The organism is Sphaerotilus microaerophilus (genome assembly GCF_023734135.1).
In the GTDB taxonomy this organism is placed as follows: Bacteria; Pseudomonadota; Gammaproteobacteria; order Burkholderiales; family Burkholderiaceae_C; genus Sphaerotilus; species Sphaerotilus microaerophilus.
This window is the reverse complement of the sequence record NZ_AP025730.1, coordinates 616693-674363: the sequence shown is the minus strand read 5'-3', so window position 1 is coordinate 674363 and position 57671 is coordinate 616693. Positions and strand designations below refer to the sequence as shown.

The following is a 57671-nucleotide window of genomic DNA, read 5'->3' as shown; positions in this document are numbered from 1 at the left end:
GGCACGCGCAGGAAGGCGGCGTCGACCTGTGGCGCGCCCCCAGCTCGGACTGGCAGGTCTGACCGCGAGGCTCAGGTCGGCGGCAGGACGCCTTCGGCCGGCGCCTCGCCAGGCAGGTCGTCCAGTCCGTCGAAGAGTTCTGCGGCACTGACCTGGCAGCCGATGCTCTCGCAGGTCACCTCGGCCTGGCCGCTCAGGTCGTGCAGGGTGAACAGGCCGTCTGCACCGCGGCGAAAGAGCTGCACCTCGCGGCTGTCCGGGTCGATCAGCAGGTACTCGCGCAGGCTGGCCAGGCGGCGGTAGGCGGTGAACTTCAGCCCGCGGTCATAGGCCTCGGTCGAGGGCGACAGCACCTCGGCGATCAGCGTGGGTGCGGTGAAAACCTGCTCGGTGCGCAGGTCACGGGCGTCACAGGTGACGAAGACGTCGGGGTAGAACAGGTCGTCGGCCACCTGCAGCTTCATCGACTCGGCAAAGACTCGGCAGGGGGTCCCCTTCAGCTGGGACTTGAGTGCCGATGCCAGGTTGAGACTGACGATGCCGTGGATGCGCCGAGCCCCCACCATGGCGAAGATCTCGCCGTCGACGAACTCGTGGCGTTCGGCCTGTGTGTCCTCCCAGGCGAGGAAGTCGGCGGGGGTCAGGCGGGTGCGGGTCAGGGCGTGTCCCATGGCGGCGGGCTCCGGCGGATCGGTCGATGCGTGGGCGCGATGATGCCAGCGCGGATGGCTGCCGTGTCGCTGTGGCGCGTTGCCCGCCCTGGGGCATCCGGGCCAGCCACGGCAGCGCCCGCAGGCCGGCGGGCCTCACAGTGCAGGAGGGGGAGGACGGGGCAGGCATGGCCGGTCAGGCCAGCACGGCCCCTCGGTGCGCAGCGCTTTCGTGAATCGGTCACATCGCAGGCCTCAAGCACACCGCAAGCGCAAAAAACGCTGTCGTTCCGCCCTTCATCAACGCACCGCGCCGGCCGATAGAACCGGTGACTGCTGCTTCGCCCCGGCCAACGGCCGGCGGTACTCCCTGCTCCCCGTCACGGCTGACTGCGCATTCACCTTTTCGAGACCTTCCACATGACATCCACCCGGGTGAAAAGGCTGCTGCCCCTGGCCGCAGCGGCGATCTGGCTGGCCGCCTGTGGCGGCGGCGACAGCACGGCCGACACGGATGCTGCAGCCAACGCCGGCCGCGTGGCACTGGACCTGGCGCCCTACAGCGCCGAGGAGCAGCAGCAAGTCAACGCCCTGCAGGCGCAGGCGGGCAACAGCGAGCCGCGCTACATCGTCACGCTCAACCCCGCGGCGGTGGCCGAGGCCATGCCGCGCAGCCGCGCCATCCTGAGCGCAGGCCACCTGGCGGCAGCGCGCCAGCAGGTGGCCGTTCAGCAGGTCGCCCAGCGGCTGCTGGCCGGGCGGGGCGCTCGCGTGCTGGGCCACTTTTCCCAGGCGCTGCAGGGCTTTGCCGCCGCGGTGCCCAAGGCCCAGGCAGAGCGCTTTGTCGCCGAGCTGGCCGACCACCCCGCGGTGCTGGCCATCGAGCGGGACCGGCCGGTCCAGGCCACCGCCCTGCGCCAGGCCGCCGCTGCCGACGGGCGCTGGGGGCTGGACCGCATCGACCAGGCCCGGCTGCCGCTGGATGGCTGGTTCACCAACACCCGTGACGGCAGCGGCGTGACCGTCTACGTGGTGGATTCAGGCATCTCGGCACACGGCGAATTCGGCGCCCGGCTGCTGGCCGGCTTCGACACCATCGGTGACGGAACCGGCACCGCCGACTGCACCGGGCACGGCAGCCACGTGGCCGGCATCGCCGCCGGTGCCACGGTGGGCGTGGCGCCCGGGGCCCAGCTGGTGCCGGTGCGGGTGATCGGCTGTGGCGGTTCGGGCTGGGGCAGCTCGCTGATCCAGGGCCTGGACTGGATCGCCACCCATGGCGTGCGCCCCGGTGTGGTGAACCTGAGCCTGGGCAGCAGCGCCTCGGCAGCGACCGACCAGGCGGTCGCGCGGCTGACTTCCGCTGGCTTCACCGTGGTGGTCTCAGCGGGCAACGACAACGCCGACGCCTGCAAGTACTCGCCCGCCCGGGCTGCGTCGGCGCTGACCGTGGGGGCCACCGACCTGCGCGACACCCGCGCCGTGTTCTCCAACTTCGGCAGCTGCCTGGACCTGTTCGCGCCCGGCACGAACATCACCTCGGCCACACACACCGACGCCGCAGCGCTGGTGACCAAGCAGGGCACGTCCATGGCCACGCCCTTCGTCACGGGCGCCGCAGCGCTGGTGCTGCAGGAGCGGCCCAAGCTCACTGCGGCGCAGGTGGGCACGCAGCTGACCACGCAGGCCACCGCATCGGCGGTGAAGAGCTCGGGCGCCGGCAGCAAGAACAAGCTGCTCTTCGTCGGCCCGGCCCGGCAGGTGGCCTTTCCCACGCCGTGGGATGTGCATGTCGAGTCGCTCGGCGTGGCCACCCGCAAGAGCGGGCGCAGCGCCTGGGTGGCGACGGTGACGATCGCGGTGCACCAGGAAGAGGGCCAACCGCTCAAGGGCGTGAAGGTGTCGGCGCGCTTCTCCAACAGCAACGCGCTGCGCAGCTGCGTCACCGCCGCCAACGGCACGTGCGCGCTGAGTTCGTCCACACTGAGGCTGGACCTGGCCGCGGTGACGCTGGCCGTGAGCGACCTGTCCGGTACCGCGCTCACCTACCGCCCGGCAGACAACGTCCTGAGTGCCGTGACGGCCACGGTGCCCTGACCAGCCGGCCGGGCTGCGCGCCACACCGGGCGGGGGGGCCGGTTCGCCACCCGCCGGCGATGGGCATGCACGACCGCGATACTCGGTCCATGCACCGACCCACGCCTGCGCCCCTGCGCCTGCAGCTGCTCTCCGACCTGCACCTCGAGAACGACCCGCACCGCGTCTTTGACGCCGCGCCCGGCATCGACCTGCTGGTGCTGGCCGGCGACGTGGGCTCCTACCAGGCCGGTTCGGCGCTCGCCGGGGGGGACGGCGATTTCGGGCTCGGCCAGTTCTCCCCCCGCCGCCCGGGCTCGCCCTGGCCGCGCGTGCTCTACGTGCCCGGCAACCACGAGTACGACGGCCTGCCCTACGCCGCCACCCGCGCCCGGCTGCGCGCCACCTGCGAACGCCTGGGCATCGACTGGCTGGACCGGGAGGTGCGCGTGATCGATGGGTGGCGCTTCATCGGCTGCACGCTGTGGAGCGACTTCGACGCGCTCGCTTCGCCCGAAGCGCTGGCGCTCAAGGCCGAGGGCCTTGCCGGCGGCACGCTGACGGGCACCCCCACGCGCCGCACGCTGCGCCGCCAACTGCACGAGGCGAAGACCGCCGCCGCCGATCCGGTCAGCGAGCTGACCCGCCGGCTGCGCGAGCGCGAAAAGGCCTTCCGCGCCGCCAACTATTACCTGGGCAAGAACAGCACGCTCGACGACGCCGACGGCACACCCCTGCTGGCCGAGCGGCTGCGCGAGCTGGGCCTGGCGGACCAGGCCTGGCTGCAGGCCGCATTGGCACAGCCGCACGACGGGCGCACGGTGGTCGTCACCCACTTTGCCCCCAGCCTGCGCAGCGCCGATCCACGCTACGGCCTCACGCCAGGGACTGCCGGCTTCTGCAACGCCCTGGACGGCTGGCTGGCGCAGGCCGACCTCTGGTTGCATGGCCACCTGCACTGCGCCCAGGACTACCGGGTGGGCCGCTGCCGCGTCGTCGCCAACCCGCTGGGCTACGCCACCAAGGGCGAGCAGGAGGGCTTCCTGGCACGGATGACACTCTCGCTGTGAAGTTTGCGGCGGCGCCTGGCCACACCCGTCCGTCGCGTCCTAAGATGTGCCGATTCGGGCAGCGCGGCACCCCGTGTGCGCCGATGCCGTCCCGCAGGAGTCTTCCTTGATCCCAGCCACGAGCCTGCCTTCGGGTGAGACACACGCCGCCACTGCCACCCCGGGTGTGCAGGCGCTGCTCAACGCGGTGCCGCACACGTTGGGTCCGCAGACGGCACTCGCGCAGGCCCTGCTCCTGATGCAGGAGCAGCCGGCTGACTGCCTGCTGGTCATCGAGGCATGCCGCCCGGTCGGCATCCTGACCCCACGCGACGTGTTGCGCCTGTATGTGCAGCGGCTCGACCCGCAGGGCAAGTGCCTCGCCGACGTGATGAGCTCACCGGTGCACAGCGTAGCGACCACCACCTCCGTGCCTGCCGCGCTGCAGCGCATGGCCGACTTGGGCATCGGCCAGCTCGCGGTGGTCGACGAGGTCGGCTGCCTGGCCGGGCTGCTCACCCGCTCGGTGCTGGAACGTGCGCTGCTGCTGGAGCGGCAGGTGTTGGCCCTCCAGGCGGACCGGGCACGCCAGCGGGCCGTGCTCGACGCCATCCCGGACCTGGTCTGGATGAAGGATCCTGACGGCGTCTACGTCAGCTGCAACCCACGTTTCGAGCGTTTCTTCGGGGCCGCGGAGGCGGACATCCGTGGCAAGACCGACTACGACTTCGTGCCCCGCGAGCTGGCCGACTTCTTCCGTGCCAACGATCGCCGCGCGATGGAGCGTAACGCGCCGACCATCAACGAAGAGGAGCTGACCTTCCCGGACGACGGCCACCACGAACTCACCCACACCATCAAGACGCCCGTGCGCGACGCCGACGGGCGATTGCTGGGGGTGCTGGGCATCGGTCGCGACATCACCGCACTGCGCCGGGTCGAGGAGGAATACCGCCACCTGTTCGCCCGCAACCCGGCGCCGATGTTGATCTATGCACGCGACGACCTGCGCTTGCTGACCGTCAACGAGGCCTTCGAGGCCCTGTATGGCTACAGCGCCAGCGAGGCCTGCGCGCTGCACCTGACCGACCTCTACCCGCCCGAGGACCGACCGGCGCTCACCCAGCTGGCCAACCAGCTGGTCGGCCTGGCCTATGCGGGCGAGTGGCGCAACGTACGCCGGGACGGCAGCGTCATGCACATCGTCGCCCAGTCGCACGACGTCCAACACGACGGCAGGGACTGCCGCATCGCGGTGATCACCGACGTGACGCCGCTGCATCGCAACCGGGAGCGCGACCTGCGCCGCCTCTCGCTGCTGGAGAACCTGGCCCGCGGTGACGGCCTGGACAGCCTGCTGCGCCAGCTGGTGCTCGACTACGAGACGGCCTTCCCAGGCAGCCTGTGCACCGTGCTGCTGTTGTGCGACAACGGCCTGCGCGTGCGCCTGGGTGCCGCCCCCAGCCTGCCTGACTTCTACAACCAGGCCATCGACGGCGCGCCCATCGGTCCGGTCGCCGGCTCCTGCGGAGCGGCGATGTTCCACCGGCGCCGGGTGATCGTCGAGGACATCGAGACGCATCCCAACTGGGTGCCCTATCTGGAGCTCGCCCGCGCGGCGCGGCTGGGCTCCTGCTGGTCCGAGCCCATCCTGGGTGCGGGTGACCAGATGCTGGGCAGCTTCGCGGTCTACCACCGCGAGCCGCGCAGCCCCAGCGAACAGGAGCTGGCGTATCTGGATTTCTCGGTGCAGCTGGCGGCGCTGGCCATCGCCCATGCGAACACGGCCCAGCAGATGCGTGACAGCGAGCGCCGAACCCGCGAGATCCTGCACGCCGTCCCCGACCTGATCTGGGTGACGGATCCGCAGGGCCTGTTCCGCGCGTGCAACCAGCGGTTCGCGCAATTCGTGGGCCACACGCCGGAAGAGATCGTCGGCCGGACGGACCGGGACCTGCTCCCCCCCGACGCATTCGACGCGCTGGCCCGGGCCGATGTGAGCGTTGCCGCCACCCGCGCCAGCGTCGGCAGCGAACGCTGGTTGAGCATGCCGAATACCGACGAGCGCGGCCTGTTCGAGATCATCAAGACCCCGCTGTTCGACGAGGCCGGGGAGTTGCAGGGGGTGCTCGGCGTAGCCCGCGACATCACGCTGATCAAGCAGGGCGCGCGGGCCATTGCCGATCAGGAGCGTCTGGTCGACACGATGTTCAGCCAGACCACCGATTCGATCGCGCTGGTCGACCCCGCCACCCAGCACATCGTGACCTTCAACGACGCCGCCTGCGCCGGGCTGGGCTACACACGCGAGCAGTTCAAGCAACTCAAGCCGCAGGACTTCCAGGCCGAGCACTCCGCCGCGCAGATCGAGGAGAACCGCCAGCGGGCCCTCGCAGGCGAGTCACTGTCCTTCGAGACCCGCCACCGCCGCGCCGACGGCAGCCTGCAGGACGCGGCCATGACGCTGCGACTGCTGAGCTATGCCGGCCGGCCGCTGCTGTCGGCCGTGTGGCGCGACGTCACCCAGACCAAGGCCCGCGAGGCGCGCATCCGCCGGCTCAACCAGGCCTACGCGGTGCTCAGCGGCGTCAACGAGGCGATCGTGCGCGTGCATGACCGCCAGACCCTGTTCGCCGAGGCCTGCCGCATCACGGTCGAGGAAGGTGGCCTGCGGCTGGCCTGGATCGGCCAGGTTGACCCGGCCAGCCAGGCGATCGTTCCGGCGGCACAGGCCGGGCCCTCCGATGGCTATGTCGAAAACCTGAGCCTGAGCCTGACCGCGCCACTCGGACCGACGGCCCTGGCGCTGCTCCAGGGCCAGGCGATGCGGGTGGACGACATTGCCCGCGACCCCCGCACGGCACCTTGGCGCGAGCGGGCCCTCGCACGAGGCCTGCACTCCAGCGCGGCTTTCCCGATCCATCTGAACGATCGCATCGAGGGCTGCCTGAACGTCTACGCCGACCAGCCCGGTTTCTTCGACGCCGACCTGATGCGCCTGTTCGAGCGGCTGAGCAGCAACCTGGGCTTCGCACTGGCCTTCCTGGCCGCCGAGCAGGAGCTGCAGCGCCACCGCCAGCATCTGGAGGAACTGGTGGCCACCCGCACCACGCAGCTGGAGGCCCTCAATCAGCGCCTTCACCGCGAGGACGAGCGGCTGCGCGCCATGCTGCTGCTGAGCCGGCTGGCTGCTTCGCTGGACGAGGAGGCCCTCTGGCAGCGTGGCCTGAGCGAGGCCATGCGTCTGACCGGCAGCCGCAGCGCTCGCCTGGCAACGCCTGCGGCGGCGGGGCAGGACGAGCGCACCCTGGCCCAGGTGGGCGAGCCACCCGCGGACCCTGCGGTGGCGACCGTCGTGGTGCCGATCGAAGACGAGGGCCGCGTCGCCTGCCTGCTCCAGGCCGCCGGCAAGGACCAGCCCTATGACGCCGACGACGAGCGCGAACTGGGCCTGATCGGCACCGAGCTCTGGGGCATCGTTCAGCGCCGCCGCATCGAGCTCGCGCTGGAGCAGGCCAAGCACGCCGCCGATGCAGCCAGCCAGGCGAAGACCGCCTTCCTGGCCAACATGAGCCACGAGATCCGCACACCGATGAACGCCATCGTCGGCTTCGCGCACCTGCTGCGCCGCGATCCGCTGACGCCGCGCCAGCGCGACCACCTCGACAAGATCGCCGACGCCAGCGAGCACCTGCTGCAGGTCATCAACGACATCCTCGATTTCTCCAAGATCGAGGCCCACAAGGTGGACCTGCACCTCGGTGCCTTCGACCTCGCCGCCAGCCTGGCGCGCATTGCCGACATGGTGCACGGCCGCCTGCGCAGCAAGGCGGTGCAGTTCCACGTCGAGCTCGCGCCCAGTTGCCCGGTGCACGTGGTCGGCGACCGGCTGCGCCTGGAGCAGGTGCTGCTCAACCTGGCGAACAACGCGGTCAAGTTCACCGAACAGGGCTCGGTCGCGATCCGGGTGACCCCGCTGCAGCGCAGCGATGAGCGCACCTGGCTGCGCTTCGCGGTGGTCGACACCGGCATCGGCGTCAGCCCGGCGCAGTCCGCCCGGCTGTTCGAGGCCTTCGAGCAGGCCGACGCCTCCACCACACGCCGCTATGGCGGCACCGGACTGGGCCTGGCCATCAGCAAGCGCCTGGTCGAGCTGATGGATGGCAGCATCGGCATGGACAGCCAGCCCGGCCAGGGCAGCACCTTCTGGTTCGAACTGCCGCTGGGCCTGGCCGACGCGCCCGCCGACACCCCGGCGACCACACCGGCGGACGCCGCGCCGGATGCGCCGGATGCGCTGGATGTGCCGGACGGCGGCGCACGCCTGCGCGGCGCCCGCCTGTTGCTCGCCGAGGACAACCCCATCAACCAGGAGGTGGCGCGCGACCTGCTCGCTGCCCTCGGGGCGCAGGTGGACATCGCCTGCGATGGTGCGCAGGCGCTGCGCATGGCCGCCGAGCAGGACTACGAGCTGATCCTGATGGACGTGCAGATGCCGGTGATGGACGGCCTGGAGGCCACCGCGGCGATCCGGCGCCTGCCCGGGCGCGCCGCGGTCCCCATCGTCGCCCTGACGGCCAGCGCCTTCGCCGAGGACCGCCGCCTGGGGCTGGACGCGGGCATGAACGACTTCCTGATCAAGCCGGTCGAGCCGGAGGCCCTGCGGCACAGCCTGCTGCACTGGCTGCGCGAAGGCGATCGCCTGCGCGGACTCGGCGCGGCGCCCGCCTCGCCAATGGCCGCTTCGCCGCGGTCTGTGGCCCCTCCCTCGTCAGGCAGCACCGCTGCCAGCGGCGCAGCGACACTGCATCTGGAGCCACTGGCACAGCACCCCGGACTCGATCCGAAGGGCGCCCTGCGCCGCCTGCGCGGCGACGAGAAACTCTACCGGCGCATGCTGGAACTCTTTCTGGCGCACCACGCCGACGACGGCCCGCGCCTGCAGGCCGCCTTGCAGGCCGCGGCGACCGCGGCAGACCGCAGGGCAGCCTGCGACGCCTTGCGCGCGCTGGCCCATGGGCTGGTCGGCACGGCCGCCACCATCGGTGCCCTGGCGCTGAGCACGGCCAGCCGGGCGCTGGAGATCGCTGCCGTCGAGCAACGCAGCCAGGCGGCCCTGGCAACGGCGGTCGCGCAGGTGGAGCGTGAGCTGAACGGCTGCCTGCCGCCGCTGCAGGCCGCGCTCGCCCACCCAGGCGCGCCAGGTGAGCCACCTGCGCCGCCGGCCCGCCCCCAGCCGATGGCCGACGCCGGCACCGTTGCAGCCGCCCGAGCCGCACTGGAGCGCCTGCGCGAACTGCTCACGCTGCACGACACCGAGGCCCTGGACGCCTTCGACCAGGCCCATGCGCCCCTGGTGGCCACCCTGGGCGCGCAGGCCCGCGAGCTGGGGCAGCGCATCCACGGCTTCGACTTCGAAGCGGCGCTGGTGCTGGTCGAACGGCTGCTCGACCCGCACCCGTGACCGCTGGCACACCCCCGCCAGGAACCCGATCACCCGGTTGAATTGAGAGCCCTTGGCGGCCGATATCGCTCGACCGGCCATGGCGGTTCGCACCGATGATGGCCACGCTGCCAGGCCTGTCACCGGGTCAAGCCCGGCAGTCCGCAGGCCCACCGCCCATCGCCCCCGGTAGCCCGGTCCCGTGTCGGACCAGGAGTGTTGCCCCCATGAAATCCTTCTCCATTTCCCGACGCCTGTGGCTGCCCAACCTGGCCGTGGTCGCGGTCATCCTGGTTGCCGCCGTGTTCATCGGTCTGCGCACCCAGTCTCAGGTCAACGCCGTTCGAGCGGCCCAGCTGCAGCAGCTGCAGATGATCGAGGACGCCACCCAGTGGGCCGGGCTGACCGAGGCCAACGCGGCACGGGGATTGGCGGCGATCCAGAGTACCGACGCGACGCTGGGCGACAAGCTCAAGGCCGAGATGGACGCCACGTCGGCACGCATCTCCCAGATCCAGAAAGCCATCGAAGCACGCGCCGAGCGGCCGGAGGAGAAGGCCGCCCTGGAGCGCGTCGCGCAGACCCGCAAGGCCTACGTCGAACTGCGCCGCGAGGTACTGGGCAAGCGGGGCGACGCAGCCGAGGTGCCCGCCGAGCAGGTGCAGGCCGTGCGCAGCCGGCTCGCCAGCTACCTGGAGGCGCAGCGCACCTTCGTTGCCCTGGAGCACCAGCAGGCCGAGGAGCAGGCCGGGGCGGCAGCGGCCCAGCGCATGCTGACCGTCTATGGCGTGGTCGCGGTGATGCTCGTCCTGGCATGCGTCCTCCTGATCATGGCCGCCTTGAGTGCCCGCGCCATCGTGCTGCCGCTGATGGCCGCGCGCGACGCCATCGACCGCATCGCCGGTGGCGACCTGACCGGCCAGGTCGACACCTCGCGTGGCGACGAGATCGGCGACCTGATGCGTGGCCTCGACCGCATGACCGGTGCGCTGCGCCAGCTCGTCGGCGAGGTGCGCTCCGGCGCAGCGAGCATGCAGATCGCCAGCGCCGAGATCGCCACCGGCAACGCCGACCTGTCCAACCGCACCGAGCAGACTGCCAGCAGCCTGCAGGCCACCGCCGGCTCGATGTCGCAGCTCACCGTCACGGTGCAGCAAAGCGCCGACGCCGCCGCCCAGGCCAACCAGCTCGCCTCCTCCGCGGCCGACACCGCCACCCGCGGTGGCGAGGTGGTCAGCCAGGTGGTCACCAACATGGACGAGATCGCCGCCTCCAGCCGCAAGATCGGCGACATCATCGGCGTGATCGACGGCATCGCCTTCCAGACCAACATCCTGGCGCTCAACGCCGCCGTGGAAGCCGCACGGGCCGGCGAGCAGGGCCGCGGCTTTGCCGTGGTGGCCGGCGAGGTGCGCGCCCTGGCGCAGCGCTCGGCCGGCGCGGCACGCGAGATCAAGTCGCTCATCGGTGCCTCGATGGACACCGTCGAGCAGGGTTCCAAGCTGGTGCAGGACGCCGGCGTGACGATGACCGACCTGGTGGCCTCCGTGCGCCGCGTCACCGACATCATCGGCGAGATCAGCGCCTCCGCACGCGAGCAGAACGACGGCATCCGCCAGGTCAACCAGTCCGTCACCCGCCTGGACGAGATGACCCAGCAGAACGCGGCGCTGGTCGAGGAAAGCGCGGCGGCCGCCGACTCGATGCGCGAGCAGGCCCAGCGCCTGAACGACCTGGTGCTGAAGTTCGAAATCGGCCAGGATGCCAGCAGCAGCCCCGTGGCCCCGCGGGTGCCCGCTGCTGCGGCCACGTTGGCAGCGGCACGGCCCGCCAAGGCGCCGGCCGCAGCGGTGACGCCTCCCCGCACCGCCACTCCAGCCCCGACCGCGGCGGCCGCGGTGCCTGCCACGGCGCCCGGCGACGACTGGGAAACCTTCTGACGCTGGGGCCTTGGGCGACACTTGCGCCATGGCCGATGACTCCAGCTCCCAGATCCTGATCCCCGACGCCTTCCGCGCCCTCTACACCGACCGGCGCGGCCGGCTCACCATCGCCCGCGAGGAACTGGCCGAGCGCGCCGAGCTCTGCGAGGACCTCGCCCAGCAGCTGATGGCCACGGCGCAGCAGATCCACTTCGATCTCGGCATTGCCGAAGACGAGGTGCTGGATCGCATCCACGCCACCCTGGCGAACCCGGCCGCCGGCCTGCGCGAAGCCGAACTGCCCTGGCTGATCGGCCGGCTCGCCGAGCTGCTGGGCTGGGACAGCGACAAGTGGTCGGCCCCGGCCACCCTGCCCGGCTGAGCAGACCGCTCCGCTCAGCCTGCGCTCACGACGCGGGCTGCGGTTCACGCAGAAAGACCTCCACCCGCCGGTTGTGCGCCCGGCCCTCCGGCGTGGCGTTGTCCGCCACCGGCTGGCGCTCACCGCGGCCCTCGATGGCGATGCGCCCCACCGCGACCCCCTTGGCGACGAGCTGATCGCGCACGCTCTCGGCCCGCTCGCGGCTGAGCGCATTGTTCAGCGCATCGCTGCCGCTGTTGTCGGTGTGGCCAACCACCTGCACCTGCATGCCGGCGTCCAGCCCGTGGGCGAACTTGTCCAGCAGCGTCGCAAACGCCGGCTTCACTTCGGCGCGGCCCACGTCAAAGCCCAGGTCCGCCGGGATGTTCAGCTTGAGTTGGTTGTCCGCGGTGCGCACGACGTCGACACCCGTGCCGCGCGTGGCCTGCTCCATCGCGCGCTGCTTGTCCTCCATCCGCTTGGACCAGAGGTTGCCGGCCACCGCGCCGACGACCCCACCGACCACCGCGCCGGTGCCGGCCTTGCCGCCGGTCGCCTTGCCGATCACCGCGCCACCGGCCGCGCCGATCGCCGCCCCGGCCGCCGTGCCCTTCTGGCGCTCGCTCATGTCGGCGCAGCCCGCCAGGCCCCAGGCCAGCGCGCTGGTGGCCAGGATGAGTGCCAACGCGCGCGGCTCCCGCGGGCGCCTGGCGGTGCCGGTGACAGCGCCCTGGGCCGCGCCCGTGCCATTGCTGCTGGCGCCACTGGCCACCGCATCGGTGGTCACGCCAGCCGCCGTGGCCAACAGATCAGTTCGTGGATGGATTCGCATGGCAGTACTCCTGTTCAAAGCGGCCCCAGGCCGGGAGCCCGCCTCATCGGCGCGCCCCGGACCCACCGCGGGGCGCCGATTCTGAAGTCCTGCTGCAGCGCACAAGAAACGACCCGACACAGTTGAGGCCATCCTGCCCCGGGCCGTTACACCGGGCTTGCGGTTCTTGCCCCAGGTTCACGCACTGCCCCACGAACCTGCCGCGCCGGGACGGCCACCCGGGCCCCGCGGGGGTCTTGTTCCACAGGCCACGCTTTGGCGTACACGCCAACTGAAACAATATGCAATGCCCTCCCGCAGGAGGGCACCGGTTTCGGTCCCCCGTTCCTATGATGATTTCCAGGACGAAACGGAATCCCGGGGGGTTCGCCCCCTCCCCGCCCCGCCCGATCACTCTCACGCCATCAACCAGGGAGGAAACAGGAATGAACCTCAAGAATATCGGCGCCATGACGCTGGTGGCCCTGCTGGTCGCCTGCGCCAGCGCAGGCCGGCCATTCGATCCCACACGCGCCCAGGACATCCAGGTGGGTATTCATGATCAGACACAGATTCGGGCATGGTTCGGGGAGCCTTACCAGATGGAGTTGATCTCCGGCAGCCCGATCGGTGCCGTGTCACGATGGACATACGTCCATGCGCAGGCTTCCTTTGGCGGTCTCAAGTCGGAGACCCATTCCCTCGTCATTGATTTCGACGCGAAGGGGAAAGTCGTGGACCGGGCCTATTTCGCCCGAAAATAGCCGACTCAGACCTCTACCCGATGCGCGGGTTCGGTCTGCAGCAATCGGTCGAACAATTCCTCCCGCGAGGCAATCTGGAGCTTGTTGTAGATGCGCAGCAGATAGTCTTTCTGCGTCGTCGGTTTGATCCCCAATACCGCCTCGATCTGGGCGGGTTTAAGTCCCCGTACCAATTGCAAGCACAGTTCCCGCTGCTTGTGCGACAAGGGCAACCCCATCATCCGTCGCACCGCGGCCACTTCGGGCGGCACGCATCGGCTGACCTGCAGGCCGAACAGGGTGGCACCCGAATCGCCCCACGCCTGCGGGTGACCACTTAGAATGAAACCGCGTATCGAGAAGGCGCCCCATTGATTGCGCAGATGCAATCCGGGTGCCGGGGTCGGCTGGTTCCTCAACAGCGCGCACAACCGACGGCAAACTTCTTCGATCGCCTCGTTCGCAGGCACGCCATCGCCCACCGGCGAGCCGTGGCCCCGAAACGCCGGGTGAGCCAGATACCACAACATCCGCTGCGCCTCCGGAGAAGCGTGAATGATCCTCCCGGTCCCATCCACCACGGCAAGGCCATGTTCCCCGCTGGGCAGGAACCGATCCCCCGCACCCTCGTCCGACGCGTCCTTCTCGACAGCCAGCAGGTGCGCCAGGTGCGGGAAGACGCAGCGCAGTTGATACTCTTCCTCTGCATCCACTCGTGCCATGTGCGCGTCGCGCCAAAGGGCCAACACCGCGCAGACCCGCCCGTCCATCCGGACGAAACCGTCCCAGCCGTGCTCGACCCCGGCGGGACGGCACATCACCTCGAAGAACTCGCTTGACTTGAACTCGGGACTCGCACTGATTTCGGCCACTTGCCCGTTGCGACTCTGGCCCTGCAGGTGATCGTTGCGATAGCCGGCCTGTGCCAGCAGGTAGGCGGGGTCCTTCAGGAATTCAGGAACCGGGGTATCCAGGGGCGGTTCGCAGTACATCGCCGCCAGTCCACCCGCCATATCCATCCAGGTGAAGACATAACCCGTCGCCGGCACGACATCGTGCAAGGTGCGCAACAGATCCGGAACCACGAGCGTGGACTTCACTCCGGTACTGCATAACAGACGCACATAGGCCAGCGCGGAATCTGCCGCCCGATCCTTCTGCTTCACGCGAACCCTCCTGGGTTCAGGATGACATCAAGGGCAAGCTCTCGGCAAGCGAGGTTCGTCAACACTCCAGCGGCACCGCGCCAGCGTTGATCAGGGTCAAGACCCTGTAGCCCACCAGAAACCGCATGCCCTGGATTGCAACAAGACGTAATGCCCTCCAACGGGAGGGCATCCTCGCCGCGGACCTCTTTCTACGATGAATCCAATGACGGCCATTGCTGATCATCAGGATCGGAAACCGGTTCCGGACCGGGATGGGATCGAGATGGCCCGACACGGTTTTCCCAACCCATCGTCATCGGAGGTTTCATGAACAGGTTCCAAAGACCCCATCTCACCCGCGCAGGTTTCCTGTTGATCAGCGGACTGATTGCATCCGCGGGTGCCATGGCACAGAACAACTCGCTCAACCTCGCGATCGCCGCCACGCCGCCGATTGGCGACCTGAAGAAAGGAACCGTGACGATGCTGGAATATGAGCACATGGTTTCCCCCGGATGGTCGATCTTTGCGCGTGGCTCGTCGCTCAGCTACAAGTGGGATGAGGGCAACTATGTCGAGGAAGGCGACGGCAAGGCCTTCGGTGCCGGTTTCCGCTACTACTTCAATCGGAAGCTGGAGGGCATGTACGTGGGTGGTGCACTCAGCCGATTCGATGTCGACTGGACCTACAACGAATATCCGTATGCCGGCAAAGGCAACTCCAAGAACATCCAATGGGGCGCCGAAGCGGGTTACCGGTTCCGCTTGGGTAACAATTTCTCGATCACGCCCGGACTGAACATCGGCCAGTGGGCCGGTGGATCCAGCAGTTGCACCTATACGGAACCCAGCGGCTTCCGCGGCCGGGCCTGCGATCAGGAAAGCTCGCTGGGGTTCTATTCCGCTGTGTCGGTTGGGCTCAATTTCATGTTCTGACACAGCTGGCCCGTCGGCAAGGGCGACTTGAGTCAGCCCTCCCAGGTGCCACGGTACCTCGCCCCCAATTTCAGGTGCATCATGAACGCCGACTTCAAGCAAATACTCTGCTGGATCTTCGTTTCCGTCTCCCTGGTAGCCTGTGGCGGTGGCGATTCTGATTCCAGCGTCTATGCATGTACATACCAAAAACGGACGAGCCAAACCTGCAACCGCTATGACTACGGCGCATGGACGTCCGGGTGCCGGTCGTTCAACGTAGATGACTACACGATATCCGCGCAACAGGTTTGCTCGAACCTGACGAAGGGTGGGCTGTACTGTGCCAGCTCCTGCTGCATTGACTCGGAGTACCGCAGCGTGTCGCTGACCAGCGGCACCTGTCCGTAACGGCGGCCAGGTTCGTTACACCGTTGCGCCGCGCAACCGCGCCGCGATGGCAGCGAGTTCCGCCTCGTCCAGCGTCTCATGGTCGAGCAGGCGGCCGGCCATCTCGTCGAGCAGCTCGCGCCGGCTGGCCAGCAGCTCGCTGGCGTGGGCGTAGGCGGCGTCGACCAGGCTGCGCACGGCGTGGTCGATGGCGTCGGCCGTCGCATCCGAGAAGGGCCGCTCGGCGGGCAGCAAGCCGTTGCTGCCATCGCCGTTACCGGGCAGGAAGCGCGCTTGCTGGCCGGCGAACACCACCTGGCCCAGCGCCTCGGCCATGCCGTAGCGCGTCACCATGTCACGGGCGATGTCGGTGACGCGGGCCAGGTCATCGGCCGCGCCGGTGGAGATCTCGCCGATCACCAGCTGCTCGGCCGCGCGCCCGCCCAGCAGCACCGCCATGCGCTGCTGCAGCTCGCTGCGGGTGGCAAGGTAGCGGTCCTCGGTGGGGCGCTGCATCGTGTAGCCCAGCGCACCGATGCCGCGCGGGATGATGGAGATCTTGTGCACCGGGTCGCTGCCGGGCTGCAGCATGGCCACCAGGGCGTGGCCGCTCTCGTGCACGGCCACGGTGCGGCGCTCGGTGGCGCTCATCACGCGCTGGCGCTTTTCGAGCCCGGCGACGATGCGCTCCACCGCGGCGGTGAAGTCCCGCGATTCCACCGCCGCCGCGCCGCGCCGGGTGGCCAGCAGCGCGGCCTCGTTGACGAGGTTGGCCAGGTCGGCGCCGGCAAAACCCGGCGTCAGCGCGGCCACTGCGTCGGCGTCCACCACCGGCGACAGCGTGACCTTCTGGAAGTGCACGCGCAGGATCTCGGCGCGCCCGCGGCGGTCGGGCCGGTCCACCAGCACCTGGCGGTCGAAGCGGCCGGCGCGCAGCAGTGCGGCATCCAGCACCTCGGGCCGGTTGGTGGCGGCCAGGATCACCACCCCCTGGCTGGCGTCGAAACCGTCCATCTCGGCCAGCAACTGGTTGAGGGTCTGCTCCTTCTCGTCGTGCCCGCCGCTCAGCGGCCCGATGCCACGCGCGCGGCCCAGCGCGTCCAGCTCGTCGATGAAGATGATGCAGGGCGCCGCAGCGCGGGCCTGCTCGAACAGGTCACGCACCCGCGCCGCACCGACGCCGACGAACATCTCGACGAACTCGCTGCCGGTGATGGAGAAGAAGGGCACCCCCGCCTCACCGGCCATCGCGCGCGCCAGCAGCGTCTTGCCGGTGCCCGGCGGGCCGACCAGCAGCACGCCCTTGGGCATGCGCGCACCCAGGCGGCCGTAGGCGGCGGGGTTTTTCAGGAACTCGACCGACTCGCGCAACTCGGCCTTGGCCTCGTCGACGCCGGCCACGTCGTCGAAGCGCACGGTGATGTCGGTTTCGCTGTGCACCCGCGCCCGGCTCTTGCCCACCGAGAGCATCCCGCCCAGGCCACCCAAGCCGCCACCCTGGGCCGCCATGCGCTTGGCCACCAGCGACCACAGGCCGAAGATCACCAGCGCTGGTACGACCCAGGAGAGCAGGTCGCGCAGCAGCGTGTTCTCCAGCACGCCCTCGTAGCGCACCGCGTGCGCCTCGACGAAGGGCTCCAGTTCGCGCACCAGCGCCGGGTCGACCCGGGTGGTGACGATGCGTTTGCGCCCGTCGGCGGTGGGGTTCTTCAGCTCGCCCTCGATGGTGCGGCTGCCGATGCGGATGGCCTCCAGCTTGCCGTCCTTGAGCTGCTGGTGGAACTCGCTGTAGGGAATGGGCTGCACCTCGGTGGCGGTGACCCACAGGTCGCGCAGCGTGAACACCAGGATCAGCGCGAACACCAAGCCCCAGGGGTTGATCGGCCAGGGCGGGCGCCCGCCCGGGCGATCTGGCCCGGCGGGATCGGGGCGAGGGCGGTCGAACGGTGCAGCCATGCCTGGATCATGCGCCGGAATGTGTGACTTGCGCACGCCCCGGGTGTGTCGGATCAATAGCCGCGGCGGCGATCCACCCGGTGCGCGATCTCCCGTCCCTCCACCAGCGCGCCCAGGTTGGCCGCCACCACCGTGGCGGCGCTGCGGGGGTCGGTCAGCGCCGCGACGTGCGGCAGCAGCGTCACGCGTGGATGCGACCAGAAGGGGTGGCTGGCCGGCAGCGGCTCGGTGGCGAACACGTCCAGCACGGCGTGGCCGAGCCGGCCGCTGTCGAGTGCCGCCAGCAGGTCGGCCTCCTCCACATGGGCGCCACGCGCCAGGTTGACCAGCGCCGCGCCGGGCGGCAGCGCGGCCAGGAAGCGGGCGTCGATCAGCCCGCGCGTGGCCGGTGTCAGCGGCAGCAGGTTGACGACGATGTCACTGTCGGCCAGCAGCGGCGCGAGCGCCTCGGCACCGGCGTGGACCTCGATGCCAGCGAGGCCTGCCGCGGCCCCGGCCGTCGCCCGCCAGGCCCGCACCCGGTAGCCCATCGCGGCCAGCCGGCGCGCGGCCGCAGCGCCCATCTGCCCGCAGCCCAGCACGGTGACGGTCAGCTCGTCGGCGCGCCGCTGGGGGAGCTGGCGCCAGAGGCCGGCACGCTGCTGCGCGGCGTAGTGGTGGAAGCCGCGCTGCAGCGTCAGCACCGCCCAGAGCGCGGTCTCCGCCATCGCCGCATTCATCGCCGGGTCGACCATGCGCGCGATCGGCACGCTTGCCGGCAGCGACTCGTCGGCCAGCAGGCGGTCGACGCCGGCCCAGAGCGACTGGATCAGCCGCAGCCGCGGCAGGCCCTGCAACCGCCCGGGCAGCGGGTTGGCGACCACCGCGATCTCGATGCGGTCCGGCCAGGCCGGCTGCGCCTCGCCGCGGTCGAGCCACCAGCGGGCACCGGGCAGCACCGGCCGCACGGCCTCGCACAGGGCCGCCAGCCAGGTGTCGCGCTCGTCATCGTCGGCCCAGCGGCCGGTCAGCAGGATGTCCATCCTGCGATGCTAGCCACCGGCCGACCGCCGGAGGACGGTCGCAGCAGCGACAATCCGGCCCGTGAACCCTGCCCCGCTCTTCCTCCCCTGCGCCGCTGGCGTCGAGCCCCTGCTGGCCGACGAGATCCGCGCCATCCTGACCCAATCCGGGGCACCGCGTGCCGCCGAGTCCGTGCAGCCCGGCCGTGGCGGCGTGGCGCTGGTGGGCAGCCTTGCCAGCGCGATGCGCCTGAACCTGGAGAGCCGCCTGGCCCAGCGCGTGCTCTGGCAGGTCGCCGAAGGCGACTATCAGGACGAGCGCGACCTCTACGACCTGGCCCGCAAGGTGCGCTGGACCGACTGGATCACCCCGCGCCAGACCCTGCGGGTGGACTGCACCGCGCAGCGCTCGCCGCTGCAGAGCCTGCACTTCGCTGCCCTGCGCATCAAGGACGCCGTCTGCGACGCAATGCGCGACGCCACCGGTGACCGCCCGGACGTGGACCCGCGCCACCCCGACCTGTCGCTGGTTCTGCACCTGAACGAGTCGCACGCCACGGTGTCGGTGGACCTCTCCGGCGAGGCGCTGTTCAAGCGCGGCTGGCGCGACGAGAGCCGCGGCGGCGTCAAGGGCGAGGCCCCGCTGAAGGAGACGCTGGCCGCCGCGATGCTGGCCGCCGCCGGCTGGCACGGCCGCCCCGAGGACGGCGCGCTGCTGGACCCCTGCTGCGGCGCCGGCACCATCGCCATCGAGGCCGCGCAGATCGCCTGCGGCATGGCCCCGGGCCTGCAGCGCAGCTTCGCCTTCGAGAAGCTGGCCCCCTTCCGTGCCGAGGCCAAGGCCTGGCAGCAGATGAAGGCCGAGGCGCGCAACCGCTTCCACGCCCCGGCGGTGCCGGTGTTTGCCGGTGACGTGTCCTTCCGCATGACCGATTTCGCCAGCCGCAACGCCCAGCAGGCCGGCGTGGGCCAGGCCATCGAGTTCAAGACCGCCGACGCGCTGCAGCGCCCCTGCCCGGCCGAGCACGGCGTGCTGATGCTCAACCCGCCGTACGGCGAGCGCATCGAGGCCAAGGGCACCGGCTCACGCGGTGATGCCGGGGAGCGCTATGGCACCCGTGCCGATGCGGGCGATCGATATGGCACCCATGCCGATGCAGGCGATCGATACGGCACGCGCGCCGATGCCGGCGCGCGGGAAGGCTTCGAGGGCGGCGGCACTTCCCAGGCCTTCTTCAGCGCCCTGGCCAGCCACTGGAAGAAGCAGTACCCCGGCTGGACCGCCTGGGTGCTCAGCCCGGACGCCAAGCTGCCGCAGGCCATGCGCCTGAAGGAAAGCCGGCGCGTGCCGATGTGGAACGGCCCGATCGAATGCCGGCTGTTCCGCTTCGACCTGGTGGCGGGCTCGATGCGACGCGAGGCCCCGGCCCAGGTCGAGGGTGACTGACCGCCTGCCGGGCCCGAACCGTTTCCGTTCCCCTGTCTCATCGCTCTGGAGCCTCCCATGACCTGCACCACCCCGCGGCACCTGCCGCGCTCCACCGCCACCCGCCGCCGCCTGCTCGCCAGCGCGGCCCTGGCCGCCGCCGCCATCGCCACGCCGTTCTCCGGCGCCCTGGCGGCCGATGCCAAGGCACCGTACAAGCTGCTGGTCGGTTTCCCGGCCGGTGGCGGCACCGACGCCATCGCCCGCCTGCTGGCCGAGAAGCTCAAGGACGAGCTCGGCGCCCCGGTGATCGTCGAGAACAAACCCGGTGCCGGTGGCCAGCTCGCCGCCCAGGCCCTCAAGGCCGCACCCGCCGACGGCCACACGCTGTTCCTGTCGCACGACCACACCATCACCATCCTGCCGATGGTGGTGAAGACGCCGGGCTACGACTCGGCCAAGGACTTCGTGCCGGTGGCGGGCTTCGCCACCTTCGTCAACGCGCTGGCCGTCTCCGGCGGCACCCCGGCCAAGGGCTTCAACGACTACGTCGGCTGGCTGCGCACGAACGTGGACGGAAAGGGCGGCGGCAAGGGCTCCGTGGGCATCCCGGCGCCGGCCTCCACGCCCGAGTTCCTAGTCAAGGTCATCGGCGAGAAGTACAAGCTCGACCTCGTGCCCGTGCCCTACCGCGGCAGCGCGCCGATGATGGCCGACATGCTGGGCAACCAGATCGCCGCCGGCGTCGGCTCGGTGCCCGACTTCATCGAGAACCACAAGGCCGGCAAGGTCCGCGTGGTGGCCGTGCTGGGCGGCGCCCGCCAGGCCGTGCTACCCGACGTACCGACCTTCGCCGAGCTGGGCCTCGCCGGCCTGGAGGACATGCCCTACTACGGCGTCTTCGCCCCGGTGGGCACGCCCCGGGCCAAGATCGACGAGTTTGGCGCGGCGCTCGCCAAGGTGATCGCCCAGCGCGACGTGCACGAGCGCCTCACCACCATGGGCCTGACCGTGGGGTTCATGACCTCCCAGCAACTCGCCACGCGCGAACAGGCCTACGCTCAGGTCTGGGCACGCATCATCAAGGCCAGCGGCTTCCAGCCGCAGTAACCAGCCCGGGTCCGCCGCGGGCAGCGGCCCGGAGCGGCTTGGTACGGCGGGGCCTGCGCGATACCATGCGCCGACCCCACCCGCCGCCGCGCCGCCACATCGCCATGTCCGCCGTCCCGCAGCCCCGTCCCGCCTTCGACATACCGGCCTACCTCGACTGGGAGGCCGCCCAGGCCGACCGCCACGAGTACATCGCCGGCGAAGTCTTCGCGATGACCGGGGCACGCGGCACCCACAACCTCATCGCCGGCAACGTCTACATGGCTTTGCGCCAGGCCCTGCGCGGCACCCCCTGCCGCACCCACATCGAAGGCATGAAGCTGCACGTGCAGGCGGCCGATGCGGTGCTCTACCCGGACGTCTTCGTCACCTGCGACCCGCAGGACCTGACCGAACAGGCCGAGCTGGCCAAGACCTCGCCCAAGCTCGTCGTCGAGGTGCTGTCCGAGTCCACGGCGGCCTACGACCGCGGCCTGAAGTTCGAGCTCTACCAGCGCCTGCCCAGCCTGCAGGAGTACCTGCTGATCGAGCAGGACCGCGTGCACGCCGACCTCTTCCGCCGCAACGCCGAGGGCCTGTGGGTGCTGCACCCGAGCGGGCCGGGCGAGACGGTGCAACTCGACAGCGTCGGGCTCACGCTGCCGATGGAACTGATCTACGAGGACACCGCTGCCGGCAGCGCCGCCGCGGGCGCCTGACGCCAGCGTGCCGTATCGGCACCTGCGGACGGCGCTCCCGCCACGCTGCGCACCATCGCGCAGGCGATGGCGCCCACCCGTCGCAGCCCCTCGCGCTGCGCCTTGTCCCAGCGCCCACCCACGCCCAGGCGGATGCAATGGTCGAAGCGCCCGGTGGCGCTGAACATCGTGCCCGGCGCGATGCAGATGCGCTCGGCCAGGCAGGCACGGAACAGCGCCACCGAGTCCAGCCCCGCCGGCAGCTCCACCCAGAGGATGTAGCCACCGGCCGGATCGGTCACGCGCGTGCCCTTGGGAAAGCTCTCGGCGATCACGCCGCGCGCCTCATCCACCCGGGCCGCGATCGTGGCGCGCAGCTGCCGCCAGGCGGACTCGTGGCCGGACTGCGTCAGCAGGTCCGCCATCGCCAGGTCGACCAGCTCGGTCTGCCCCCCCGAGTGCACCGCCTTGAGGCGCCGCACCTCGGCCGACCATCGCCCCCCCTCCACCCAGCCCACCCGCAGGCCCGGCGCCACCGTCTTGGAAAACGAGCCGCAGATCATCACGTGCCCGCTCGTGTCCCAGGCCTTCACGGCGCGGCGCAGCTCGTCGCGCTCGGCCAGGTCGTTGTAGAGCACGTCCTCGATCAGCGGGATGCCCCGCTCGGCCACCATCTGCGCCAGCCGGCGCCGCTCTGCTGCCGGCATGCACGCGCCCAGCGGGTTGCTCAGCGTCGGCACCGCCAGCACCGCCTTCACCGGCTGGGTGTCAAAGGCCAGTTGCAGCGCATCCAGTGACAGCCCCGTGCGCGGATGCGTCGGGATCTCCAGCGCCCGCAGGTGCAGGCTCTCCAGGATCTGCAGGAAGCCGAAGTAGGTCGGCGACTCCAGCGCCACCACGTCGCCAGGACGCGTCACCGCACGCAGGCACAGGCTGATCGCATCCAGGCAGCCATTGGTCACCACGATGTCGCGCGCCTCCAGCTGGCAACCCAGCCCCAGCGCGTGGCGGGCCACGGCGCGGCGCAGCTGCTCGTTGCCCGGCCCCAGCGGGTAGCGGCACAGCGTGGCGCGGTGGCGCTGGGCGGCCCGGCTCACCGCGCGGCGCACCCGCTCCTGGGCAAACAGCTCGCCGCTCGGGCAGGCCGCACCGAAGGAAATCACGCTCGGATCGGCCGCCAGCTGCATCACCTGCTCGCCCAGCAGGCTCACATCCACCGCCAGCGACGCCACCGGCGGCGCTGACAGCTCCGGCTCCGGCAGCCGCTGCGGCCGCGCCGCCACGAAGTAGCCCGAGCGCGGGCGCGCCTCGACCAGCCGAGCATCCTCCAGCGCGCGATAGGCCTGCACCACCGTGGCCGGCGACACCCCCTGGCGGCGCGCCAGCTCGCGCACCGACGTGCAGGCGCTCGCCGCGCGCCAACGTGCCGCTGCGGATGGACTGCGCCATGCGCTCGGCGATCTGGAGATAGAGGCTGTCATGCAGCCCGGTGGCATCGGAGGGGCTCATGCCCCCATTCTGTATGCCCCACCCGCCAGTGGACCCATACAGATGGCCGGCTGTGCGACCGGCACAGCCGCCCCGGCGCACCACCTGTACCGGTCACACCGGGACTGCGCTGGGGCTGTCGCGGCACACAGACGCCCCCGAGCATCGCCGCCATGGACAGCCACCCCCACCCCACCACCGCCCACAACCCCAGGTCCGCCATGAGCCTCACGCACCCCTTGCAAGCGCCCCTCCCCGTGCCCGCCCGCCGCGGCACTCCGGCCGCAGCGCCCCGCCCTGACGCCGAGTCCGCTGGCGAGCCCCTCACCCTGGCACGCGGCGCCACCTGCACCCGCCGGGCCCGCACCGGCAGCCAACTCCGGGTGGAATCCGGCCGCGCCTGGATCACGGTCAGCGGTGATGCCCGCGACCACTTTCTCACCGCCGGCGAGCACCTGCCCCTGCCGCGTGGCGCCGTGGTGGTGATCGAGGGCGACAGCAGCATGCCGACGCGGGTCTGCTGGCGCTGAGCGTACGGCGCCCCCCCGGGCGCCCCATCCGATCCCCCTGACCCTGGAGGACCGACCGTCCCCGTCCGAACATATCGTGTTTTCGGGAATCTTTGCGCACGTTGTCTTAATCCCTTCGATATCAGGGCAAGCATCCGGACGGAGGATCGCAAGGCAGCCAATGAAGCCGAAAGTCTTAATCCCTTCGATATCAGGGCAAGCATCCGGACGACCCTGATGGATTGCATCGGCATCGTGGCCAGCGTCTTAATCCCTTCGATATCAGGGCAAGCATCCGGACCTTTTACCAGCAAGAAGCAATATCCGACCCCAGTCTTAATCCCTTCGATATCAGGGCAAGCATCCGGACCCCTCGCAGGCCTCAATAACAGGGCCGCCGCAGCGTCTTAATCCCTTCGATATCAGGGCAAGCATCCGGACCGCCCTGGTGCGGCAGCTGCGTGAGGCGACCATGTCTTAATCCCTTCGATATTAATCCGGTAACTCTACAGGGCGCATCAAGCCGCGTAGCGGATCTTCGGATGTCTGAAGTATGAACGAATGTGAACTGGTTTGGCCGCAAGGTCGGTCATGATGCTCTTTACATTGCTTTCCAGCGTTTCTTTGTTTCTTGCCTGAGGTTTCTCTGCAATCCGGTTCTTCAGGTCGCCGTTCAAATACTCGTCCGGATTGAGTTCGGGTGAATACGATGGCAGGAAGAACAACTCGATCTTGTCCTTGTTGTCCTCGACCCATTCCTTGACATCCTTGGCGTGATGCACCTTCAAGTTGTCCAAAATGAGGAAGATTTTCTTGGTACTGCAGCGCGTCAAGCGCCCAAGGAATTCGGTGCATTTGGCTGCATCGAAGGTTTCGCGGTAGAGCATGAAATGCAACTCGCCACGGTTGGAGAATGCGCTGATCATGTTGATGCCAAAGCGCTTGGCGGTCAGCGCCACCGCTGGGGTCTTGCCCACCGGCGCGTAGCTGCGCCCTTGCTGGCTGCGCGAGTTCACGCCAGTCTCGTCGCCCCAGAAGATCTCCGCCTCTTCCTTCGTGGCGCGCTGCTGTATTTCCGGGTAGCTCACCTCCAGCCACTTCTGCACCTCCGCGGGGCGTTGTTCGTAGGCGCGTTTGAGCGGGCGCTGCGGCGTGTAGCCCCAGCGGCTGAGGTACAGGCCAACGGTGCGAATGGGCATGGTCACGCCGGTGACGTCCTGAATCAGGTCGCGCACTGCCTTGCGCGTCCACAGGGCGTAGGGCATCTTCAACTGATCGGGCATTCGATCGGTGATGTACGAGCGAATCTGCGATTCCTGCTCTTGAGTCAATTGCCGGTGCTCGCCCACCGCATAACCCCGTGGCTTGCCGTCGATGGCCGCATCCGTCCCGTCCATCTCGGCTCGCGCCAACCATTTCTGCACCGTTCGAGAGTGAACTCCAACGGCATGCCCTATCTCGACGAAAGTGTATCCCTGCGTCCGCATGTTGAGTGCAACGGTGCGCTTTTCACGCTGGGCGTCGGGTGAAATACTGCGTGCGTCTTGGGGTTTCATGATAAATATAATAACACGCTCTATAGAGTTGCCGAACTAATATCAGGGTAAGCATCCGGACTCACGTTCACGGGTGACCGCTGGGCGGACATGCCGTCTTAATCCCTTCGATATCAGGGCAAGCATCCGGACATCTGCCGGCGAGCCGTTCAAGCTGCACCACTTGTCTTATTAATCCGGCAATTAAACAGGAAAAATTTGCGTATCAAGGAAGTCCTTTGCAATCAAGGACTTGCGGGACCTTTGTGTCGCCTGTTTTATTGCCGGTTTAATAATCCCTTCGATATCAGGGCAAGCATCCGGACCCGAGTGGGCGTATTCGTCCGAGTGAGCCCGGCGTCTTAATCCCTTCGATATCAGGGCAAGCATCCGGACGCCAGGCCTGCCATCCGCCGGGTTACCCGAGTCGTCTTAATCCCTTCGATATCAGGGCAAGCATCCGGACTGATGTTCCTGGCGCCCACGTCGAGTCCCGCCGTCTTAATCCCTTCGATATCAGGGCAAGCATCCGGACGCATCTTGGCCGACCTGTCAGCCTTGGTGGGCCGTCTTAATCCCTTCGATATCAGGGCAAGCATCCGGACTGCGGATCAACCATAAGGTGGAGGCAGTATGAGGTCTTAATCCCTTCGATATCAGGGCAAGCATCCGGACCAACGCAGCCGACAAGGCCAGCAAGGCTGGCACGTCTTAATCCCTTCGATATCAGGGCAAGCATCCGGACACGGTGGGCGTTATCACGGGTTATGCCCGCGGGGTCTTAATCCCTTCGATATCAGGGCAAGCATCCGGACCTTGTGGCCGGTGCTGCCAAGGTGGGCATCCTGTCTTACTAAGAAATAAAGAAATTTAGTTCTAATTGAGTTTGTGTTCATATATAATATGCACCATGAAGCACAAACTGCCTCCCCGTCCTGTTTTTACCTCGCGCCGAATGGAGCAGCAGTGGAATCGAATGCAGGGTGTCAAGATGATGCGGGAAGGGTTTGCTGCGGCGGATGTGGCGCGTTTGTTCGGCGTGACGAGTCGTGCCGTCTACAAATGGGTCGCCGCCTTCAGTGAGGGCGGGCAAAATGCGCTGGCAGCCAAAAGCGGAGCCGGGCGCCCGCTCAAACTCAATGAAGAGCAACTTCGGTGGATTGCCGATACGGTTCGTGACAACACGCCCGACCAACTGAAGTTCGAGTTCGGGCTGTGGACACTTTCCATGATTGGCGCACTCATCGAGCGCCAGTTCGGCATGAAATTGAGCCTGCCTACGCTGAGCAAGGCGATGCGCCTGCTGGGCTTCACTACGCAGCGTCCGGTGCATCGCGCCTATGAACAAGACCCCGTGCTGGTGTCGCAATGGTGGGCGTCTGACTGGCCGCAGCTCCAGGCCACCGCCAAGGTGCTGGGTGCACAGATCCTGTTCGCTGACGAGGCTGGCATGCGCTCGGACTACCACGCCGGTACCACGTGGGCACCCCAGGGACAAACACCTGTGGTGCGCTCGACGGGCAAGCGTGTGTCGGTGCAGATGATTTCTGCGGTCAGTGCCAATGGACAACTGCATTTCATGCTCCACGAGGGACGCACAACGGCCGAGGTCTTCGTGAAGTTCCTGCGCCAATTGATGACCGACCGGACTCAGAAGGTCATTCTCGTCGTCGATGGTCACAGTATTCACAAAGCCGGAATTGTTCAAGAATATGTCAATTCAACCGATGGACTGCTTCGACTCCACTACCTGCCGCCATACTCTCCACAACTCAACCCTGACGAGCAGGTCTGGAAGAACGTCAAGGAGCGAGTATCAAAGCAAAAGCCGACAGACAAAGCCAGCCTGCGCAGTTTGATCGAGCGGGCGCTACTGCGACTACAAGATCTGCCTGCTCTGGTTTCAGGATTTTTTCGCCATCCAGATTGCCCCTACATTTTGTGAATTAAATTATTTTCTGTCTTAGTAATCCCTTCGATATCAGGGCAAGCATCCGGACACAACGGCCGATATTAATCCGGTAACTCTACAGGGCGCATCAAGCCGCGTAGCGGATCTTCGGATGTCTGAAGTATGAACGAATGTGAACTGGTTTGGCCGCAAGGTCGGTCATGATGCTCTTTACATTGCTTTCCAGCGTTTCTTTGTTTCTTGCCTGAGGTTTCTCTGCAATCCGGTTCTTCAGGTCGCCGTTCAAATACTCGTCCGGATTGAGTTCGGGTGAATACGATGGCAGGAAGAACAACTCGATCTTGTCCTTGTTGTCCTCGACCCATTCCTTGACATCCTTGGCGTGATGCACCTTCAAGTTGTCCAAAATGAGGAAGATTTTCTTGGTACTGCAGCGCGTCAAGCGCCCAAGGAATTCGGTGCATTTGGCTGCATCGAAGGTTTCGCGGTAGAGCATGAAATGCAACTCGCCACGGTTGGAGAATGCGCTGATCATGTTGATGCCAAAGCGCTTGGCGGTCAGCGCCACCGCTGGGGTCTTGCCCACCGGCGCGTAGCTGCGCCCTTGCTGGCTGCGCGAGTTCACGCCAGTCTCGTCGCCCCAGAAGATCTCCGCCTCTTCCTTCGTGGCGCGCTGCTGTATTTCCGGGTAGCTCACCTCCAGCCACTTCTGCACCTCCGCGGGGCGTTGTTCGTAGGCGCGTTTGAGCGGGCGCTGCGGCGTGTAGCCCCAGCGGCTGAGGTACAGGCCAACGGTGCGAATGGGCATGGTCACGCCGGTGACGTCCTGAATCAGGTCGCGCACTGCCTTGCGCGTCCACAGTGCGTAGGGCATCTTCAACTGATCGGGCATTCGATCGGTGATGTACGAGCGAATCTGCGATTCCTGCTCTTGAGTCAATTGCCGGTGCTCGCCCACCGCATAACCCCGTGGTTTGCCGTCGATGGCCGCATCCGTCCCGTCCATCTCGGCTCGCGCCAACCATTTCTGCACCGTTCGCGAGTGAACTCCAACGGCATGCCCGATCTCGACGAATGTGTATCCCTGGGTCCGCATGTTGAGTGCAACGGTGCGCTTTTCACGCTGGGCGTCGGGTGAAATACTGCGTGCGTCTTGGGGTTTCATGATAAATATAATAACACGCTCTATAGAGTTGCCGAACTAATACGCCCTGCGTTGGCTGGGCGTCTTAATCCCTTCGATATCAGGGCAAGCATCCGGACTTTCCAGGTTTGACAGACCAGTGACCGCGGGGCGTCTTAATCCCTTCGATATCAGGGCAAGCATCCGGACTTTTGGCCTGCTCTGCGTGGCGTGGCTCTGCGTGTCTTAATCCCTTCGATATCAGGGCAAGCATCCGGACAGCACGATTCAAGATGGCGGGTCGGCGTTCCCGGTCTTAATCCCTTCGATATCAGGGCAAGCATCCGGACCCCCATCGCAGCACACAACAGCCCCGCCGGGGCGTCTTAATCCCTTCGATATCAGGGCAAGCATCCGGACCCGAGTGGGCGTATTCGTCCGAGTGAGCCCGGCGTCTTAATCCCTTCGATATCAGGGCAAGCATCCGGACTGCCAACGCAGCCGACAAGGCCAGCAAGGCTGGTCTTAATCCCTTCGATATCAGGGCAAGCATCCGGACGCTGCAGGTCTATCAGACCAAGCTCTTGGCCTGTCTTAATCCCTTCGATATCAGGGCAAGCATCCGGACCCAGTTCCGGTCGACAGGCACCACCCGTGGCTGCAGTCTTAATCCCTTCGATATCAGGGCAAGCATCCGGACGAAGCCGGGCCGGCTGTACTGCTGCCACGTCAAGTCTTAATCCCTTCGATATCAGGGCAAGCATCCGGACGTCGGCAGCTGCGCCATGCGGTGCGAGACGAGTGTCTTAATCCCTTCGATATCAGGGCAAGCATCCGGACCGGTGCGAGACGAGTTGCTGTGGGTCATTGACCGTCTTAATCCCTTCGATATCAGGGCAAGCATCCGGACCCTGGTCGCGCTCGACGGCCAGTTCGTGGTCATGTCTTAATCCCTTCGATATCAGGGCAAGCATCCGGACGTGTGCGGATGCGACATGCCGGACTGCATCGCCGTCTTAATCCCTTCGATATCAGGGCAAGCATCCGGACCCAGTTTGCGCTGTATGTCAGGCATTCGCCTGCCGTCTTAATCCCTTCGATATCAGGGCAAGCATCCGGACCACGCCCGAGATGTCCGCCGAGTGGAAGCTCTGGGTCTTAATCCCTTCGATATCAGGGCAAGCATCCGGACGGACAGTGTTGCGCCTGGTCTGGGTCGGGCGGTGGTCTTAATCCCTTCGATATCAGGGCAAGCATCCGGACGGCAGCCGAGCTGACCACCGACCTGGCGCCGCTGTCTTAATCCCTTCGATATCAGGGCAAGCATCCGGACGTCGGCGCCCGCCAGGTCGGCTTGCTCACGCGTCTTAATCCCTTCGATATCAGGGCAAGCATCCGGACTCCACACGTCGCTTTCGTCAATGCTGACAAGCAGTTGCGAGGGCACTTGACAGGTTTGGCGGGGCGGCGGGAGCGGCTTCCGGGGGTGCATGGAACGACTCGTTTTCAGCCAGGTCCGGATGGGCGCAGTTTACGCCGGCACGGGGCCAATCGCGCGGGCGCGGCGGCGCAGCGGGGCTGCGGCCGGGGTGTCGAGCAGCACCTCGTCGGGCAGGAGGCTGTGGCCGAGGTGGTGGACCTCGGTGCGCTCGGGCCAGCGGTAGGCGCGCACGTCGTCGCTGTGCACGGCGATCAGTTCCTCCAGCTCGGCCATGAGCTTCTGGATGCGCGCCGCGCTGGCCTGGACGACGAAAACGCTGTACTGCAGCGGCACCCCCTGGGACTTGAGGTGGCGGTGCACCGCCACGCCGCGGCGGCGGTCGGTGATGTCGTAGCACACCACCCAGCGGGCAGGGTCGTGCAGGCTCATGGGTCAGCCCTCCTTTGCAGGGGCCGTGGCCAGGGGGCCGCGGCCGTGATCGGGGTCATCGTGGTCCTGGGCATGTGCCGGCGCCATTGGCAAGTGCGCCTTCATCACAGCGCCAACTCGCGCAGGGCATGCGCGCGCAGGTTGGCCAGGTGCTGGTGCAGGGCGCCCACGCAGGTGCCGCTCCAGCGCTCGAAGATGGCGGCGGCCTCGCGTGGCTGCGCCACGGCCTCGGCGAGCGCACCTGCGCAGAAGTTCATCTCGGCCCAGATCAGGCGCGTGAGGTCGGCCGCCAGCGCCATGGGCTCGCCCGCGCAGCACCAGTAGTGGGCCTGCAGGCCGCATTCGCTCAGGCGGTGGGTGACGAGCCCGGCGGCCATGCCCAGCAGCAGCGGTGGCAAGTGCTCGGGCAGCTGGTCCTGGTAGACCCAGCTGCGCTTGGCCTGCTGCCATTCGGCCTCGCCCACCGGAGTACCCGCGCCGGCACGTTCGCCCTGCCAGCGCTGCAGCACGGCCAGGCGCTGGTGGCGCAACCAGTGGTGGTAGGAGTCGCTCCAGCCAGGCTCATCCCCGGCGAGTGCGTTGAGTGCATCGGCCAGGTCCACCTGCCGGTGCCGGGCAGGCCAGAGGTGGCCACGATCGGCGCCCTGGGCATCGAGCCAGCTGACGGTGATGCCGCGCTGCATGCACAGCGCCAGCGCGGCACCGCTCCAGTCGACCTGGGCGGTGCAGATGACGCGCAGCACGCGGGCCACCGGCACGCGCTGCACGCCCAGATGGGCCTGGGTCGGCCGGCTGACGACCAGGGCCTCGCCGGTGGAGGTGACGCGCAGGGGCTCGGCCGCCGCCAGGTAGAGCGTGCGCGCGTCGGCCGCCCGCTGGGCCGGCTCACGCCGCGGCGGCACGCCATGTGGGCCACCGGCCCCGGAGGGGGCGCTGTGCGAGGGGGTCGCCGGGTCAGGCAGCTGTCGCTTCATGGGGCGTGACTCCAGGGTGGGGCCGTTGTGGGGCGTGCTCAGGCAAGGGCTTCTTCATCGTCCGGATCGGCGTCGACCCAGGCCAGTCCCTCGCCGCGCAGGTGGCGCGCCAGGGTGACGGCGCGCTGCCGCAGCCAGCGCCGCCAGGGGCGCGATTCGCCCGCCCAGGCGGCGTAGAAGCTGGCGCGCCCGGCCTTGCCGAGCAGGCAGGCGCCGCGGTCGTTGCTGAAGTGCTCCTCGCGCAGGCGGCGCTCGCGCAGCAGTTGCCAGGCCCAGACGTCGGCGGCGGCGCGCAGCGGCTCGATCAGGTCGCTGGCCAGGGACTCGCGGCCGAAGGCGGGGCGGTGGTAGAAACCCAGCAGGGGGTCGAGCCCGGCGATGTGGCAGGCCTGCACCGCCTCGACGTGCAGCAGGGTGTAGGCCAGCGAGAGGCAGACGTTGGCGGGGTCGCGCGGCGGGCGGCGGTTGCGCCCGGCAAAGCCGAGCGCCGGGGGCAGCACCGCCGCCAGGCCGGCGAAGTGGGCACGGGCGGCGGCGCCTTCCAGGCCGCGCAGGGCGGGGATGTCGAGCGGGGCGGGGATGTCGAGCGGGGCGGCGCCCGCATCGGCCGGGGCAGGCGCTTCATCGGCGTCCCCGGCGGCATCGGCGAGCCGGCCCAGGGCGGCGTCCACCGAGGCGAGCGCGTCGGTCAGCGGCTTGCGCGCATCCGGGCGGGCGGCCAGCCAGGTGCGCAGGGCGCGGCGCTGGCGCAGCAGCTTGGCGCGCACGATCTGCCGGCTCCACTGCAGGCACCAGCCGGCATCGCCGACGCGGTGGGCCTGGGCCAGGCGCACCGCGGCGTCGTTGTGGGCCGGGCCGAGCACGGTGGCCACGCGCCGCCCGGCGCGCGGGCTGAACAGCACGGTGGTGACGCCGGCCTCGGCCAGCTTGAGCAGCACGCCGGAGTCGAGCCGGGTCTGCGCGCCCTGGATGATGCAGCGCTCCAGCAGCGCCAGGGGCACGCTGCCGCGGCGCTCGCCGGCTTCGTAGAGGGCCAGGGCGTTGCCATCGCTGCGCACTTCGAGGCCGGCACGGTCAAGCAGGAGGGTGGACATGGTGGGCGGTGCTCCGAGGGTGCCGATGTCAGCCGACGTAGAAGTAGTCCGGGTCGGCGGCCACCTGGCCACGGCCGATCACCCGGGTCTGGCTGCGCGGGTCCAGCCGCAGCAGCAGGAAGCGGTCCCCGTCGTCGAGGATGTAGGCCATGTCGGCCAGCACGCTGCGCTTGTCACCCTCGGTGAGCCAGACCTCGTGCACCGACTTCTGTCCACCGGTGGCGTAGGCACGCAGCAGCTTCAAGGCACCGATGCGCCGTCGGTCGTCGCTGATGTCGTAGGCGGCGAGGTAGAGCTGGCGGGAGAGGCTGGCCATGGCGTCACGGTGGGGTGTGACGCCATTGTTCGGCGCGCTGGGGCCGCGCGGGGGAAACGGCAAGCTTGCGGGGGGTGGTGGGCTTACGATGGCCCCGATGCAATGGACCCTGGAGGCCGACCGCAATGACTCGACACCTCGACGATGCAGCCCAGCAGAAGCCCGCGCCATCGCATGGCGACGGTCATTCAGCCGCGCACGAGGCGGCCCTTGGTGCGCCATGCCGTCGTCCCGGCGCGCTGAAGGGACTTGGGCAACTGGACGAGGGGTTCTTTGATCCTCTGACGGAAGAGGAGCAGGCGGCTTGGGAGGGCGGGCTGGAGCCTGGGGCCGCGGCGGCTGTGGTGAGTCGCGGTTTGTCCCCTTCCGGCAACGCCCCGACGGATGCAAGAGTCAGCGGGGAGACCAACTCATGATGCGGCGAAAGGCTGATTTCAGCTTGTCGCGTGAGTTCAGGGCATCTTCAGCCTTCTCGGTGGCGGCTTGGTCGCCATGGGCCATGGCATTGCGTAGGTCGGACAGCTCGGCGTACTCGGATTGACTGCGCAGCGACTCGTGGGCGCTGTCTCGCGAAGTCCGCCAATCGACATCTTTGCCGTGCGCAGAGAGTTGAGCAGACTTGAGCGACTCCTGAAGAAAGACAGCGGCCCGCAAGAAGTCCTGGCGCTGCAGGTAGGCCGACGCAAGATCCTTCTCCTGCGCCGCACGACCCTTGCTTCGGATCCAGCCGATTCTGCGCAGCAGTTCGGCTCGGAACAGTCGCCCCAACGGACCCGGGTGGGCTTCAACCGACGTGGCCACTGAGCTCAGTTCATCGAAGGCGCGCTTGGCATTGCTGGTGCGCTCAAAGAAGGCCGCCTGCGCCAGTTGATCGGCCCGCGCCCGGTCCATGCCGTCCGCGTGCAGCAGCGGCGCAAACACCCCGTAGTCCCCGTCCTTGTCATAGGTGGCCAATGCGTCGACCCAATCGAGCATCGTGAGCATGCCTTTGAGCCGCAGCACAGGCGTCTCGCCGGTGGCGGCATCGGTCATATCCAGAGCGCCGTAGTAAATGTCGTTCACCTGCACGCCCCGCATCCTGCGGAGGTATCGGGCAGCCACGAGCGCCAGCATCGGCAGATGCCGGAACGAGTGCGTGACGTCCAGCACCACATGCTCACCGTCACTCACCACGCCAGCCAAGCGCAGCAGCAGATCGGCTTGTTCATCGTCGGACTTGGCATAGCCGATCAGGAGACATTGCACCTGGATGCCTAGACGAGCAGACAGCCGCTCGGCGTGTCCCTCAAGCATCGCGGCGGTCACGGCGCCTTCGGCTGCGGCCCGATCCAGCCGATCGAGATCCTCGATATCGTCGCCATCCCCGCGGTCAAGAAAGAAAGCATTCCACATGCTGCCCGCCGTCCCGACGAGGACAAGGCGCTGTGCATTCAGGTGCTCCTTCAGCGCCATCCCGAAGTAGGGCTCTTCCCGCACCACACCGGTATCGAAACAGTAGCGGGCCTTGCGATAGCCGCCGGTTTGGCTCTTGCCGAGGAAACTGATCAGTGTGGTCATGAAGTCACTCCCTGTAGTGAACTGGACGCACGGGGGTTGCAGTCCAGTCAGGCCACCGGCCGGATGAACTCGATGGTCACGCCGACCTCTGCCTTCAGCCAGGCCCGATCGGCGGTCAGCACGGGCAGGCCCAAGCCCCGCGCCAGCGCCAGGCAAGCGCGATCTCCCAATGACAGGCCCATAGGCCGCGTCGCTGCACGCAGGCGTGCGGACTCCACGGCTTCGGATGCATCCGCGGGCAGCACGATCAGTTCCAGTTCCTGCACCAGCGCCAACCCGTCCCCCACTGGCAGACCGGCGTCGCTGAACTTGGCCAGCAACTCGGCCAGGTTCACGGCACTGATGCGACAGCCTCCTGCGGTGAGCGCGCGCTGAACGGCAGCGTCCCCCGGCTCCTTCCACAGCCAAGCCAGCAGCGCAGAGGTGTCGAGCACGCAGCCGGGTGAGGCAACGGTGGCCACGCTCAGACCTCGGACGAAGCGCGGCGCTCGTTGATCAGCTCCTCCGCCAGCGAACGGCCAGGCTGGATCGGCAGGCGCTGCAGGAAGGCCTCCCGGGCACGCAGCAGGCGCTGTGCCTTGCTCATCAGCCGCACCTCGCCGCTGCCGACCAGCTCGAAGCAGACCATTTCGCCGTCGGTCAGTCGGAGTTCACGGCGAATTTCAGCCGGAATGACAACCCTGCCACCCTCTGACACCTTCATCTCGATCATTCAAAATCTCCACATCAACAGATGTCCGCCAGATTACGCCGATTCGGGCCGATTTGCCATCAAGTGAGATCCAACCCTGCACCAGATTCAGATTCCACCCAAAACTCCTCCAGCCGCGCCCCCGCCCGCTCCAGCTCATCGGCCGTCAGTTCCCTCCCGCGCAACTCCACGGGCAGGTCCAGGCTCAGATGCAGGTAACGCCCGCCGCGCGCGCAGACCTGCGCAGCCAGGTGGATGGGCAGGGTGCCGATGACGGTGTCGCCCGGCTGCACTTGCGCCACCTCCAGGTGCGCCAGCCATTGGTCCACGGCCAAGCCTTGGCGGCGCGCCCATTCGACGGCACCGGGGTGGCGGGAGAGGAAGAAGGTGGCCATCAAGCCCCCGCCTCCAGCGTGTAGCCACCCATCCCCATCGTCGCGTTCTTGCCCAGGTGCAACCACTGGCCCAGCCAGAGCCAGGGCCACAGCTGGGCAAGGACGGCGCAGTCGCCGGTGAGCGTCCAGCGGCCGAGCACGCCGCCCAGGGTCATCTCCTGGCGCTGGCGGGCCGAGTAGCGCGTCCAGTCTTTCCAGTGCAGGGCACTGCGGTCGTCGCACAGGCCCGCTTCGGCCGCCGCCAGCAGGGCGGGTGCATCGAAGGGTGCCGGGCGGATGCCGCAGTGCAGGTCCAGCACCAGGTTCAGCCGGCGCAGCAGCTGGGCGAGCAGGGTGCGCAGGCTCAGCTCACGCGGCCCCAGAGCGTGGCCGTCGTGCTGAAGACGCAGAGGGGTGTGGATCTGCAGGGTCAGGCGGTTCAGCTCCGCCGGCGCCCCATTCGGCAACCGCAGCGCCGTCTGTTCCAACTGCTGCGGGTGAACACGGGCGCCGTCGGCGTCCCAGACGGGAAGCAGCTCGTCACCGCCCGCCGCTGTGGGCAGGACGGCCGCCACCTCAACCAGCTCGCTGGCTATGCGCTCGCGCCCCAGCCCGTGGCGCAGTGCGCGCTGCCAGGCGTGCACGATCAGCGGCAGTTGGCGCAGCCTGGAATCACCGAAGAGCACCAGGTGGAACACCAGCGGCTGCCCGGCCGCCACGCGGCGCAGGCCGATCGGCGGCGGCTCGATCACGTAGGGGTTGGGCACGGCGCTGAACTGCTGGCCGAACTGGGTGGGCGCCGGCGGCGTCTCGAACACCGCCGGGTAGGGGCAACTGCGCCACAGCGCACAGTCGCGGCACTGCGGCAGGCCGGTCATGCAGGCGCTGCGGCGCAGGGCGGCACCGAAGGCGCCGCGCAGCAGCGAGCCGGCGTAGTCGGGCAACGGCAGGTCGGCCTGGGCGATGGCGGTCAGGCGCAGGCGGGTGAGGGGCAGGTTGAGCAGCTCGGATGGAGAGTTGTTCCCACATGCCGGAATGATCGTCTGGGTCACAAAAGCGTACCTTGGATGCTCAGGCGCAAAGCTGGGCCAGCTGCAACTTTTTGCGCTCGTCTTTCCAGTTGTCAATCTGCACGGCCTTGGGCAGTTCCTGGGTCAACATGTCGGCCAGGACCGATCGCTCTGTCAGTGGCCAGCCCTCGGCAAGGGCTCGCTTGACCAGGGCGCGCGTGCGGGCATGCAGTTCCGTGTTGGCCTTGACCTTGCCGCCGCGCAGCGCCACGACGCTGGCCCGCAGGGCCTCGGCCAGCGCTTCGACATCCTGCCGGTTCGGTGTGAGCTGGAGACGTGCCGCCTCCTTCTCGGCCGCGATCCGGGCCGCTTCGGCCTTCTCCGCCTCGCGAGCGGCCTGCTCCTGTGCTGCCCGTGCAGCCTCGGCTTCGGCTTGCGCGCGTGCCCCGTCCAGCTTTGCCTGGATGGCCCCGAGGTCGGGTTTGGGCTGCCGATCACACCATTCGCGCAGGGCGGGGATTTCCGGGGCATCGGCGTGTTCGACCAGCAGCCAGCCGAAGGGCAGCAAGTCGCCACGGGTGATGTTCTCTCGCTCGGCGGCAAGCCAGATGGTGGTCGCCTCGTCCATGTCCTTGTATTGATTCCGTCCCCGCTCGTCCTTCCCTTGCATGACACTGATCCGGCGCACGCCGTCCAGAGTCACCGCCTCCGCGCCGCTGTGGCGCCCGACACGCAGCAGAAAGGCGTCGCCGCGCTCGAACGCAGGACGCAACGCCGCCAGCAACCGACGCACACCCGTGCACCATTCAGGACTGGCAAAGCCGCGCTGCTCCAGCAGGGCGAGCAGCTTTGCCAGCCGCTGAACGTAGTAGCGGTTGCAGGCCGCGGCCAGCGCCTTCGGCTCGATGCGCTGACCTGGAACCTTGTCACTTCGGCCCTGTCCGGGCAGCAGATCCAGGCGCAGATCGCCGGTCAGGGCAGCGTACTGGCCGCCGACGATGGTCTCGCGCCGCGTCGCCAGCCCCTGTCCCTGTCGTTCGACGCCGTCCTTGTCGAGCACTCTTTTCTTCTTGTGATTGGTGCTGAAGTAGACCTTGCTGAGCACCTGCTCGCCGCCGGCATCGGCCACATCGACCAGCCGGAACGGGTCGGTGTGGAAGCTGCCATCGAGGAGGCGTTGCTCCATCTGCTGGGCCTTCTCGTAAGCGTCACGCCGCGCTCTGCCGTCATTGATCTGATCCAGCCACGCCGTGCGCATCGCCCCCTTCAGGCTGGAGCCGGGCAGGTACGGTGCACCGCTGTGCGGGTGGTGCATCGTGCGTTCGACCTCCAGCAGGTTGATGACATTGCGGCCATTGGCCTCGCGCTGGGCGATCTGCCGGATGCGCCGGCCATGCTGCTCGGCCACGCCGGCAGCCACGGCCACCACCTGCCGGGCATGCGCCGCGTAGGTATCGCGACGGTCGTGGAAGAAGCCCTGGATGCAACTCAGCGCCGCACGCTTGTCGTTCGCCGCGTCGATCAGCGCCTTGCGGTCCTGCGGCTTCAGCGGCACCTGCGCCGGATCGAAGTGATACAGCACCCCCTCGTCGATGACGTAGTTGGTCGGCTCGAAGTCGATACCGCAGCCGATGTGGATCGGCGTGAGCGGCGTCAGCCGCAGGGCCTGGGTGGTGAAGAAGCGAGTCAGGGTCGGATTCGAGCTCATGCGGCCTCCTTCAGCTCGGGCAGCGCCAGCGGCAGCACGGGCGCGTAACCCTGGTGCACCGTCGCGGGCTCGGCCGCCGAAATCGGCTGCGCCACCCCGCCGAGGCCCTGGCCGTGAAAGGCCGGGCATTCGTTCGACGGGTGGCGCCAGGCCAGCACCGCCGCGCTGCGCAGCAGCAGCAACGGGCGCTTGAACGGCCGGCCCGTCAGCACATGCAGGCTGCCGTGGCGGCCGAAGCGGGTAACGGGCTGGTAGTGGCAGTCGTCGGCGTCCAGATCGGCCGGCACCGGTGCGCAGGGCGCCAGCGTGAGTGCGTGGCGCGCCCCCGGCGGAGTCGGCCATGAGTGCGCAGCAGCCTCGCCGACCAGGGTGAATTTGCCCAGCCCGGTGGAGGCGTCCCGGCCGAAGCCATTGACGCCGATGTCGGCCAGCGCCTGCACGAAGGACGGCAGCGGCAGCCGATCGGTGTCCAGCACCGCATAGACCTCCAGCGCGGCTCCGGGCGCGTGCACCAGGGTATCGACCTGGCGCGGCGCAAAGACACCGGTGCCGGTGGTACCCGTCAGGCGGTGGATGGTGTTCTGGGTGCGGACCTCGGTTTGCACCGACCGGGCCTTGTCCAGCCCGACCCGCACCCAGTCCACCATCGGCCGCGCAGCCTGCTCGGCCGGCAGCCAGGCCAGTTGTTTGTCGGCCTTGCGCTGTTTCGGATCGACCTTGGGATCGCCAGCACGCTGCAGACGGCTCGCCGGCAGGTTCGGCCGTGGCAGCAGCCCGGCTGGAAGCGCATCGGACAGCACGGCGAACGGCTGACCGCGGGTGTAGCCCTCGAGCAGCTTGATCAGGCCGGCCTCCCCCTGCCGCCAGCGCAGCGCCCAGCACAGGTGGCCGAACAGCGTGTCGCCGGCCAGCGGCGTGCCGAAGGCCGACTCGGGCCGCAGCGTCAGCTTGAAGGTGCGCATCGGCATCGCAGGCTCCCCTCAGGCACGCCGCGCGGCGGCCACGTCGGCGAACGGGTCGATGCGGTCGAACTCGGCCTGGATGTCGGCATCGCCCCAGCGCATGCCGGTGAACTTCACCTTGCCGTAGCCGCGCGAACCCGAACCGCCGAGGCTGTCGAGCTCCAGCAGCCGCAGCCCGGCCAGCAGCGTGCGGCGCAGCTCGGCGCCGTCACCGTCGATGTCGAGCTGCTTGACCGACAGCCGGAAGTCGAACCGGGCGCCGGAGGGCACCCGCTCGGTCTGGCGCGGGTGCTCGGCCACACCCTTGATGCGGTCGATGCGGTTCTCGGTCTTGACCTCGGTCAGCAGCTTGTCCTCACCCTGGATGCGACCGACCCAGTCCGGCTGCAGCGCGGCATCCCAGAAAGCCAGCCGGGTCGGGCCAATCTTGCCGATCAGCTCTTCATCCGCATGGTCCGGTCGGTCACCACCGCTCACGCCAAAGAGCGTCAGGATCATCCGCACCTGTACAGCGATCGCATCGTTGCGGGCACGCTGAAGATCCTGGAGTCCAAGTGGATTTGACTGCACCGCCCCACTGCGCCACTCCAGCAGGCTGCGCACCTTGCCCTTGAGCGACGACCCGGGGATGTACGGCTGCCCGGTGTGCGCGTGGCGGATGACCTGGTTGTCCACACCGCCGATGCGAATCTCGCCTTCGCTGGCACCGATGCGAAGGCCCGACTTCAGTTCGAGCGTGGCGGTGAGCTGGTGGATGTTGATGAGTTGCATGGTGAACCTCCCTGATCACTGGGCACGGTGGATCTTGTAATAGGCCATGAAGGCCTCGAAGAAGAGCTTGGCCTGCCGCAGCGTCGCGGCACTGGTGCTCTGGTCGATGAGGCGGTCGAACAGGGCCCGGAAGTTGGCGTCGACGTGCTTGCGGCCTTTGGCGTAGGCTGCCTTGGCCTTGAGCATGCGGATGTAGGGTTCGCAGTCGCTGAACTTGCTGTCGTCGTTGCCGACCTTCTCCTGCCACATGACCAGCTCGTCGTAGAAGCGACGCAGCTGGCTCGACTTGTTCATCTCCTTCGAGGCGCGCGACACCTCCTCGGCAGCGCGCTCCGCCTGGGTCGAGAACAGGTCGGCAGCCGGCTTGTCGCCGAAGACGATGCCCTGCAGGCTGATCGTCGGTGTGTCGTCCCTGTCATCTCCGCGCGGGGAATAGCCGCCCTGCCGCTGGCCGCCCTGGTAGCCGCCCGGTCCACGCGGGTTGGGTTGCTGATACGTTGCCATTGCTGTGCCTCCTTAACGGTCACGGAACTGGTAGAGGTGGTTGAACAGGACGATGCGGTAGTTCGCCCCAAGCTTGTCGATGCCGTTGACGCCGATGTCGGTGGCCAGTTCGTTGAAGCGGCGCTGTCGTGTCGCCTCGTCGAGCCCGCGGATGCGATCCACCACGAAGCGCCGCGTGCGGTACTTGAAGCGGGCTCGCCACATCGCCGCCTCGGGATCGCCCTCACGCTCGCGTCGACACAGGTCGACGAACCGCAGCAGGCCGTAGACGTAGCCGGTACTGAGCCCTGCATCGCGGCGCAGCACACCGAGACGATCCAGGGCGCCCTCCAGATGCAGCCATTGCGACCAGGGCACCGTCTGGCCGAAGCAGGTCACGGCGTTCTTGGCCGGCTGTACCGGGCTGCTGGCCGGCTCCCTGCACTGCTTGGCCAGCGCCAGCGCCTCTTCGGCCAGCTCGGCCAGCACATGCACCGGCGCCCCCGGCTTCTGCGTAGCGACGCCAGCCGAGAAGTGCAGGTCACCGTTCTCCGCGACATAGCGGTGGAACTCGCAGCGCATGCGCCAAGCCAGTTTCTGCACCTGGCGCCAGGGGCCGACGAGGAAGAAGTCGTCGCCGCCGGCAAACACGGTGTAGACCTTCGGAAACTCCCGCGCCAGCAGCCAGGACAGGTAGATGGCGAAGAAGGCGTTCACCTGCCGCGACAGGGCGGCATGCTTGGCGAAGGTGGGTTGCTGCAGGCCGATGCGGAACAGCTCGCCGAGGTTGTCGATGTCTCCCTTGAGCACACCGAGTGCCGCCACGCCCAGCCAGCCGCTGCCCGACTCGTCGGGCTGGCGGTCCTCGCTGGCCAGCAGGTCAAACGGCGCCAGATCGCCGGCCTCAGGGAAATCATCCTGCGCCACCCCGACGTAGCGGCCGGAGAGTCGGTTTTCGCTGCCGCTGGCGCGCGGCACGTAGCCGCTGATGAAGCGCCGCGCATAGCCGTTCCACAGTGGCATGGTGCCGTCGGCATCGTCGGCACCGGGCAGCGAGAAGTCGAAGCAGCGCCGCAGCAGCCCCGTGGCCGCCAGTACACCGAAGCGGCCACTGGCCTCCTCATGCGCCGTAAATGCCAGGCGGTAGCCGAACAGCGGCAGCTCCAGCGGCTGCAGGCGCTCGCCGCTGTGCAGCAGCTCCGTCCCGGTCTCGCGCACGATCAGCAGCCGCTCGAAACGGTCGACCAGTGCCCGGCCGATGGCGATCTGATCGCGAGAGAGAGCGCAGCTGGCCGCTGCACCATGCTCTGCAGCTTGGTCGGCCGGCAGCCGCCCATTGAAAGCGCAGGGGCCGAAGCGGTAGTCGGCGTCGCTGAACACTCGGGCGCCGCTGCGGCACAGGTCGAAACGGGCATGCTTGGCGCGGTCGAGCTGCTCGACCAGCCGCGTGCGCAGGGCGGCAAAGCCGCGCTCGGCAGCCTTGTCGCCGGTGCTGTCCTTGCGCAGCAGGAAGTCCTCGCACGAGGCGTCCTGCCAAGCCAGCCCCATGCCCGCCAGCCCGAAGGTGTGCCGCAGGAACCAGGCGTCGAATTCGGAGCGCAGGTCGGCCAGCGTGGCAAGCACCTCGGGAGTGTGCGGCGCCACGATCAGGAACTTGCCGGCCGCATTGATGACCTGGCTGGTGGCCGGCAACCCGAGCGCATCGAGGATGCGCAGCGCCGCCAGCTCGGTGAACAGCGACACCTGGAACGAGCGCCCGCGCAGCAGCTTGGCGGCCTGCTTGCGGGTGTCGCCACCGCTGGCGAAGATGAAGTCCTGGATGCCGAAGAAGTCACCCTGGATCAGCAGGAACTTGGGCTCACGGTAGTCGCTGCGCTCGCGCAGCCGACCCGCGGCGGATGCGTCGGTCTGGCCGGCGGCCTCATGCCAGCGCCACAGCGCCGCCGCCAGGGCGGCAGTGGTGCGCGAATGGTCGTAGAGCGAGACCTCCGGCTTGACGTTGAAGGCGGTGGCTGCCGGGATGGCCTGCGTCGCCGCGAGCCACAGGCTGTCGAAGTGGTCGAACCACAGCGGCAACTGCTGGCGGTGCGCCTGCGGAATGAGCTTGATCGCCTCCAGGAACCACTGCCACAGGCGGGCGTATTCCTGGCGCGCAGCGTCGCGATCGCGCCCTTCGCACTGAGCGGCCTTGGCCGGGAACAGGCTGGCAGGCGAGAGGGTGCGCAGCGGGTAGCGCCAGCGCAGCGCCTTCTCGTCGGGCACGGAGCCACCGGAACCCAGGCGCATCTGCTCGAACAGCGTGAGCTGACGCGCGGTGTAGTGGTCGAGCCCGGCGCGGGTCTCGTCCTTGGCGTGGTTGTACTTCTCGAACTCTTCGCGCTCGAAACCCGAGGCCACCCGATCGGCCGTGGCGATGACCCACTGCAAGAAGGAGTCCGGCCGGTGGTGTGCGGCCGCTGCGTTGATCAGTGAATCGGTCGCATCCGCCGCGGCGGCGTCACCCGCTCGACGGCGCGGCGCGTAGGGCGCGCTCTCGCGACCCAACAGCGGCGGGAGCCACGGCTCGATGGTGTCGAAGGCCAGCGCCGTGTGCGCCGCATGGCGGTGGCTGTGCCAACCCCGGCCCTTGGCCTCCTCGTGGAAGGGGCAATACAGCGTCAGATGGGCGTCCAAGCGCGGATCCTGGGCATGAGCCCCCGCCCTCTCGGCAAACTTGCCCAGGTCATGCAGGTAGGCAGCGAGCGCGACGCGGGTGGTGGCCTCCTGAAGCGGGTGGGCATCGTGTCTCGTCATCGGGTTCCTCACTGGATGCTGTGTGCGAGAGCACCTGTCATTGGATTCGTTTCTGGACGGTGCATGGGCGATCTCAATCCGGAGTTTGCGAGCGGCCGGCCGTCGTTGCCCCACTTCGCAAGCTTGCGACCCCCTCCCCGCCCCGCCGGATCTCGATCGCCTCGGCCGGCAGCGGGATGCGGTAGCGCTTGCCCCGGTGCCGTCCGCCGTCGTCGAAGTAACGCGGCACGCGCCCGGGGCCCAGGGCCTCGGTGAGGCTGCGCACCAGGCGCGAGCGGTGCTGGGAGAAACGGTCGCCGCTGCAGCTCGTGGCCAGTTGCTGCTCGACCGAATCCGGCACACCAGCCTGGCCGACCACCGCGCGAAGGTCAGCCAGGAAGGCCCGGGCCCAGCTGGCGTCGTGCTCGTCCTTGGTCGGCGCGGTCAGGGCCGCGGCGCCACGCTGGGCGCGCTGCGCCAGCACGGCCATCAGCGCGAAGGACCAGGGCGCCAGGTGGATGCGCAGCCCGTCGGCTTCGATGCAACGCGCTGGCACGTCCAGCGTCAGGCGCGGCGCAGCGAGGTGGCGCTCGGCGGCCTGCACCGCGGCGGCAAAACTGGCCGAATCGTCGAGCATCGCAGCAGGCAGCACGGGCCGCAGCCGCACGAACGGGATCTGCGCCAGGCGGACCTCGGCCGTGGAAGCATCCACCAGCTCGCGCCCGCCCTGGGTGGCAATGACCTGCGGGTAGGGCGTGGGATAGAAGAACTCCCAGGACGACTCGAAGGGCGCGCTGACCAGCACATGCGACAGCCGGTCCTGCTCGCGGCCAAACAGCGACAGCGCGTAGCCGGCGTAAAAGCCCATGGTCTTGCGCCCGCCGGCAATGCTGACGTGCAGGGCGCAGCTCTCGTCGGCCGTGAAGCCGCGCACCAACTCGGTGACGGCGTCGGCCATGCGGGCGTTGTCGTCTTCGCTGCGGATGTCCGTCAGTGGCTGGCCGTCGGCTCCGCTGACAAGGTGGATCTGCGCCTCACCGAAGGTGATGGGCGGCAGGTTGTAGTCACGCAGCAGGCGTGCGTAGCCACCAGGATGATCAGACAACAGGGCCAGACGCACGCGCTGCGCCCCCTCGCTCGTCGTCAGCACGTGAACTTCGGTCGGCACAAAGCGCTCATCGATGGGAGCAGCCACTGCGAGCGCATAGATCGACTCGGTGATGACCTGAGGGCTCAGGCCGCAGACGGTGAACAGAACACGCCGGACAGGCGAACCCGCAGTGGGCACGTAGACGGACGGCATGTGTGGCGTGCGCCGGCTCATCATCGGGCCGGTCCGATCAATTGATGGCGCAGCGGATGCTGGCCGCATTGGATCGCAGGCATCGGTTTCCTCCCAGGTGCGGCACTGCATAGGCAGCCGCATCAATTCCACGGATTTCAATGGATTTCAGTGGCCGCCAGCGTACCGCCCCACGCAGGTGAAGTCTGGCTTGGGAAGCTTGCCGACACCCTGGCCGACCGTGAAGTTACGCACACTTCAAAGGGATGAGCCCGGCCACCATGACGGGCGACAAGCACCTTGCGCTGCAAGAAGCTGTTCGAAACTCAACATCTCTTCATTCAGTCGCAAGGATGTGTCACACGCAGCGTGAAATTCATCACGAATCGACGCTTGCGCGCTAGACTGAAACGACTTGGCTCCCCTGTCCGGTGGGTCCCGGCACCATTGCATTCCATCGCCCGCCATGCCGTTGCGAACCGCCCACGCCCTTGCTGTGCTGCTCTGCCTGTCTGCTGGCTTCACCACCACGGTCCGGGGCCAGGCAGCAACCCCACATGGCAAACCGCAGGTCACCAATCCCGCCAGCACCCTGCCACAGGCGCTGCGCACGGTGCCGCTGGTCTACCCGGACACCGTGGACCTGGATTGGTCGACCGGGCGGGTCAGGCTGGCCTATGTGGTGGACGAGCAGGGGCGCATCGGCCAGGTGGAGGTGCTGCAGGGCGCCCACCCGGCCTTCACCGATGCGGCGCTGGACGCACTGCTGGCCACGCCCTATCGGCCGGCGGTGAAGGACGGCGTGCCCGTGGCGATGCGGGTGCAGCGGGACTACCAGTTCAAGCTGCAGCACACCGGCGTGGGCACGGTGCTCAATCTCAGGGGGCCGGCGCGCAACGGCTCGGCCCGGGCCGAGTTGGCGCCCGCGCTGCAGCAGGCGGTGTGGCCGGTCTACCCGGCGGGGCTGCTGCGCAGCGGGGTGACGGGGTCGGCGCGGGTACGCGCGCGCATCGGCACGCAGGGCGAGGTCAGCGAGGTGGAACTGTTGGCGGCCAGCCACCCGGATTTCGGCCGGGCCGCCGTGGCGATGATGCAGGCCTGGCGCTTCGACCCATCCGGGACGGTGGCGAGCCCGCAGCGCACACTGGAGTACGAGCAGCGCTTCTCCGCGGCGCGGCCGGCGGACAGTGGCGTGCCCGCATCGGCCACCCAGCTGCTGGAGCGCCTGGCGCTGGGCGGTGCCGCAGCCACCGCAGTCGCTGGCGTTGTCGGCGCGGGCGATCTGGACGCGCCGCTTCGCCCACTGCTGCAGGTGCAGCCGGGCGTTCCACCGTCGCTGCGCCAGGCGCGCGTGGCGGGCAGCGCGACGGTGGACTTCTACGTCGATGCCCAGGGGCGCGTGCTGCTGCCCGAGCTGGCCTCGGCCAGCCACGAGGACTTTGGCTGGGCAGCGCTGACAGCGGTGAACCAGTGGCGCTTCGAGCCACCCCGCCGCGGTGGCCAGCCGGTGGTGGCGCGGGGGCGGGTGCAGCTGAAGGCGGAGGCGCCACTCTGACGCAGCCCTCAGGTGACGCGGCAGGATCGGCGCCCATCGAACCGGGACACCTCGGGTGGGTGTTCAGGGGGCGCGCCGGAAGATCCGCGCCCCCCAGCCAGGCAGGGCCCCGGGATCGGCGGGCGGCGCCTCGTCCAGCGAGCCGAGCTGGAAGCACCACTCGGCGCCCAACGGCACCGCCTGCGCCTGGGCGCTGAAGTTCAGCAGCGTGAGCGTGTGCGCCGTCTCCACACGGATCACGCCGCTGGCGCCGGCGGCGTCGGGCAGCGCGTCGATGCGCAGCGCCGACCTGTCGCGCGGGCCGAGTTCGCCGTGGCGCTTGAGGTCGATCAGCGCCCGGTACCAGGCGAGGATGGAGCGCCCCTCGGGCGATTCGGCGCGCGCCCAGTGGAGCTTGGAGGCCTCGAAGGTGCGGCGGGCATGCGGATCGGGCGGCTCGTGCCCCTCGTCGAAATGGAAGTCGGCGGCGCGGCCGGCCTTGACCGCCGCCACCAGGCTGGCGTCGCCAAAGTCCTCGAAGAAGAGGAAGGGCGCCGTCTCGCCGTACTCCTCGCCCATGAAGAGCATGGGCACAAAGGGGCTGGCCAGCACCGCGGTGATGCCCAGCAGGGCACGCGCGCGCCCGTAAGTGGCGATCAGGCGGTCGCCATGTGGGCGGTTGCCGACCTGGTCGTGGTTCTGGAGGTGCACCACATGCTCGGTGGCAGTGGTCAGGCGGCCGTCGCTGCCGAGCAGGTAGCGCGCGTAGCGGTCCAGGCGCTTGCCGTCGAGCACGAAGCCATCGCGCAGGGCCTTCGCCACGTCGTCAAGGGGGCCGAAGTTGGCATAGTGGCGCCACTCCCGCTCGCCGGTCAGGTGCGCGTGGATGGCGTGGGCAAGGTCGTCGTTCCACTGCGCGTGGTAGCCGAACCCGCCACCGGCCTGCGAGGTGACGTGGCGGTTGTTGCGCAGGTGCTCGGCAATCACCAGCAGCTCGCGCCCGGCCGCAGCGCCGATGCGCCGCGCCAGGTCGGTGATCTCGCGCAGGATGTGCTCGGGGCTGAGGTCGAAGATCAGCGAGACAGCGTCCATGCGGAAACCGTCGAAGCCCACCACCTCCAGCCACCAGCGCGTATTGGCGAGGAAGAACTCGCGCACCCCGTGGTTCCAGGGGCCGTCGAAGTTGACCGCAGCGCCCCAGGGTGTGGCCGCCGCCTGGGTGGTGGGGGCAAAGGCCCCACCGTAGTTGCCCTCCGGGCCGAAGTGGTTGTAGACCACGTCGAGGATCACCGCCATGCCGCGCGCCTGCGCCGCCTCGATGAAGGCACGCAGGTCGGTGTAGTCGCCGTAGGGCGCATGCAGGGCGAACAGGGCCACGCCGTCGTAGCCCCAGTTGCGCTCACCCGGAAAGGCCGCCAGCGGCAGCAACTCGATCACCGTGATGCCCAGCTGCTGCAGGTGGTCGAGCCGGCCGATTGCCGCGCGCAGCGTGCCCTCGGGCGTGAAGGTGCCGACGTGCAGTTCGTAGATCACCGCATCCTCGATCCTCACGCCGCGCCAGCCGGGTGTGGCCACCGGCGCGACCTCGACCACCTCCGAGGGCCCGTGCACGCCTTCAGGCTGGCGACGCGAGGCCGGGTCGGGCAGGCGCCGGCCGTCCAGCTCCAGCCAGTAGCGGGTGCCGGCGCTCAGGCGCGCCGTGTCGCCCTGCCACCAGCCGAGTTCGTCGGGCGCCAGCGGGAGCACCGCGGCGTCGTGCCCGGCAGCGTCGAGCACAACGACGTTCAGCTGGCGCTTCTCGGGTGCGAAGACACGGAAGGCCGAGCGGCCGTCGGCATTGATGTGGTGTCCCACGGGGATCATGCGGGGAGGTCCTGGTTGGCGGAAGGGATCAGGTGCGACGCAGGACGAGCTCCACCGGCAGGAGCTCCGGCAGCGTCCCATCAAGCAGCGCCTCGGCGGCGCGCTCGCCCTTCAGGCGGGCGTCCTGGCGCACGGTGGTCAGGCCGGCCAGCGCGGCCGCCTCGATGTCGTCGAAGCCCACCTGCGCCACCACCTGCACCTCGGGCCAGGACTCGACCACCGGCCGGGCGGACAGGGCCATGCGGTCGCTCATCGCCACCACGGCGAGGCGGCATCCCGCGGGCAACTGGCCGCGGATCTCGGCGACGCGCTCGGCGGCGGCCTCGGGGTGGCTGTCATCCAGCTCGATCCAGATCAGCCGGTCCAGCGCAAAACCGGCTCGGTGCGCCGCGGCCACGTAGCCGGCCATGCGCTCGCTGGGCACGTAGGGCAGGCGGGGCAGAGCGGCGGCCGAGGCGGGGTCGGCCTGCACCCGCGCCCAGGCCTGCGGGTCGACCGGGAAGGACAGCAGCAGCACCCGGTCCGGCCGCGCCGCCAGCGCGTGCGCCATCGCCGCCGCGGCGCCCTCGCGGTCACGGTTGCCCACCGAGGTGACGCCGCTGACATAGGCATCGACCAGCACGATGGGCTTGCGCATCGCCTGGACTTCCGGGGCGATGCCGGGGTCCACCTCGGCGTGCACGATCAGCGCATCGGCGGTGGTCTGGAAGGCCGCCGCCAGGTCCACCCGCCGGCCCATGTAGGGCACCAATTGCAGGCTGACGCCGCGCGCATCCAGCACCTTGGCCACGCCACGCAGGAACTCGATGCTGGGCGGGTCGTTGAGCGCGAAGACGAGGTCGTGGTGGAAGATCACTGCCACCTCGTGCACGCCGCCGCGGCGCATCGCGCGGGCGGCCGGGTCCGGGCCGAAGTAGCCCAGCGCACGCGACTCGCTGATGATGCGTTCACGCAGCGCCGCCGAGATGCGGTCCGGCCGGTTGAAGGCGTTGGACACCGTGGTGCGGCTCACGCCCAGCGCCTGCGCAACGTCGAGCAGCGTCAGTCGCCGTGCGCCGCCGCCGGGCGACGCTGCCTCCGCCACGGGCGTTTCAGGCGGTGCCCGCATGGCAGTCGCCCATGGTCCAGGCCCGCAGCGCCACATCGGCTTGGCCATCCACCCAGGCCGATGCCGCCACGCTCGCCGCGCTGGCCGGATAGATGCGGGTGGACAGGCAGACCTGGTCGTTCGCGTAGACCTCCAGCACGCTGTGGTCCAGCAGCACGCGCAGGTGCAGCGGCGTGCCGTCAGGCACCTCCAGGTGCGCCCAGAGATCCTGGCGGCGCATGGTAGGGTCGGTGGAGCTGCCGGCACGCTCGATCACCAGCCGGCGCGCATCGGGCCAGAAGAAGACGCGGGTGGCCTCCCGCTCGGCTGCGCTGCCACCCGGAGTGGCCAACAGCGTCAGGCCGACCTTGAGGCGGTCGCGCAGCGTGAAGGTGGCCTCGACGTCCAGGCAGCGGCCGGCGAAGCGCAGGCGTTCACCGCGCATGGCGCCCGTCTCGGTGACCGGCACCGGCGCACCGCGCAGCGCTGCCAGTTCGGCCACGGGGCGCTGCCCGAGGCGGCCCTGCACGTCGATCAGCAGTTCGCGCGGCACCGTCAACGCGCCCGCCCAGCCGTGCGGGTCGATGCGCTCCTGGGCGCGCTGCTCGCACAGCCAGGCCCACTGCAGCATGCGGCCGTCCGGCGCCGGCGCGGCCAGGTGGGCAAAGGCGCCGCCATCCACGTCCAGCAGGCCCTCGGCCTCGGGCACAAAGCGCTCGTCTTCGAAGCGGCCGACAAACCAGCGCGCCGCCAGGTTGGGCCACACCGACACCGTCAGCACCCACTTGCCGTGCAGCGGGAAGAAGTTGGGGCACTCCCAGAGCACGCCCTGGGTGAGGTCGGCCGCGGTGTGCAGGGGGTGCAGGTAACGCCAGGCGATGCCATCGTCGCTGCTGTACAGCAGCACCAGTCCGCGCTCGCTGCGGATCGACCCGCCCACCACCATGTACCAGGTGCCGTCGTGGCGGAACACGTAGGGGTCGCGGAAGTCGGTGGCACCCACGCCGCGCGGCGGTGTGGTGAGGGTGCGCTCGGGGTGCTTGTGCCAGTGCTGCCAGTCGGTGCTGGTGGCGGCGCATTGCACCTGCCGCTCGGGCGTGTAGCCGGTGTAGTAGAGCGTGGGCACGCCCTCCACCACGGCGGTGCAGCCGGAGAAGCAGCCGTCCTGGTCCGGGCTGTCGGGTGTGGGGGCAAGCGCCACCGGCTCGTCCTGCCAATGGACGAGGTCGCGGCTGGTGGCATGGCCCCAGTGGATGTCGCCCCAGCGCGGCGCGGCCGGGTTGTGCTGGTAGTAGAGGTGCCAGCGCGCACCGTCGTGGATCACGCCGTTGGGGTCGTTCAGCCAGCCACGGGGCGCGGTGAAGTGGTAGCGCGGGCGGTGCCGGTCCTCCGGATCCACCACACGGGCAGGCGGCAGCGCATTCAGCTCCACGTCGTCACCTCCGTGCCGCAGCGGCTCTCCAGGTACCAGCCCCAAGGCGCCAGGGTGGCCACAGGCGCGCCGGCCGGGAGGGCCTGCGGCTGCGCCGTCAGGTTGGCCCACACCGCCAGCGCATGCTCGCCGCGCACCCGGCGCCAGGCGAGCACCGCGTCGCTGCCCGTGTCCAGCCACGCCAGCGGGCCGCCGGCCGTGCCGTGGTCCAGCGCCCGGTTGGCGTGCTTGATCTGCAGCAGGCGACGGTAGAAATCAGCGCGGCCGAAGGTCTTCCAGTCGATCGGATCCTTCTCGAAGAAGGCCAGGCGCCGGTCCAGCACCGCCTCCTGCCCGCCGTAGATCAGCGGCATGCCCGGCAGCGTGGCCGCCAGCACGGCGCAGACGCCAAACGCCGCGCCGTAGACCTCCTCGTCATGGCCCTCCCACGCGTTCTTGTCGTGGTTGGAGGTGAAGGTCATGTGATACGCATCGGGCGGGAAGGCCTGCGCACGCCGCTCGAAGTGCGCACGCACGGCCGCCGCGCCGGCCTCGCCCCGGGCGACGGCCCGCAGCACATCGTGCAGCCCCCAGTCGTAGCCCATGTCGAAGGCGGCACGGTGCAGCGCGGGGTCCGACCACTCGGCCAGCATGAAGACGGGGCGGATGCCGTCCAGCTCGGCACGGGCCCGCTCCCAGAACGCGGTGGGCAACAGGCCGGCGACGTCGCAGCGGTAACCGTCGATGCCGGTCTCGCGCACCCAGAACTTGAGCGCATCGATCATCGCGTTCCAGAGCGCGCCCTGGCGCCAGTCGAGGCCGACCACGTCGGTCCAGTGCTCGATCTCGCGGCCGTTGTCGTAGGCGTAGGAATCGATCTCGCCGGCCGCGTTCTTCAGGGTCCACTCGGGGTGCTCGCTCACCCAGGGGTGGTCCCAGGCGGTGTGGTTGGCGACCCAATCGATGATGACCTTCATGCCCGCGGCGTGGATGGCGCGCACCAGCGCCCGGAAGTCCTCCAGCGTGCCGAACTCGGGGTTGACCGCGGTGTAGTCGCGCACCGCATACGGGCTGCCCAGACGGCCCTTGCGGTTCTTCAGGCCGATCGGCTGGATGGGCATCAGCCAGAGGATGTTCACGCCCAGTTCGCGCAGGCGCGGAAGGTGAGCCTGCAGCGCGGCGAAGCTGCCTTCGGGTGTGAACTGGCGGACGTTGACTTCGTAGATCGACGCGCGGCGCGACCACGGCGGGTGAACCACGCAGTCCACGAGTGAGTCTGACGAGGGGGCGGCAGCGTCAGCGGCGGACATCGGGCGCTTCGGTCGGTTCAGGCGGCGGCCGGGGCACCGTCTTCGGCAGCCGGCAGGCGCTCGTAGAGCTGGGCCATGCGGCGCAGGCGGGCAGCGGCCTCGCCCGGCACCTGGTCCCAGGTGAAGCGCCAGCTCCAGTTGCCGGTGGGCGTGCCGGGGAAGTTCATGCGGTGCTCGGTGCCCAGGCCCAGCACGTCCTGCATGGGGTGGACTGCCAGGTCGGCCACGCTGGCGCAGGCGGCGCGCATCAGGTCCCAGTGCGGCGTGCGGCCGTCGGTGGCCAGGTACTCGCGCAGGTGGTGGCGCGTGGCCTCGGGCGCGCCGGCCCACCAGCCCAGCGTGGTGTCGTTGTCGTGGCTGCCGGTGTAGACCACGCAGTCGGGCACATGGTGGTGCGGCAGGAAGCGGGCTTCCGCACCGCCACTCTCGCCCCAGGCGAACTGCAGGATGCGCATGCCCGGGTAGCCGAACTCCACGCGCAGCGCCTCCACGTCCGGCGTGATCACGCCCAGGTCCTCGGCGATGACAGGCAGCTCACCCAGCGCGTCGGTGATGGCGCGGAACAGCGCCGACGCCGGCCCGGGCACCCAGCGGCCGTGCATCGCGGTGGGCTCGCTGGCCGGGATCTCCCAGTAGCCGGCGAAGCCGCGGAAGTGGTCGATGCGCACGATGTCCACCAGCTCGAAGGTGCGCCGCACGCGCTCGATCCACCAGCGGTAGCCTTCGCCCGCATGGGCGCTCCAGCGGTACAGCGGGTTGCCCCAGCGCTGGCCGGTCTCGGCGAAGAGGTCGGGCGGCACACCGGCCACCACGGTGGGGCGGCCGGCGGCATCCAGCTCGAACAGGTCGGGCCGCGCCCAGACCTCGGCACTCTGGTGGGCGATGAAGATCGGCATGTCGCCGACGATGCGCACCCCGCGCTCGTTGGCGTAGGCGCGCAGCGCCGCCCACTGGCGGAAGAAGCACCACTGGCCGAAGCGCCAGAAGGCGATGCGCACGGCATGCACGCGGCGGGCGGCGTCGAGCGCCGCGGCCTCGCGGAAGGCCAGCGGCGCCGGCCAGTCGCACCAGTCACGCCCCGGGTGGGCCTCGGCCAGTGCCATGTACAGCGCGTAGTCGTCCAGCCAGTCGGCATGGGCGGCGCAGAAGGCGTCGTACTCGGCGCGGTCGGCCGCCGACCCCGCCCCGGCGAAGCGCTGCGCGGCACGCGCCAGGTGCGCCATCCGCCAGGGGATGACGGTGGCGAAATCGACCCGGTGCGCATCGCCGCCCTCCAGCGCCGTCACCTCGCCCGGCAGCAGCCAGCCGCGGCGCTGCAGCTCGTCCAGGTCCACCAGCAGCACGTTGCCGGCAAAGGCCGAGCTGCTCATGTAGGGCGAGTTGCCCGCGCCAATGCCGCCCAGCGGCAGCATCTGCCACAGCGCCTGCCCACCGGCAGCCAGCCAGTCGACGAAGTGGTACGCCGAGGCGCCCAGGTCCCCCGAGCCGTGCGGGCCGGGCAGTGAGGTGGGGTGGAGCAGCACGCCGCTGCTGCGCGGGAAACGCATGGGATCTCCGTGGGGAACGCGCCTGGGCCTGGTGCCGCAGGTCACCAGCCTCAGGTAGGCAGCTCGACGGTGCGGTGGCAGGCCACGCCGGCCGCATCGAACAGATGCAGGTGCGCGGGCCGCAGGCGCAGCGTGATGGCCGTGCCCGGCTCGGGGCGCACGCTGCCTTCGACCCGCACCGTCAGCCCGACCGGCGCACCCACCGACGCCTGCACGTACAGCAGCGAGACATCGCCCAGGCGCTCGACGTGCAGCACCGTGACCGGGAAGGGTGCCCCCTCCCCTTCGCCGATGTGGATGTGCTCCGGGCGGATGCCCAGGTGCACCCCGGTGGCACCCGCTGCGATGGCCGACGCATCCACCGCCGCGGTGATGCGTTGGCCGGCCACCTCGACCTCGGCGTGGTTGGCGTCGCCCTGCAGCAGCTTGCCGGGCAGGATGTTCATCTTCGGCGAGCCGATGAACTCGGCCACGAACAGGCTGGCTGGGCGGTGGTACAGCGCCATCGGCGTGCCGATCTGGGCGATGCTGCCGCGCTCCTCGATGAGCTTGCCGGTGTGCAGCAGCACGATCTTGCTGGCCAGCGTCATCGCCTCGACCTGGTCGTGCGTCACGTAGATCATGCTGGCCGAGCCGACGTCGTGGTGCAGCTTGGCGATCTCCAGGCGGGTCTGCGCGCGCAGCGCGGCGTCCAGGTTGGACAGCGGCTCGTCGAACAGGAAGACCTTGGGCTCCTTGACGATCGCCCGGCCGATCGCCACGCGCTGGCGCTGGCCGCCCGAGAGCGCCTTGGGCAGGCGGTCCAGCAGGGGGGTGAGCTGCAGGATGTCGGCGGCCTGCCTGACCTTGCGCTCGATCTCGTCGGCCGCCACGTTGGCCACCTTCAGGCCGAAGGCCATGTTCTTGGCCACCGTCATGTGTGGATACAGCGCGTAGCTCTGGAACACCATCGCCACGCCGCGCTGCGCGGGCGGCACGTCGTTCATGCGCTCACCGTCGAACAGCAGCTCGCCCGACGTGATGTCCTCCAGGCCAGCCACCATGCGCAGCAGGGTGGACTTGCCGCAGCCCGAGGGTCCGACGAAGACGCAGAACTCGCCCTTCTCGACCGTCAGATCGGCATTCTTGATGGTCAGCGGCAGACCGGGGGCGTAGCGCTTGCAGACCTGCTTGAAGTCGATGAGTGACATGGCGGGCTCTTGAAAGGCGGGGTTGGGATCATGGGATCAGGGTGCGGCTTCGAGCAGCACGGCGGGAGCAGCGGCGTCGACGGTGACATGGCCGGCGCTCACCGTCAGGCTGCGGCCGCTATAGGCGTCGCGCAGGGTGTCGCCATCGGCGAAGGCCTGGCCCACCGGCACGCGCGCACCGGCAGCCACGCCCAACGCCACGACGACGCGGTCGCCGCTGGCGCGGTCGAGGCGGGCAAAGGCATAGGGGGCGTCCGCCAGCTTCTGGTGCTCGCCACGCGCCAGCGCCACGTGGCGGGCGCGGAAGCCGCCCAGCCGGCGCCAGTGCGCCAGCACGGTGGCGTCGGCGCTGGCCCAGTTCATGTCCGAGCGGGTGGATTGCTGCGGGTCGCTGCCGGGCACCGGGCCGTCGGGGCGGGCGGTCTCGTCGCCGTAGTAGATCTGCACGCCGCCGGGCGCGAGCAGCAGAGCGCTGCCGGCCTCGATCAGGCGGTCACGCGCAAAAAGCTTCGTGTCATGCGAGGAGATGTAGTTGAGCATCTGCGCCGGCTGGCCGGCCTGCAGCGTCGCGTACTGCTGGAACAGCGCGTCCGGGCTGGCGCCGTCCTTGACCAGTTGGCTGGCACGCTCCTGGAAGTCGAAGTTGATCATGTTGTCGAAGCCCGCCGCATGCAGCCGGCCGCGCTCGGGGCCGTGGCCCCAGTACTCGCCAGTCATCCAGAAGGGGGCATCGTCGATCTTCTTGGCGGGGTTCTTCGTCTTCCACTCGGCCAGCGCCGCCGTGGCCTCGCGCTTGAGCTCGGTCCAGGCCTCGGGCTCGACGTGCTTGACGGTGTCGACGCGAAATCCGTCCACGCCGTACTCGCGCACCCAGTCGGTCAGCCACTTGACCAAGTAGCCGCGCACCGTCGTGTTCGGCAGGTCCACTGCGCGCGTGCCGGGCTTGTTCTTCAGGAAGGGCGGCAGCGTGACGGGCTCGGGGCTGTCGGTGCGGAAGTCGGGCAGGTAGGCCAGCTGCGAGGTGAGATCGTCGCGCCCACCTTCCAGGTAACCGGGCAGGCCGGCGCGCACCCAGGGGCGACCCCACCACTGCTTGAACTCGAAGTTGTTGTAGTCGATCTGGCGGTGGTAGTTCTGCAGCGTCGCGCGCTCCAGCGCGCGTGGCCAGAGCACCGGGATGTTGAGGTCCACCGCCGTCTGGATGTCCAGGTAGCCCGGGTGGTTCATCACCACGTCGAAGAGGATGCGGATGCCATTGGCGTGCGCCGTGTCCACCAGCTCGCGCAGCTCCTCGGGCGTGCCCATGGCCTGGTCGAGCACGGTGAAGTCCAGCGCGTAGTAGCCGTGGTAGGCGTAGTGCCTGAACTCCTTGTTGCCGCCCACCACCCAGCCGTGGATCTGCTCGTAGGGCGCGGTGATCCAGATCGCGTTGACGCCCAGGGGCTTGAACCAGCCTTCCCGGATCTTGCCGGTCAGGCCCTTGAGGTCACCGCCGTGGAAGGTGCCCACGTCGGCGGCCGGATCCTTCTCGCGCTGGCGGCCGTAGGCGCCGTCGTTGGCCGGGTTGCCGTTGGCGAAGCGGTCGGTGACGACGAAGTAGACGATGGGGTTGTCGGCAAAGCTGCCGGGCACGCTGGCCGGGGGGCGGGGCGCCGGCGCCGGGGCGCTGACCGCAGCCGGCGCGGCCACTGCAGCCGGCGAGCCCGATCGCTGCGCCTGGGGTGCCGCAGCACACCCCAGCAAGGCCGCCGCCGCCAGGGCGAGTGCCCAGCGGGCACGACGCAGGGGCAGCACGGCGGCCGCCTGGGAGGAGAGGGGAATCGGGGCGTTCAACACGGCAAGCTCGCAGTCCGGAAGGAGTCTCAGAACCTGTGAATGAACCGGCCGTGTCCGAGGGACGCGTCCACGGGGGTCCGATCGAGGCGCGGAGCACAGCCATGGCTCGGGCTATGGCGAGCATTTGCAACGAAGAGCGGGCGCCTGGGGGCGTGGACAGCGGGCATGGCGGGTTCGTTCACAGGTTCTCAATTGGCGACGTACACGACCGCGGTGCGCGCGGGCACGGTGAAGCGGCCAGTGCCGTTGTCGTAGCGCGCGTCGTTGGCGGCGCGGCGGTCGGCTGCGGTGGCGGAGGCCAGCACCGGATGCAGGACGTAGGACTTGCCCGCCAGCGCCGCAATCGTGACGTCACGGGCGGTCTTGTCCACGTTGATCAGGTAGACCAGTTCCTTGAAGTTGGCGCCGGGGTAGGCGTTGCCATCCACCTGCCCGACCAGCACCGTCTCCACCTGCGCCGAGCCGGTGTTGTGGAAGCGCAGCCGGCTCCTGATGTCCGCCGCGCTGCGCAGGCGCAGCAGCGTGCTGCTGGCGCGGATCTTCAGCAGGTCGCGGAACATGTCGCGTGCCAGGGCGATCTCGGCCCCCCCCGGCTTGATCGCGGCGTTGGCCAGGATCGGGCGGATCACCGACCAGTTGTCGCCGTTGTCGCCCTGCATCGGCAGGCCGGTGGCAAAGAAGTTGTCGGTGTAGCTCCAGTCCAGGCGGTTGAACCAGTCGCCCGAGTTGTAGCTGTTGCGGTCCATGGACTTGGAGCGCAGCGTGTCGATGCCGGCGTGGTAGTAGCCGATGCCCTGGCTGAAGGCATTGATCGCCGCAGCCAGCATCTGCACGCGGGCGCGGTCCTCCCGGGACGTGGCCGCCGGCAGCTTGTAGGCGTTGATGTCGAACAGCGTCTGGTTGTCGTGGTTCTCGACGTAGTTGACCACCTCCTGGGGGGCCGTGACGTAGCCGGTCGGCTGGCCGTTGTAGTCCAGCGCCTCCAGCGTCTTCACCTCGTCCCAGTGGGTGGTGAACGAGAAATCGCGGATCGAGCCGGCCAGCCCGGCCTTGATGATGTCACCCGACCACATCAGCTGGGTGCGGGTCTTGCCGGCACCGCTGCCGTTGTCGTCGTAGAACAGGCCGCTGATGTAGCCCTGGTTCTTCACCAGATCGGCGCCGCCGTCGAAGGGCCCGCCGCCGCGCACGTGGTCGCGGGCGCGGTCGCTGAAGGTGCCGATGCCGCTGCCGTTGAGGGAGAGCTGCGAGGCCTGCTCGAAGCGTGCCCCGTTGGCCACCTCGCCGAAGTTCCAGCCCTCGCCGAGCAGCGGCACCTCGCGCCCGGTCTGGCTGGCCAGGCGGGCCTTGAGCGCCACCATCACCGCACGCGGCTGGTGGCCCATCAGGTCGAAGCGGAAGGAGTCGATGCGGTACTGCGTGGCCCACTGCAGCACCGAGTCGCTCATGAGCTTGCCCATCATCAGGTGCTCGGTGGCGGTGTTGTCGCAGCAGGTGGACATCTCGACGCCACCGGTGGCGTTGAGCCGGTGGTAGTAGCCGGGCACCACGCGGTCGAGCACCGACTTCTCCTTCTGGCCGGAGGCGGTGGTGTGGTTGTAGACCACGTCCATGCCCACGCGCAGGCCAGCCTGGTGCAGGGCCATCACCATCTGGCGCAGTTCGAGCACGCGCCGGGCGCCGTCGGCCGCATCGCTGGCGTAGCTGCCCTCGGGGGCGTTGTAGTGGTAGGGGTCGTAGCCCCAGTTGAAGCAGTCGCTGTCCCGCACCGCGTTGACCGCCGC

General features: G+C 68.9%; 45 protein-coding genes and 3 CRISPR repeat arrays (2 of these 48 only partly in view). Of the genes, 14 read left to right on the top strand and 31 right to left on the bottom strand.

The window, feature by feature from the left end; all coding sequences use genetic code 11:
- Positions 1 to 62, top strand: partial view of an L-glyceraldehyde 3-phosphate reductase gene (mgrA, locus tag NGK70_RS02990; protein ID WP_251971896.1) — the final stretch only. The gene continues 988 nt to the left of window position 1, outside the view; the window shows 62 of its 1050 coding nt (coding positions 989–1050); its start codon lies off the left edge, out of view; its stop codon occupies positions 60 to 62.
- 9 nt (positions 63 to 71) lie between these two features.
- Here mgrA and NGK70_RS02985 read toward each other — a convergent pair whose 3' ends face one another.
- On the bottom strand, positions 72 to 671 hold the full coding sequence (locus NGK70_RS02985) for a Uma2 family endonuclease (protein WP_251971895.1): 600 nt from the start codon (positions 669 to 671) through the stop codon (positions 72 to 74).
- 399 nt (positions 672 to 1070) lie between these two features.
- Between NGK70_RS02985 and NGK70_RS02980 the strand changes: the two genes are divergently transcribed.
- The 5 genes from NGK70_RS02980 (at position 1071) to NGK70_RS02960 (ending at position 11522) form a co-directional block, all read left to right on the top strand.
- Positions 1071 to 2747, top strand: a complete 1677-nt coding sequence (locus NGK70_RS02980; RefSeq protein WP_251971894.1) for a S8 family peptidase — start codon at positions 1071 to 1073, stop codon at positions 2745 to 2747.
- An 89-nt stretch (positions 2748 to 2836) separates the two neighbouring features.
- The gene (locus NGK70_RS02975; protein WP_428985565.1) at positions 2837 to 3796 is read left to right on the top strand and encodes a metallophosphoesterase family protein; all 960 of its coding nucleotides are present in this window, start codon (positions 2837 to 2839) and stop codon (positions 3794 to 3796) included.
- Positions 3797 to 3902: 106 nt separating this feature from the next.
- Positions 3903 to 9239, top strand: a complete 5337-nt coding sequence (locus NGK70_RS02970) for a PAS domain S-box protein (protein WP_251971893.1) — start codon at positions 3903 to 3905, stop codon at positions 9237 to 9239.
- A 206-nt stretch (positions 9240 to 9445) separates the two neighbouring features.
- A complete protein-coding gene (locus tag NGK70_RS02965; protein ID WP_251971892.1) occupies positions 9446 to 11158 on the top strand; it encodes a methyl-accepting chemotaxis protein in 1713 nt (570 codons plus the stop codon).
- Positions 11159 to 11186: 28 nt separating this feature from the next.
- Complete coding sequence (locus tag NGK70_RS02960) at positions 11187 to 11522, top strand: hypothetical protein (RefSeq protein ID WP_251971891.1); 336 nt, start codon at positions 11187 to 11189, stop codon at positions 11520 to 11522.
- 25 nt (positions 11523 to 11547) lie between these two features.
- Here NGK70_RS02960 and NGK70_RS02955 read toward each other — a convergent pair whose 3' ends face one another.
- A complete protein-coding gene (locus NGK70_RS02955; RefSeq protein WP_428985564.1) occupies positions 11548 to 12333 on the bottom strand; it encodes a YiaD family glycine zipper/OmpA-like lipoprotein in 786 nt (261 codons plus the stop codon).
- Positions 12334 to 12758: 425 nt separating this feature from the next.
- On the opposite strand from NGK70_RS02955, the gene NGK70_RS02950 reads away from it, so the two are divergent.
- Positions 12759 to 13076 carry a hypothetical protein gene (locus tag NGK70_RS02950; RefSeq protein ID WP_251971890.1) on the top strand — a complete coding sequence of 106 codons (318 nt, stop codon included), beginning with the start codon at positions 12759 to 12761 and terminating at the stop codon, positions 13074 to 13076.
- 5 nt (positions 13077 to 13081) lie between these two features.
- Here the strand turns inward: NGK70_RS02950 and NGK70_RS02945 are convergent, their stop codons facing one another.
- Positions 13082 to 14221, bottom strand: coding sequence for a helix-turn-helix transcriptional regulator (locus NGK70_RS02945; protein ID WP_251971889.1), 1140 nt, complete (start codon positions 14219 to 14221; stop codon positions 13082 to 13084).
- A gap of 309 nt (positions 14222 to 14530) precedes the next feature.
- Here NGK70_RS02945 and NGK70_RS02940 point away from each other — a divergent pair, with 309 nt between their 5' ends.
- Positions 14531 to 15139, top strand: coding sequence for an autotransporter outer membrane beta-barrel domain-containing protein (locus NGK70_RS02940; protein ID WP_251971888.1), 609 nt, complete (start codon positions 14531 to 14533; stop codon positions 15137 to 15139).
- Between the two features lie 405 nt (positions 15140 to 15544).
- On the opposite strand, the gene ftsH is transcribed toward NGK70_RS02940, so the two are convergent.
- Entirely contained in the window at positions 15545 to 17464 is a 1920-nt protein-coding gene (gene ftsH, locus NGK70_RS02935) for an ATP-dependent zinc metalloprotease FtsH (RefSeq protein WP_251971887.1), read from the bottom strand.
- Between the two features lie 53 nt (positions 17465 to 17517).
- Positions 17518 to 18486: a 2-hydroxyacid dehydrogenase gene (locus tag NGK70_RS02930; protein ID WP_251971886.1), complete on the bottom strand. Its 969-nt coding sequence runs from the start codon at positions 18484 to 18486 to the stop codon at positions 17518 to 17520.
- A 61-nt stretch (positions 18487 to 18547) separates the two neighbouring features.
- Here NGK70_RS02930 and NGK70_RS02925 point away from each other — a divergent pair, with 61 nt between their 5' ends.
- From NGK70_RS02925 to NGK70_RS02915, 3 genes are all read left to right on the top strand, one after another.
- Positions 18548 to 19912, top strand: coding sequence for a THUMP domain-containing class I SAM-dependent RNA methyltransferase (locus tag NGK70_RS02925; protein WP_251971885.1), 1365 nt, complete (start codon positions 18548 to 18550; stop codon positions 19910 to 19912).
- 57 nt (positions 19913 to 19969) lie between these two features.
- On the top strand, positions 19970 to 21001 hold the full coding sequence (locus NGK70_RS02920; protein ID WP_251971884.1) for a Bug family tripartite tricarboxylate transporter substrate binding protein: 1032 nt from the start codon (positions 19970 to 19972) through the stop codon (positions 20999 to 21001).
- Between the two features lie 65 nt (positions 21002 to 21066).
- Positions 21067 to 21699 (top strand): Uma2 family endonuclease, encoded by a 633-nt coding sequence (locus NGK70_RS02915; protein WP_251971883.1) that lies wholly within the window; start codon positions 21067 to 21069, stop codon positions 21697 to 21699.
- Here the strand turns inward: NGK70_RS02915 and NGK70_RS02910 are convergent.
- Positions 21657 to 23159, bottom strand: a complete 1503-nt coding sequence (locus NGK70_RS02910) for an aminotransferase-like domain-containing protein (protein ID WP_310742574.1) — start codon at positions 23157 to 23159, stop codon at positions 21657 to 21659. The two genes, NGK70_RS02915 and NGK70_RS02910, sit on opposite strands and share 43 nt — an antisense overlap.
- Positions 23160 to 23339: 180 nt before the next feature.
- Here NGK70_RS02910 and NGK70_RS02905 point away from each other — a divergent pair, with 180 nt between their 5' ends.
- On the top strand, positions 23340 to 23696 hold the full coding sequence (locus NGK70_RS02905; RefSeq protein WP_251971882.1) for a DUF2917 domain-containing protein: 357 nt from the start codon (positions 23340 to 23342) through the stop codon (positions 23694 to 23696).
- Between the two features lie 103 nt (positions 23697 to 23799).
- Positions 23800 to 24116: direct repeats of the CRISPR family, unit length 37 nt; unit sequence GTCTTAATCCCTTCGATATCAGGGCAAGCATCCGGAC.
- A gap of 77 nt (positions 24117 to 24193) precedes the next feature.
- On the opposite strand, the gene NGK70_RS02900 is transcribed toward NGK70_RS02905, so the two are convergent.
- Entirely contained in the window at positions 24194 to 25231 is a 1038-nt protein-coding gene (locus NGK70_RS02900; RefSeq protein ID WP_251971881.1) for an IS630 family transposase, read from the bottom strand.
- A gap of 267 nt (positions 25232 to 25498) precedes the next feature.
- Positions 25499 to 26025: a CRISPR direct-repeat array (repeat unit 37 nt; unit sequence GTCTTAATCCCTTCGATATCAGGGCAAGCATCCGGAC).
- A gap of 140 nt (positions 26026 to 26165) precedes the next feature.
- On the opposite strand from NGK70_RS02900, the gene NGK70_RS02895 reads away from it, so the two are divergent.
- Positions 26166 to 27155, top strand: a complete 990-nt coding sequence (locus NGK70_RS02895; protein ID WP_251973654.1) for an IS630 family transposase — start codon at positions 26166 to 26168, stop codon at positions 27153 to 27155.
- A 94-nt stretch (positions 27156 to 27249) separates the two neighbouring features.
- On the opposite strand, the gene NGK70_RS02890 is transcribed toward NGK70_RS02895, so the two are convergent.
- From NGK70_RS02890 to csm6, 16 genes are all read right to left on the bottom strand, one after another.
- On the bottom strand, positions 27250 to 28287 hold the full coding sequence (locus NGK70_RS02890) for an IS630 family transposase (RefSeq protein ID WP_251971881.1): 1038 nt from the start codon (positions 28285 to 28287) through the stop codon (positions 27250 to 27252).
- Positions 28288 to 28348: 61 nt separating this feature from the next.
- Positions 28349 to 29646: a CRISPR direct-repeat array (repeat unit 37 nt; unit sequence GTCTTAATCCCTTCGATATCAGGGCAAGCATCCGGAC).
- A 130-nt stretch (positions 29647 to 29776) separates the two neighbouring features.
- Positions 29777 to 30115, bottom strand: coding sequence for a CRISPR-associated endonuclease Cas2 (cas2, locus tag NGK70_RS02885; protein ID WP_251971880.1), 339 nt, complete (start codon positions 30113 to 30115; stop codon positions 29777 to 29779).
- Between the two features lie 104 nt (positions 30116 to 30219).
- Positions 30220 to 31089, bottom strand: a complete 870-nt coding sequence (locus NGK70_RS02880) for a CRISPR-associated endonuclease Cas1 (RefSeq protein WP_251971879.1) — start codon at positions 31087 to 31089, stop codon at positions 30220 to 30222.
- A gap of 38 nt (positions 31090 to 31127) precedes the next feature.
- Positions 31128 to 32183, bottom strand: a complete 1056-nt coding sequence (gene cas1, locus NGK70_RS02875) for a CRISPR-associated endonuclease Cas1 (protein ID WP_251971878.1) — start codon at positions 32181 to 32183, stop codon at positions 31128 to 31130.
- A 28-nt stretch (positions 32184 to 32211) separates the two neighbouring features.
- Positions 32212 to 32499 carry a CRISPR-associated endonuclease Cas2 gene (locus NGK70_RS02870; protein WP_251971877.1) on the bottom strand — a complete coding sequence of 96 codons (288 nt, stop codon included), beginning with the start codon at positions 32497 to 32499 and terminating at the stop codon, positions 32212 to 32214.
- A 393-nt stretch (positions 32500 to 32892) separates the two neighbouring features.
- Positions 32893 to 34056: a TIGR02221 family CRISPR-associated protein gene (gene csx2, locus NGK70_RS02865; RefSeq protein WP_251971876.1), complete on the bottom strand. Its 1164-nt coding sequence runs from the start codon at positions 34054 to 34056 to the stop codon at positions 32893 to 32895.
- Between the two features lie 47 nt (positions 34057 to 34103).
- Positions 34104 to 34517 (bottom strand): type II toxin-antitoxin system VapC family toxin, encoded by a 414-nt coding sequence (locus NGK70_RS02860; protein ID WP_251971875.1) that lies wholly within the window; start codon positions 34515 to 34517, stop codon positions 34104 to 34106.
- Between the two features lie 2 nt (positions 34518 to 34519).
- On the bottom strand, positions 34520 to 34768 hold the full coding sequence (locus NGK70_RS02855; protein ID WP_251971874.1) for an AbrB/MazE/SpoVT family DNA-binding domain-containing protein: 249 nt from the start codon (positions 34766 to 34768) through the stop codon (positions 34520 to 34522).
- 59 nt (positions 34769 to 34827) lie between these two features.
- Entirely contained in the window at positions 34828 to 35142 is a 315-nt protein-coding gene (csx16, locus tag NGK70_RS02850; RefSeq protein WP_251971873.1) for a CRISPR-associated protein Csx16, read from the bottom strand.
- Positions 35142 to 36173, bottom strand: a complete 1032-nt coding sequence (gene cas6, locus NGK70_RS02845) for a CRISPR system precrRNA processing endoribonuclease RAMP protein Cas6 (RefSeq protein ID WP_251971872.1) — start codon at positions 36171 to 36173, stop codon at positions 35142 to 35144. The genes csx16 and cas6 overlap by 1 nt, the downstream gene beginning before the upstream one ends.
- 19 nt (positions 36174 to 36192) lie before the next feature.
- Positions 36193 to 37839: an RAMP superfamily CRISPR-associated protein gene (locus tag NGK70_RS02840; RefSeq protein ID WP_251971871.1), complete on the bottom strand. Its 1647-nt coding sequence runs from the start codon at positions 37837 to 37839 to the stop codon at positions 36193 to 36195.
- A complete protein-coding gene (gene csm4 / locus NGK70_RS02835) occupies positions 37836 to 38807 on the bottom strand; it encodes a type III-A CRISPR-associated RAMP protein Csm4 (protein ID WP_251971870.1) in 972 nt (323 codons plus the stop codon). The genes NGK70_RS02840 and csm4 overlap by 4 nt, the downstream gene beginning before the upstream one ends.
- Before the next feature lie 12 nt (positions 38808 to 38819).
- Positions 38820 to 39572 (bottom strand): type III-A CRISPR-associated RAMP protein Csm3, encoded by a 753-nt coding sequence (csm3, locus tag NGK70_RS02830; protein ID WP_251971869.1) that lies wholly within the window; start codon positions 39570 to 39572, stop codon positions 38820 to 38822.
- Positions 39573 to 39587: 15 nt separating this feature from the next.
- Positions 39588 to 40076 (bottom strand): type III-A CRISPR-associated protein Csm2, encoded by a 489-nt coding sequence (csm2, locus tag NGK70_RS02825; RefSeq protein WP_251971868.1) that lies wholly within the window; start codon positions 40074 to 40076, stop codon positions 39588 to 39590.
- Positions 40077 to 40088: 12 nt separating this feature from the next.
- Positions 40089 to 42848: a type III-A CRISPR-associated protein Cas10/Csm1 gene (gene cas10, locus NGK70_RS02820; protein ID WP_251971867.1), complete on the bottom strand. Its 2760-nt coding sequence runs from the start codon at positions 42846 to 42848 to the stop codon at positions 40089 to 40091.
- Between the two features lie 73 nt (positions 42849 to 42921).
- The gene (gene csm6, locus NGK70_RS02815; protein ID WP_251971866.1) at positions 42922 to 44130 is read right to left on the bottom strand and encodes a CRISPR-associated ring nuclease Csm6; all 1209 of its coding nucleotides are present in this window, start codon (positions 44128 to 44130) and stop codon (positions 42922 to 42924) included.
- Between the two features lie 445 nt (positions 44131 to 44575).
- Here csm6 and NGK70_RS02810 point away from each other — a divergent pair, with 445 nt between their 5' ends.
- The gene (locus tag NGK70_RS02810; protein ID WP_251971865.1) at positions 44576 to 45664 is read left to right on the top strand and encodes a TonB family protein; all 1089 of its coding nucleotides are present in this window, start codon (positions 44576 to 44578) and stop codon (positions 45662 to 45664) included.
- Positions 45665 to 45727: 63 nt separating this feature from the next.
- Here NGK70_RS02810 and treZ read toward each other — a convergent pair whose 3' ends face one another.
- The 8 genes from treZ to NGK70_RS02770 all read right to left on the bottom strand — a co-directional run.
- Positions 45728 to 47506, bottom strand: coding sequence for a malto-oligosyltrehalose trehalohydrolase (gene treZ / locus NGK70_RS02805; protein ID WP_251971864.1), 1779 nt, complete (start codon positions 47504 to 47506; stop codon positions 45728 to 45730).
- 28 nt (positions 47507 to 47534) lie between these two features.
- Positions 47535 to 48614 carry a LacI family DNA-binding transcriptional regulator gene (locus NGK70_RS02800; protein WP_251971863.1) on the bottom strand — a complete coding sequence of 360 codons (1080 nt, stop codon included), beginning with the start codon at positions 48612 to 48614 and terminating at the stop codon, positions 47535 to 47537.
- Entirely contained in the window at positions 48598 to 50025 is a 1428-nt protein-coding gene (locus NGK70_RS02795; protein WP_251971862.1) for a glycoside hydrolase family 32 protein, read from the bottom strand. The genes NGK70_RS02800 and NGK70_RS02795 overlap by 17 nt, the downstream gene beginning before the upstream one ends.
- Positions 50016 to 51314 carry an alpha-amylase family glycosyl hydrolase gene (locus tag NGK70_RS02790; RefSeq protein WP_251971861.1) on the bottom strand — a complete coding sequence of 433 codons (1299 nt, stop codon included), beginning with the start codon at positions 51312 to 51314 and terminating at the stop codon, positions 50016 to 50018. The genes NGK70_RS02795 and NGK70_RS02790 overlap by 10 nt, the downstream gene beginning before the upstream one ends.
- Positions 51315 to 51331: 17 nt before the next feature.
- Positions 51332 to 52861 carry a 4-alpha-glucanotransferase gene (gene malQ, locus NGK70_RS02785; protein WP_251971860.1) on the bottom strand — a complete coding sequence of 510 codons (1530 nt, stop codon included), beginning with the start codon at positions 52859 to 52861 and terminating at the stop codon, positions 51332 to 51334.
- 50 nt (positions 52862 to 52911) lie between these two features.
- On the bottom strand, positions 52912 to 54051 hold the full coding sequence (locus tag NGK70_RS02780) for an ABC transporter ATP-binding protein (RefSeq protein ID WP_251971859.1): 1140 nt from the start codon (positions 54049 to 54051) through the stop codon (positions 52912 to 52914).
- Positions 54052 to 54087: 36 nt separating this feature from the next.
- Positions 54088 to 55887, bottom strand: coding sequence for an alpha-amylase family glycosyl hydrolase (locus NGK70_RS02775; protein ID WP_251971858.1), 1800 nt, complete (start codon positions 55885 to 55887; stop codon positions 54088 to 54090).
- 188 nt (positions 55888 to 56075) lie between these two features.
- Positions 56076 to 57671, bottom strand: the end of a protein-coding gene (locus tag NGK70_RS02770; RefSeq protein ID WP_251971857.1) for an alpha-1,6-glucosidase domain-containing protein. 2016 nt of this gene lie beyond the right edge of the window; only the last 1596 of its 3612 coding nucleotides appear in the window; its start codon lies off the right edge, out of view; its stop codon occupies positions 56076 to 56078.

Excerpts from the sequence above, each read along its gene's own strand:
- ftsH (WP_251971887.1), bottom strand. The coding sequence starts at position 17,464 with ATGGCTGCACCGTTCGACCGCCCTCGCCCCGATCCCGCCGGGCCAGAT.
- csm3 (WP_251971869.1), bottom strand. The coding sequence starts at position 39,572 with ATGCAACTCATCAACATCCACCAGCTCACCGCCACGCTCGAACTGAAG.
- treZ (WP_251971864.1), bottom strand. The coding sequence starts at position 47,506 with ATGATCCCCGTGGGACACCACATCAATGCCGACGGCCGCTCGGCCTTC.
- NGK70_RS02985 (WP_251971895.1), bottom strand. The coding sequence starts at position 671 with ATGGGACACGCCCTGACCCGCACCCGCCTGACCCCCGCCGACTTCCTC.
- NGK70_RS02975 (WP_428985565.1), top strand. The coding sequence starts at position 2,837 with ATGCACCGACCCACGCCTGCGCCCCTGCGCCTGCAGCTGCTCTCCGAC.
- NGK70_RS02920 (WP_251971884.1), top strand. The coding sequence starts at position 19,970 with ATGACCTGCACCACCCCGCGGCACCTGCCGCGCTCCACCGCCACCCGC.
- NGK70_RS02955 (WP_428985564.1), bottom strand. The coding sequence starts at position 12,333 with ATGCGAATCCATCCACGAACTGATCTGTTGGCCACGGCGGCTGGCGTG.
- cas2 (WP_251971880.1), bottom strand. The coding sequence starts at position 30,115 with ATGAGCCTGCACGACCCTGCCCGCTGGGTGGTGTGCTACGACATCACC.
- csm6 (WP_251971866.1), bottom strand. The coding sequence starts at position 44,130 with ATGCCGTCCGTCTACGTGCCCACTGCGGGTTCGCCTGTCCGGCGTGTT.
- NGK70_RS02855 (WP_251971874.1), bottom strand. The coding sequence starts at position 34,768 with ATGATCGAGATGAAGGTGTCAGAGGGTGGCAGGGTTGTCATTCCGGCT.
- NGK70_RS02915 (WP_251971883.1), top strand. The coding sequence starts at position 21,067 with ATGCGCCGACCCCACCCGCCGCCGCGCCGCCACATCGCCATGTCCGCC.
- csx16 (WP_251971873.1), bottom strand. The coding sequence starts at position 35,142 with ATGGCCACCTTCTTCCTCTCCCGCCACCCCGGTGCCGTCGAATGGGCG.
- NGK70_RS02840 (WP_251971871.1), bottom strand. The coding sequence starts at position 37,839 with ATGAGCTCGAATCCGACCCTGACTCGCTTCTTCACCACCCAGGCCCTG.
- cas1 (WP_251971878.1), bottom strand. The coding sequence starts at position 32,183 with ATGTCCACCCTCCTGCTTGACCGTGCCGGCCTCGAAGTGCGCAGCGAT.
- NGK70_RS02905 (WP_251971882.1), top strand. The coding sequence starts at position 23,340 with ATGGACAGCCACCCCCACCCCACCACCGCCCACAACCCCAGGTCCGCC.
- NGK70_RS02940 (WP_251971888.1), top strand. The coding sequence starts at position 14,531 with ATGAACAGGTTCCAAAGACCCCATCTCACCCGCGCAGGTTTCCTGTTG.
- cas10 (WP_251971867.1), bottom strand. The coding sequence starts at position 42,848 with ATGACGAGACACGATGCCCACCCGCTTCAGGAGGCCACCACCCGCGTC.
- NGK70_RS02880 (WP_251971879.1), bottom strand. The coding sequence starts at position 31,089 with ATGAAGCGACAGCTGCCTGACCCGGCGACCCCCTCGCACAGCGCCCCC.
- NGK70_RS02900 (WP_251971881.1), bottom strand. The coding sequence starts at position 25,231 with ATGAAACCCCAAGACGCACGCAGTATTTCACCCGACGCCCAGCGTGAA.
- csm4 (WP_251971870.1), bottom strand. The coding sequence starts at position 38,807 with ATGCCGATGCGCACCTTCAAGCTGACGCTGCGGCCCGAGTCGGCCTTC.
- NGK70_RS02950 (WP_251971890.1), top strand. The coding sequence starts at position 12,759 with ATGAACCTCAAGAATATCGGCGCCATGACGCTGGTGGCCCTGCTGGTC.
- NGK70_RS02790 (WP_251971861.1), bottom strand. The coding sequence starts at position 51,314 with ATGTCCGCCGCTGACGCTGCCGCCCCCTCGTCAGACTCACTCGTGGAC.
- NGK70_RS02980 (WP_251971894.1), top strand. The coding sequence starts at position 1,071 with ATGACATCCACCCGGGTGAAAAGGCTGCTGCCCCTGGCCGCAGCGGCG.
- NGK70_RS02910 (WP_310742574.1), bottom strand. The coding sequence starts at position 23,159 with ATGACAGCCTCTATCTCCAGATCGCCGAGCGCATGGCGCAGTCCATCC.
- NGK70_RS02810 (WP_251971865.1), top strand. The coding sequence starts at position 44,576 with ATGCCGTTGCGAACCGCCCACGCCCTTGCTGTGCTGCTCTGCCTGTCT.
- NGK70_RS02800 (WP_251971863.1), bottom strand. The coding sequence starts at position 48,614 with ATGCGGGCACCGCCTGAAACGCCCGTGGCGGAGGCAGCGTCGCCCGGC.
- NGK70_RS02780 (WP_251971859.1), bottom strand. The coding sequence starts at position 54,051 with ATGTCACTCATCGACTTCAAGCAGGTCTGCAAGCGCTACGCCCCCGGT.
- NGK70_RS02930 (WP_251971886.1), bottom strand. The coding sequence starts at position 18,486 with ATGGACATCCTGCTGACCGGCCGCTGGGCCGACGATGACGAGCGCGAC.
- NGK70_RS02870 (WP_251971877.1), bottom strand. The coding sequence starts at position 32,499 with ATGGCCAGCCTCTCCCGCCAGCTCTACCTCGCCGCCTACGACATCAGC.
- NGK70_RS02890 (WP_251971881.1), bottom strand. The coding sequence starts at position 28,287 with ATGAAACCCCAAGACGCACGCAGTATTTCACCCGACGCCCAGCGTGAA.
- csm2 (WP_251971868.1), bottom strand. The coding sequence starts at position 40,076 with ATGGCAACGTATCAGCAACCCAACCCGCGTGGACCGGGCGGCTACCAG.
- NGK70_RS02960 (WP_251971891.1), top strand. The coding sequence starts at position 11,187 with ATGGCCGATGACTCCAGCTCCCAGATCCTGATCCCCGACGCCTTCCGC.
- csx2 (WP_251971876.1), bottom strand. The coding sequence starts at position 34,056 with ATGACCACACTGATCAGTTTCCTCGGCAAGAGCCAAACCGGCGGCTAT.
- NGK70_RS02895 (WP_251973654.1), top strand. The coding sequence starts at position 26,166 with ATGGAGCAGCAGTGGAATCGAATGCAGGGTGTCAAGATGATGCGGGAA.
- malQ (WP_251971860.1), bottom strand. The coding sequence starts at position 52,861 with ATGCGTTTCCCGCGCAGCAGCGGCGTGCTGCTCCACCCCACCTCACTG.
- NGK70_RS02965 (WP_251971892.1), top strand. The coding sequence starts at position 9,446 with ATGAAATCCTTCTCCATTTCCCGACGCCTGTGGCTGCCCAACCTGGCC.